Origin of the sequence: Burkholderia sp. WSM2230, from assembly GCF_000472445.1 — a bacterium.
Classification (GTDB): domain Bacteria; phylum Pseudomonadota; class Gammaproteobacteria; order Burkholderiales; family Burkholderiaceae; genus Paraburkholderia.
In genome coordinates this window covers 1-56,298 of sequence record NZ_AXAJ01000021.1, presented here as the reverse complement: position 1 = coordinate 56,298, position 56,298 = coordinate 1, and the positions used below count along the sequence as shown (strand labels likewise).

Below are 56,298 nucleotides of genomic sequence, written 5' to 3'. Positions count from 1 at the left end.
GCGGCACACGCGCAAACCGCATGCGGAGGAATCAAAGGAAAGCGGCGGAGCGGCGCGTGCCGCGCCAAAGCACGTATCATGGCGCTTTCACACGGCGCGCGTGAACCAGCCGCGGGTGGTTTTTCGTAGCCCATTCGTGGCCCATTCGTGGCCATTCACGACCAACGGTGTTTGCGCGCGCCCCGGTTTTCCGTTCCTTCAGGCATGATCGACCACCTCATCTGCGACTGCGACGGCGTACTCGTCGACAGTGAAGTCATCGCCGACCGCGTCATGTTCGAGACGCTCTCGGCCACTTTCCCCGGCCTCGACTTCGAGACTATCGTCAAAACCGCGTTCGGCCAGCAAACGTCGCGCTTTCTCGAAGGCATCGAGAAAGCATTCGACATCGCGTTACCGTCCGATTTTCTGAACACCATCGAGCACAACGTCGAGCTCGCGCTGGCTGCATCGCTCAGTCCGGTCAACGGCGTACGCGACGCGCTCCAACGCGTGACGCTGCCGGCTGCCGTGGTGTCGAACAGCCGCATGACGCGCGTGACAGCGTCACTACGACGCGCCGGCTTGCAGCAGATTTTCGGCGAGCGTGTGTTCAGCGCTGAACAGGTCCCGCGGCCCAAGCCTTTTCCCGACGTGTATCTGTTCGCCGCGCAAACGCTCGGCGTCGATGCATCGCGATGCATCGTCGTGGAAGACAGCGTGGCGGGCCTGAACGCGGCGCGCGCGGCGGGCATGAAAACCATCGCGTTCGTCGGTGCGAGCCATATTCCCGACGGCTATGCGGACGCGCTGCGCAAGATGGGCATCACGCGCATCATGAAGCATATGGACGAACTGCCCGCGTTGATCGAAGCGGGTGTGCGCGGCGACTTCGGCGACGTGCAGTCGTGACCGTTGCGAGAAGCGCGGCGCTTGCGAAAAAGGCCGGCTGCCTGTAGCCGGCCCTGCTTTGCGCGGCACCTGCCGCGCCGCGAACGCCTGTTAGGCACAGCGCGCGAGCGGCGCCCCGAACAGCGCGCTCAAGCCTCTTCCACGCATTCCCGCGCCTGCGCCAACGCCTGACGAAACTCCACCAGTTCCGCAATCGTCAGCATCGGCAGATTGTGTTGTGCGGCAAAGCGTTCGACGTCCGCGCCGCGCGTCATCGTGCCGTCCGCGTTCATCAACTCGCACAGCACACCAGCGGGCTTGAGCCCCGCCAGAATCGCCAGATCCACCGTGCCTTCGGTATGTCCGCGGCGCGCGAGCACGCCGCCAGGCATCGCGCGCAACGGGAACACGTGACCGGGCCTCACGATGTCGGCCGGTTGCGCCGTATCCGCAATCGCGGCGCGAATCGTCGTCACGCGGTCGAGCGCGGACACACCGGTGGTCACGCCCTCGCGCGCCTCGATCGAAACTGTGAACGCGGTGCCGTGACGGCTTTCGTTGTTGACGGCCATAGGCGGAAGTTCGAGCGCGCGGATTTTCGCATCCGGCAGGCACAGGCACACGATGCCGCTGCATTCGCGAATCAGCAGTGCCATGGTTTCGACGGAAAGACGCTCGGCCGACACGATCAGGTCGGCTTCGTTCTCGCGGTCGTCGTCATCTTGCAGGACCACGGCGCGGCCCTCGCGCATGGCCTGCAAAGCGGCGGCGATACGCGGCGGAACGGGTTCGGTGGCGAGCAGCGGGAGATCGGCGAAGGCGTCGTCGGCAATCGTCGAAGGAGCAGGAAAAGTAGCAAAGGACATGGTTGAAACGCTCATCGCAAAAGTTGGGCGAGAAACGTTTCAGGGCATTGCAAACAGGCAAAGACGCGCCGTGAAGCGCCGCCTCGCGACTGAAGCGGCGTTCGCGCACCGCCCGAACCGGCAGGCGGCGCCACGGAAACGAACATGACTATCTGCACATCTTCTTCCATCCGGACTATGACCGTCGGCTCTGGCTTCGCACCAGATCTGCTGACCCCGCGGCGGTTTTCGATTCGCTGAAAACCGCACCACTGCGGGCGCTCGCGGGCTCGCCGGCCTGCGCTTTCGCGCTGCCGGCATACCGCCGGTGGGGAATTCCGCCCCGCCCTGAAGACGCACTGATTGCCGGACGAACCGGCGGGCCAAGCATACAGCAGTCGCGTGCGAACCGCAGCGCAACCCCTACTGGCCGGACGGGATTGCGCTCGCGCGCGCCCGTCGCGGCGAATTCGATCAGACAGGCGCGGCCTCGCGCGCCGTGTCGCGCAGCGCCGGCGCGTCCCAGCGCGGCGGCGTCTCTGCCTTCAGCGTCACGCGAAACGCACGGGCTTCGGTGTCGCCAGGATTACGCAGACTGTGCGGCTGATCGGCGTCGAAGATGATTGCATCGCCTGTTGCCAGCAGCTGGCGCTGGTCATGCACGCTGACTTCGAGCGTGCCTTCGCTGACGACGAGGTTGACCGTCGTGCCCGGCGCCCGCCGCACGCCCGCTTCCGTATGCAACGGCGCGATGCGCAGTTCGTGGAATTCGGCGACAGTTGGTTCGTTGTCCGGATAAAGCGGCCGGGCGGAATAGCGTCCATTGGAACTGACGACGCGCGACGAGCGCTCCGCTGGCAAGTGCTCGAAACCGTTCGTCGCATGGCGGCGCAGAAACGCTGCGACCGACACCTTCAACGCGGCGGCCACCTTGCAGAGCACCTTGATGGACGGCACGCTGCGCGCCGACTCGATCTGCGCGAGCATTGCCCGCGACACGCCGGACGCTCGCGCGAGAGCGTCGAGCGACAACTGGCGCTCCGCGCGCAAACGCGCGAGGTTCACGCCGACGAGATGTTCTAGTGCATCGAAAGGTTCGGCGGCACGCGGCGGCGCGTCGGTAGCAGTTGCGGGATCGCGAACCAGAGCAAGCGGGGAATGCATGATTGCCTCCAGAAGCGCCGCCGGACGGCGCGCAAGCAGTGAGTGGAAGCAAGATAGCATCGCGGCCCGCCGCGCCCAACGAAGTTATCTTCACACTGTTATCAGCATTGCGGAGGACGTTCTCGAAGCGCCGCACGCCGCTACGCGCGCTCGCGCACGTCCACGCGACGCTGCCCGGCTGTTCGCCCGATGGACGTGTCCATGCGCGAGGCGAACCACGTCAGCAGCAAGGCGGCGACGCTTACCGCCGCGGCGACCCACGGCAAGGTATCGAGCGAATGGCCGTGATCGATCACGAGACCGCCGAGCCACGCGCCGCCCGCATTGCCCACATTGAACGCGCCGATGTTCAGCGTCGACGCAAGATTGGGCGCCTTCGCCGCCTTTTCGACCACGCGCATCTGCAAAGGCGGCACGGTGGCGAACGCAGCTATGCCCCACACGAAGACGGTAATCGCCGCGGCGACCTGCGAATGGCTGGTGCGCGCGAACAACGCCATCACGACGGCGAGCGCCGCGAGAATGCCCATCAGCGAAGGCATCAGCGCGCGGTCAGCAAGCTTGCCGCCGAGCGTGTTGCCGATTGTCAGCCCCACGCCGAACAGCACGAGAATCAGCGTGACGGCGCGCGGCGAGAAGCCGCTCACCTGTTCGAGGATGGGCGCGATGTACGTGAAGACGACGAACACGCCGCCGAAGCCCAGCACCGTCATCGCGAGCGCGGTCCATACCTGCGGGTCCTTCAGCACGCGCACTTCATGACCGAGACCGGCGGGGCCGGTGTCGTGGCGGTTCGGCACGAGCGCCGTCACACCGGCGAGCGACAGCACGCCGAACGCGCTGACAATCCAGAACGCGGCCCGCCAGCCAAACTCGTGGCCGACGAACGTGCCGAACGGCACGCCGAGCACATTGGCCAACGTGAGCCCTGTGAACATCAGCGCGATCGCACTCGCGCGTTTTTCGGAAGGCACAAGCGACGCCGCGACCACCGCGCCGATGCCGAAAAACGAGCCGTGCGCGAACGAGGTGACCACGCGCGCGATCATCAGCACCGAATAGCTCGATGCAATGGCGCACAGCGTATTGCCCACGATGAACACGCCCATCAGCAGTTGCAGCGCGAGCTTGCGCGGCATTCTGCTCGTGACGACCGCGAGCAGCGGCGCGCCCACGGCGACGCCGAGCGCATAGCCGCTCACCAGCAATCCCGCCGACGGAATCGACACCGCGAGATCGCGCGCGACCTCCGGCAGCAAGCCCATGATGACGAACTCTGTGGTCCCGATAGCGAAGGCGCTGATCGCGAGCGCGAGTAATGGAATCGGCATTCTTGTTCCCCAGGTTTTACGGTTGAGCGTGATGCAGCGCCGTCACGAACTCGACGACGACGCCCGGTGCCAGCGCGACGAAAATCTGCATGGCGGCCTCTTGCGGACCCATCTGCGGGACTTGCGCTGTCTGGTAGCCGACGCCGCAAGCGCTGAGGCGGCCGAGCAGTGCCTGCCATTCGGCGGCGCTTTGCAGACGGAACGCGATATGGTCGATGCGCGGCGCCGTGCGGATCGACGGGGCCGGCGCTGTCGCCTCGACCAGATGCACCACCGGTCGGCCGTCCGCGTAAAGCCAGTAGCCGTCGACGGAAAACGGCGGACGCGCGCCCTGTGTCAAGCCGGCGACGTCGACGAAAAGGCGGCGGGCCGTGTCGAGATCCGCTGTGACGATGGTCGCGTGATCGAGTTGCATGATTTCCGGCGGCCGCAAGCGCCGCATGGGTTTTCGAGACCTGGATTGTGGCCGGGCGACGCTAATTTGATAATTGGCGTAGCATTTGAAGCATTTTCAAATGTCATTTGAAACCGGCCATGGATAACCTCGGCGACATTCGCCTTTTTGTGGAGGCCGCGCAGCAGGGCAGCCTGTCCGCAGCGGGCCGCAAGATGGGACTCACGCCCGCCGCCGCGAGCGCCCGCCTCGCGAAGCTCGAAGCCGGCCTGAAGGCGCGGCTTTTCGAGCGCACGACGCGCCAGTTACGGCTTACAGACGAAGGCCGCCTCTACCTGAATTGCTGCCGCCAGGCGCTGCAATCGCTCGACGACGCGAAAGCCGCGCTGCAGGCCGGCCAAGGCGTGGTGCGCGGCAAGGTGCGCGTGTCGGCGACCTCGGACTTCGGGCGCAACCTGCTGATGCACTGGCTCGACGAATTCAATGCGCTCTACCCTGAAGTGACGTTCGCGCTGACGCTGTCGGACTCGCTGGCGAATCTCGTGCAGGAGGACATCGACCTTGCGATCCGCTTCGGCGTGCCGCAGGACAGCTCGCTCGTCGCTCGCAAGCTGGCGCGAAACCGTCGCGTGCTGTGCGCATCGCCGGAATACATCGCGCGGACGGGCGAGCCGAAAGATCCGCACGATCTCGCCAATTTCGACTGCATCGTGCTCAGCACCGGCTCCGGACCGGTCAACGAATGGCGTTTCACGCGCGGCGACGAAGTGCAGCACCACACGGTGCCGCTCGAAACCGCGCGCGAAACCAACGACGGCGCCGTCGCCCGCGAATGGGCGCTGCGCGGCTACGGCATCGCGATCAAGTCGATGTGGGACGTGCAAGCGGATCTGCGCGCCGACGGCCTGAAAATCCTGCTGCCCGACTGGCGCTATCCGGACGCGCCGCTGCACGCGCTGTACCACCGCAACCGCTTCATGGCGCCCCGCGTGCGCGTGCTGCTGGACTTTCTGAGCGAGCGCTTCGCCCAGGTGTCGGATGAACTGGAAAGCCTGCTTGGCTTGCCGCCCGAGCCGCCGGGCGCGCAAGCGGGCGACGAGGCCCTGTCCGGCGAAGGGCTATAATATTGCGCTACACGGCAAGCGTGTGGGAGCAGCGCCCATTCACGGCCAACCGGGCCGCCGGGATCGGCTGAAAGCGCAAACCGGAAGCGACCCTAAGCGGCGAAAAACAGCGGCGCGAATGCGCCTGAAGCGCCGGCCCACGGACGTCCGCACGTTTCCGCCCCTCCTTGACCCTTTTACACAGCGCCCCCAGGTTAACCACTGCGACCGGCGAAATTCGATGACCAAGAAAGTTTATGTAAAGACCTTTGGCTGCCAGATGAACGAGTACGACTCCGACAAGATGGTCGACGTACTCGGCGCGGCTGAAGGCCTCGTCAAGACCGACACGCCCGAAGACGCGGACGTGATTCTCTTCAACACCTGCTCGGTGCGCGAGAAAGCGCAGGAAAAAGTGTTCTCCGACCTTGGCCGCGTGCGCGAGCTGAAGGAAGCGAACCCCGATCTGATCATCGGCGTGGGCGGGTGCGTGGCGAGCCAGGAAGGCGCGTCGATCGTCGCGCGCGCGGCCTACGTCGACCTCGTGTTCGGTCCGCAAACGCTGCACCGCCTGCCGCAAATGATCGACAAGCGTCGCGAAAGCGGCCGCGCGCAGGTCGACATCACGTTTCCAGAAATCGAAAAGTTCGACCATCTGCCGCCCGCGCGCGTCGAAGGCCCCAGCGCGTTCGTCTCGATCATGGAAGGTTGCAGCAAGTACTGCAGCTATTGCGTCGTACCTTACACGCGCGGCGAAGAAGTCTCACGTCCGCTGGACGACGTGCTGACGGAAATTGCCGGTCTCGCCGACCAGGGCGTGCGGGAAGTGACGCTGCTGGGTCAGAACGTGAATGCATTCCGCGGCGCGCTGACGCTCGGCTCGTCGGAAATCGCCGACTTCGCGACGCTGATCGAATACGTCGCCGAGATTCCGGGCATCGAACGCATTCGCTACACCACGTCCCACCCGAAAGAATTCACGCAGCGCCTGATCGACACCTACGCGAAGGTGCCGAAGCTCGTGAGCCACCTGCATTTGCCGGTGCAGCACGGATCCGACCGCATCCTGATGGCGATGAAGCGCGGCTACACCGTGCTCGAATACAAGTCAGTAATCCGCAAGCTGCGAGCGATTCGCCCGGATCTGTCGCTTTCCACTGACATGATTGTCGGATTCCCCGGCGAGACGGAAGAAGACTTCGACAAGATGATGGCGCTCGTGCATGAGATGAAGTACGACACGAGCTTCTCGTTTATCTACAGCCCGCGTCCAGGCACGCCGGCTGCGAACCTGCCCGACGACACGGCGCGCGAAGTGAAGTTAAAGCGCCTGCAGCACCTGCAAGCCACGATCGAAGAAAACGTACAGCGCATCAGCGACTCGATGGTCGGCAAGGTCGAGCGCATTCTGGTCGAACGCCCGGCGCGCAAGGACCCGAACGAGCTGGCGGGCCGCACCGAGAACAACCGCGTGGTGAATTTCCCGGCGCCGGTGGCTTCGCATGCACGGCTGATCGGTCAGATGGTCGACGTGAAAATCGTCAAGGCGTACCCACATTCGCTGCGTGGCGAACTTGTGCTGGTGCACGACAATGCAGAGGACGGCGCAAGCGCCACCACCCACTGACTGACCACCAAGCGACCATTGACGACGCAAGCGCGCGGCCCCACGCAACGCTGAAAGCGCCCGCGCCGCCGCCCGCGTACTGAAACCGACAGGATCGACTCATCGCCTTGAAAACCACTCAGCCGCATCTGGAATTCACCGCTCCGCGCGACGACAACGCGCGGCTCGCCAACCTCTGCGGACCGCTCGACGAAAACCTGCGGCAAATCGAGCAGGCGCTCGACGTGACGCTGCAACGCCGCGGACACCGCATCACGATCCGCGGCCGCGGCGCGAAGCTCGCGCTGACCGCGCTCGAAAACTTCTACAACAACGCGCGCGATCCGCTGTCGGTCGACGACATCCAGCTTGCGCTCGTCGAAGTGCGCCACCCGGCGCGGCATCGCACGAACGGCAACGGCAATGGCGACGAAGCGGGTGAGCCGGGCTTTCCCGGCAATCCGGACCATCCGTTCGACCAACCCGCCGACAGCGACGAAGACGACCTCGAAGAACTCGGCCCGAAGCTGTACACGCGGCGCGCCGATCTGCGCGGCCGCACGCCGGCGCAGCGCGAGTATCTGAAGCAGATCGTCTCGCACGACGTCACGTTCGGCGTCGGTCCCGCCGGCACCGGCAAGACCTATCTCGCGGTTGCCTGCGCGGTGGACGCGCTCGAGCGCGACCAGGTCAAGCGCATCGTGCTGACGCGCCCGGCCGTGGAAGCCGGTGAGCGCCTCGGCTTCTTGCCGGGCGACCTCGCGCAGAAGGTCGATCCATATCTGCGTCCGCTGTACGACGCGCTGTACGATCTGCTCGGCTTCGACAAGACGGCGAAGATGTTCGAGCGGCAGATGATCGAAATCGCCCCGCTCGCGTACATGCGCGGCCGCACGCTGAACCACGCGTTCATCATTCTCGACGAGGCGCAAAACACCACGCCCGAGCAGATGAAGATGTTCTTGACGCGAATCGGCTTCGGCTCAAAAGCGGTGGTGACCGGCGACACGACTCAGGTCGATCTGCCGCGCGGCCACAAGAGCGGGCTCATCGAAGCGCAGCAGGTGCTGTCGGACGTGCGCGGCATTGCGCTCACGCGCTTTACGAGCGCGGACGTGGTGCGGCATCCGCTCGTCGCGCGAATTGTCGAGGCATACGACGCGCATTCGCAGAAAACCGCCAGCCCGGCGGATTCGCGTTGAATTCGCCCGGACTGTGCGCACCAGTCGCCGCGCAACACCTCGCCTGAAACATCAAACAAGATGAGCCGCGCTCCGAAACTGACGCTGAACCTGCAATTTCCCGCCGCGAAAGCCTGGCCCGAACACAAGGCGCTGCTGCCGCGCGCCACGGTGGCCGGCTGGATCAAGGCCGCGCTTTTCGCGGACGGCGAACTGACCGTGCGTTTCGTCGACGCCGAAGAAGGCCGGACGTTGAACCGCACCTATCGCGGCAAGGACTATTCGACCAATGTGCTGACGTTCGCGTACGCGGAGTCCGAAGACGATCCAGTGACGGGCGATCTGATCCTGTGCTGCCCAGTGGTGGAGAAGGAAGCCGCAGAGCAGGGCAAGCCGCTCCTTGCGCATTACGCGCATCTGCTGGTGCACGGCACGCTCCACGCGCAGGGCTACGATCACGAAGTCGACGAAGAAGCCGAGGAAATGGAAGCGCTCGAAACCGAGATTCTCGGCAAACTGGGCTTTCCCGATCCGTACCGCTAACCGCCGCCCGAACTGAACCGTGAGCTCCTTTCCTCCAGACGACGACGCCCGACCGCCCTGCCCGGACTATCCGCCGGCGCTCGGCGAATCGCGGCTCCTGACGGACGAGGAACTGCGCGCATCGCTCGAATGCACGCTGCGCGACTGGGACCGGCTGAGCGACTTATGGCTCTTCGGCTATGGCTCGCTGATCTGGAATCCCGGCCTGCCTACTGTCGAAGCGACGCGTTCGAAGGTGCATGGATACCACCGCGGCCTGTATCTATGGTCGCGCGTGAACCGCGGCACGCCCGAACAGCCGGGGCTCGTGCTGGCGCTGGACCGTGGCGGTTCGTGCACGGGCATTGCGTTTCGCCTCGCGGCGCAAGGGGCGATGCCGCACCTGGAGGCGCTCTGGCGTCGGGAAATGGCGATGGGGTCATACCGGCCCGCGTGGCTGCCCTGCGTACTCGCCGACGGCCGGCGCGTCGACGCGCTCGCTTTTGTCATGCGCCGAGACGTGCCGAGCTATACCGGCAAGCTCGGCGACGAAATCGTCAAAACGGTGTTCGGCTGCGCGCGCGGCCGTTACGGCACCACGCTCGACTACGTGAGCCGCACGGTTCACGCGCTGCGCGAAAGCGGCATGCCCGACCGCGCACTCGAAGCGCTGCTGGAGCGCTGCGACGCCGGCAAGCGCGACTCCGGTACACCCGGCGCAGCACTGCCTGTTCCGCAGCCGCAAACCGGCAAATAGACGCCCGGTACACCTGGAGGCCGGCCGCAACGAGGCAAAGAGGCAAGGACGCAACGAGGCAGGCAACGAGGCCGAAGCGGAACATGAGTCACGGAGTGCCCACTCCGCATTGCCGTTTTTTTCTCCGCAACGCTTTCGGTCGTGTAATCAGTTACGATTGACCCATGGCCCGCGCCTCGCGGCGCTTTGGCGTCAGCCGTTTTCATTCATCGCCCGGCCGGGAGGGACACGGTCCTGCCACTTGCCTGGTGTATCCTTAATGCTCCGCAACAGCGCGCCCAGTCTTGCCGGGCGCACTACCATGAACGACACGTATCCCAGTCGACGCCACACCGACAAACCTCACGAAAAGCGCTCGCTGCTCGAGCGTCTGACTGATTTCATCTCGCCCGAGCCCGACTCGCGCGCCGAACTTCTGGAAATTCTGCAGGACGCGCACGAGCGCAACCTGATCGACGCCGACTCGCTGTCGATGATCGAAGGCGTGTTCCAGGTCTCCGAACTCAGCGCACGCGACATCATGGTGCCGCGCGCGCAAATGGACGCAATCAACATCGCGGACAGCCCCGACGAATTCATTCCTTACGTGCTGGAAAAAGCGCATTCGCGCTATCCGGTCTACGAAGGCAACCGCGACAACGTGATCGGCGTGCTGCTCGCGAAAGATCTGCTGCGGTACTACGCCGAAGAAGAATTCGACGTGCGCGGCATGCTGCGGCCCGCCGTCTTTATTCCCGAGTCGAAGCGCCTGAACGTGCTGCTGCACGATTTCCGCGTGAACCGTAATCACCTTGCGGTGGTGGTCGACGAATACGGCGGCGTGGCCGGTCTCATTACGATCGAGGACGTGCTGGAGCAGATCGTCGGCGACATCGAGGACGAATACGATTTCGACGAGGAAAGCGGCAACATTATCGCCTCGCCCGACGGCCGCTTCCGCGTGCGCGCGCTGACCGAAATCGAGCAGTTCAACGAGACCTTCGGCACGCATTATTCAGACGAAGAAGTGGACACCATCGGCGGACTGGTCACGCATCACTTCGGGCGCGTGCCGCATCGCGGCGAAAAGGTTCGTATCGACGATCTGATCTTCGAAATTCTGCGTGGCGACGCGCGCCAGATTCACATGCTGCTCGTGCGGCGCGATCCGCTTGCCGGTCAGCGCGAGCGCGAGGCGCAGCACGTCCAGACCTGAGCGTCATGCCACCGCAGGGCTCTTGCCCAAGTCTTCCCAACCCGCCACTTCTCACGCCGACCACGCAATAATGGCCGACCCGATTACTTCCTCTTCGCGCCGCGGCGTGAGCGCGGCCGCCGCGCAAGTCACGCGCGCGCGCACGCTGCCTCGCTGGCATTATCCCGTCGCGCTGGCGGCCGGCGCGGCCAACACCTTGTCGTTCGCGCCCACTCCGCACGGCGGCTGGCTCGAACTGGCCATCTTCGTCTTCCTGTTCGCCTGGCTCACGCGCACCACCGGCTGGAAAAGCGCGGCGCTCACGGGCGGCGCGTTCGGCTTCGGCAACTTCGTGACCGGCGTGTGGTGGCTCTACGTGAGCATGCACGACTACGGCGGCATGCCCGCGCCGCTCGCCGCGACCGCGCTCGTGCTGTTTTCGTTGTATCTCGCGCTGTATCCCGCTTTGGCTGCCGGCGTCTGGTCCTTTTGCGCCGGTCACGCGCGCAACGGCAAGTCCGCGGTCGACATGCCGTTTTCGCCGACGTGGCACGGGGCCCTCGCGTTCGCGAGCGCGTGGGCTATCGGCGAATGGCTGCGCGGCACGGTGTTCACTGGCTTTCCGTGGCTCGCGAGCGGCTACGCGCAAGTGGACGGCCCGTTCGCCGGGTTTGCACCGCTCGCCGGCGTTTACGGCGTCGGCTGGGTGCTGGCGCTAGCGGCCGCGCTGATCGTAGAGGCGCTGCTGCCGCTCGTGCCGGCGCTGCGCGGTTGCCGCGAATCGGTCGACACTGCGCCGGACGGCGGCCGTGCGCGCGGCCATGCTGCGCAAGTTGCGCTGCCGGGCGGCATCGCCCTCGCCTTGATCGCGGCGGGCCTGCTGCTGCCGCTGGCGAGCTGGACGGTCCCGGCGAACGCGCCGCTCGCCGTGCGTCTGCTGCAAGGCGACGTCAAGCAGGACATGAAGTTCGAGGAAGCGGGCGTGCGCGCCGCCATCGACCAGTATCAGCAGATGATAACGTCGAAGCCCGCCGACCTGATCGTCACGCCGGAGACCGCCATTCCGGTGCTCGCGCAGCAGTTGCCGGTGCCGTTCGCGGCCGCCGTGCGCAACTTTGCGGACTCGACGGGCAGCGCGATCCTGTTTGGCGCCATTGGCGGCTCGGTGACGCCCGAAGGCCGCGTGGTCGACTACACCAACAGTCTGTTCGGCGTCACGCCGGGCACACGCGACGTGTACCGCTACGACAAGCATCACCTCGTGCCGTTTGGCGAATTCGTGCCGTGGGGCTTTCGCTGGTTCGTGAACCTGATGAACATTCCGCTCGGCGATTTCGCGCGCGGCGGCCCAGTGCAGAAGCCGTTCGTCGTGCATAACCAGCCGGTCGCGGTCGACATCTGCTACGAAGACATTTTCGGCGAAGAGATTGCCCGGACCGTCCGCGAAAGCGATACGCCGGCGGGCGTGCTGATCAACTCGACGAATCTCGCGTGGTTCGGCGACACCATCGCGCTCGACCAGCATCTGCAGATTGCACGCATGCGCTCGCTGGAAACCGGCCGCCCGATGCTGCGCGCGACGAACACCGGCATGACGGCGGCAATCGACGCCAACGGCAAAGTGCTCGGCAAGCTCACGCCCTACACCATCGGCTCGCTCGACGTCACCGTGCAAGGCACAGCCGGCCGCACGCCTTATGTGACGAGCGGCAATAACACCGTGCTCGCCGTTTCCCTGTTGCTGCTGGCATTCGGTTTTGCATTCGGGCCCGGCATTGCGCGTCGCAAAAACGGCAACGCGGCAAACGGCGTTGAATAATCAGTGCGAAGACTTCAATAAAAAACGCGCGCTGCGGCAATTACCGACAGCGCGCGTTGAACATTCAGACACGCATTACTGATTCGACGCGATACGTTGCTGAATATGCTGCGCGCGTGCCGGCGATGCCGGATGCGAACTCAACATACTCGATTTACCGCCATCCATTTGCGCGAGTTTGTTAAACGCCGTGACGAGGCCCGACGGGTCCAGATTTTTCTTTTTCTGCAAATCGAACGAATAATCGTCGGCTGCGCTTTCCTGCGTTTGCGAGAATTGCGCGTTAATCAGCTTTTCGGAAAATTCGCCCAGTTGCGAACCGGACAGCGCCCCGGCAATGCCGCCCGCCGAAGACGCCACCGAACGCACCGCCGAGGTCGCGTACGCCACCTGCATCGCCTTCTTCGTGTGGCCGAGCGCCACGTGGCCCATTTCATGGCCGACCACGCCGCGCACTTCGTTGTCGTTCATCATGTCCATCAGGCCGCTGTAGACGCGCACGCAGCCGTTGGCCATGGCCCACGCATTCACGTCTTTGGTCATGTAGACCTTGTAATTCACTGGCGTGCCGTTGATGTTGTCGCCCAGTTGCGCGGCAATCTTGTTCAGGCGCTTCTGATACTTGCTGTTGGCGGGCGCGATGGTGTTTTCCTTGTCGAGCTGCGCGCATGACTTGTCGCTGAGCGCTCGGACGTCCGTGTCGGAAAGCGTGGCGGCCTGCGTGGCCAGTTGGCCCGACTGCACCAGCGCGGACGGATCGAGGCTGCTGACAGTGGAGCACGCGGCAAATAGCGAGAAGGCGGACGCAGCAATAACAAAGCGATACGGTTTCATCGTGAAAGTCTCTTTGTGGTGTTATTCGTTCGACGGCGCGATCAACTCGCCGCCCATTCGCAATGGCCGCATTCGACGGTGAGTCGCGCCGGATATGTTGACTGCATAACCATTGCCCCACGCGGCAGACGAAAAAAAAGCGCCTGGCGGGAGGCGCTTTTTTACCACATCTGAAAGCTTTAAATCATGACTTTGAAAGTACGATTAACGCAATTTTGCAAACTTGACGTATCCGTTAGCAGACTGGATTTTGGCCGTTCAGCCAACCGGCACAGTATCAATAAACGACTGGCGCAGAGAAAGCTTCTGAAAATGCTTATCGAGATTCGGATGCGAATCGCGCCAATTCAACTCCGGCATGCGGAAATCCAGATAACCCAGCGCGCAGCCCACCGCAATGTCAGCGAGCGTGTAGTGATTGCCCGCGCACCACGGCTTGCCAGCGAGGCCTTGCGACATGGCGACCAGCGCTTCGTCGATCTTGCGCTGCTGGCGCGCCACCCATGCGTCGACGCGCTGCTCCGGCGCGCGCTGCGTGCTTTCCAGGCGAATCAGCACGGCGGCGTCGAGCAGGCCGTCGGCGAGCGCTTCCCAGCATCGCACCTCGATGCGCTCGCGCCCCGATTGCGGGATCAGCTTGCCGACCGGCGACAGCGTGTCCACGTACTCGCAGATCACGCGCGAGTCGAACACCGCTTCGCCGTCTTCCATCACGAGGCATGGCACCTTGCCCAGCGGATTGAAGGTGTGGATGCGGGTATCCGGCGCCCAGACGTTCTCGGGCACCAGCTCGTAGTCGATCTTCTTGTCGGCCAGCACGATGCGCGCCTTGCGCACGAACGGGCTGGCGAGCGAACCGATGAGTTTCATCATTGCCATCTGCCTTTTTCTGAATCCGGCGAAAGTATAAGTGCTTGGCGGCGTGCGCGAACGCCGCGCGCGTTCTTCGCGAGCCGCGCGCGCAGCCGCTGTGGATGGATTGCAACATTGCCGCGCGACGCGGGCGCCGTCTAGCCGTCCGAACGGCCAAGGGCGGCGGAGGCGGCGGGCGCGAGACCACGGTCAACGCCTGTGGCGGCGGTCAGCCGGGCGGAGCGAGCGCCCCCACGGTGCGCGAACGCCCACCGCTGCGTGCCTGCGCAAAATCCGTCCCTGCATTGGGCGCTACAATCGCACGATGAACCAGCCGACCGAACCCACCATCGCCATCGACGTCTACCGCACGCGCCGCGAGCGCGTACTCGCCGCGCTGCGCGCAGCGGGCGGCGGCGTCGCCATCGTGCCGACCGCGCCCGAAGCGCTGCGCAACCGGGACGCCGATTATCCGTACCGGCACGACAGCTACTTCTACTATCTGACCGGCTTCACGGAACCGGAGGCGCTGCTCGTGCTCGACGCCAGCGCGGCGCCCGGCCAACCCGCGTCTATCCTGTTCTGCCGCGAGAAAAACGTCGAACGCGAGATCTGGGAAGGCTTCCGCTTTGGGCCGGACGGCGCGCGCGTTGCCTTTGGATTCGACGCCGCTTTCCCATTCGGCGAAATCGACGCGCAACTGCCTCAAATCCTCGCTGACAAGCCGTCGCTGCACTACGCGCTAGGCGCGTCGGAAAAGCTCGACGGCCAGGTGCGCGGCTGGCTCGAGGCCGTGCGCATGCAGGGCCGCAGCGGCGTCGCGGCGCCCACGGCCGCGCGCGATCTGGTGCCCTTGCTCGACGACATGCGGCTCATCAAGGACGACCACGAACTCGCCATCATGCGCCGCGCCGGGCAGATTTCGGCGCAGGCGCACCGCCGGGCGATGGCCGCGTGCCGCCCCGGCGTGCGCGAGTACGAGCTCGAAGCGGAGCTGCTCTACACGTTCCGTAAATTCGGCGCGCAGGCGCCCGCCTACACCTCGATCGTCGCGGCGGGCGCGAACGCGTGCGTGCTGCACTACCCGGCCGGCAACGCGATTGCGCAGGAAGGCGACCTGATCCTGATAGACGCGGCATGCGAACTGGACGGCTACGCGTCCGACATCACCCGCACCTTTCCGGCGAGCGGCCGCTTTACGGCGGCGCAGCGCGAACTCTACGAGATCGTGCTGGCTGCGCAACAGGCAGCCGTCGCCGCGACGCGCGCCGGGGTCACCTTCGATGACCCGCATCAGGCCGCCGTGCGTGTGCTGTCGCAAGGCTTGCTCGACACCGGCATCATCGACCGGACGAAGTTGGCTTCTGTCGACGACGTGATCGCCGAGCGCGCCTACGCGCCCTTCTATATGCACCGCACCGGCCATTGGCTCGGCATGGACGTGCACGATGTGGGCGACTACCGCGAGCGCAGCGCGCCGCGCGACGAAGCCGGCGTGCTGCCGTGGCGCACGCTGCAGGCTTCGATGACGCTCACCATCGAGCCGGGTCTGTACATCCGGCCGGCCGAGGGCGTGCCCGAGCGCTACTGGAACATCGGCATCCGCATCGAGGACGACGCGATCGTCACGCCAACGGGCTGCGAGCTGATCACGCGCGACGTGCCGGTGGCCGCCGGCGAAATCGAAGCGCTGATGCAGGAAGCCCGCGCGGCTCATGAAACAAGGAAGTAACCCGCAATGAACGATGTTTCCCCGTCGACGGTCATCCTGAAGCCGCGCGCGCTCGAGCAGACCTTCGATTTCGACGTGACGATCGTCGGCGCCGGGCCGGTCGGGCTCGCGCTTGCCGGTTGGCTCGCGCGGCGCAGCGTCACGCGCGAGCTGAAAATCGCGCTGATCGACGCCCGCGAACCCGAGGATTCGATTGCGGATCCGCGCGCGATTGCCGTGTCGCACGGCAGCCGCATGATCCTCGAACCGCTGCGCTGGCCCGCCGACGCCACCGCCATCCAGCGCATTCACGTGTCGCAGCGCGGACATTTCGGCCGCACGCTGATCGACCACGGCGAGCACGGCCTGCCGGCGCTCGGTTACGTGCTGCGCTATGGCTCCATCGTGCACGGTCTCGCCGAAGCGGTGCGCGCAACGCCCGTCCACTGGTTCCGTTCGACCTCCGCCGGGTCGCCGGTCCAGGAAGAAGACGGCGTGACGCTGCCGATCGAAACGGCGGGCGTTACGCGCCGGCTGCGCACGCGCATTCTGGTGAATGCCGAAGGTGGGTTGTTCGGCGATCAGAAGGGTGACAGACACCGTGATCGGCATGGCGCAAAAAGCGGTGGCGACAACGCAGCGGCGACCGGTTTTGCCGCCGCCCAAGCCGCGGATAACCCCGCTGCCGCGAGCGCCGAATCCGCTGAACGCGAGGCCGCAAACGCTCGAACTGCCGAACGCGACGCCATCCAGCATCCGCGTAGCCAACCAGCAAACCATGCCGACGGGCAGCGCACCGCGCGCCGCGCAAAAACCGGCACGCGCGACTACGGCCAGACGGCGCTCGTCGGCACGGTCAGCGTGTCGGCGCCGCAATCGCACGTCGCGTGGGAACGCTTCACGCCGAAAGGTCCGATTGCCTTGCTGCCGATGGGCGGCGTGCGCGGCGCCGACTACGCGCTTGTCTGGTGCTGCGCGCCGGACGAAGCCGCGCGCCGCGCGCAACTCCCCGACGACGCATTCCTGCGCGAACTCGGCACTGCGTTCGGCACTCGCATGGGACGCTTCACGCAGATCAAGGGACGCGCGTCGTTCCCGCTGGGACTCAACGCGGTCGATACGCTGGTGAGGGGCCGCGTCGTCGCCATCGGCAATGCGGCGCAGACGCTGCATCCGGTCGCGGGCCAAGGCCTCAATCTCGGCTTGCGCGACGCGCACGCGCTCGTCGATGCTTTGTCGGCGGAAGGCCCGACGCCGCTCGCGCTGGCCACCTTCGCGCAGCGCCGCGCACTCGACCGGCGCATGACGATCGGCGCCACCGACACGCTGGCGCGCCTCTTCACCATCGACTTCGCACCGCTCGCGATCTTGCGCGGCCTTGCGCTGACTGCGCTGGAATTCGCGCCGCCGGTTAAAACCGCGCTGGCGCGGCAGATGATGTTCGGCCAGCGCCGCTAGGCACGGCACGCTTTGTTGTGGCGCGCCCGGCACGGCGTCCACATCAGCCGCAGTAAAAACAGCCGCCGGATCAGCATTTCCAGCCAGACCGGGACCCGCCCCGCGAGTCGCCGCCCTCTATGACGCCGACCACTTTCATAGGCGATTTAACGACTTACAACGCCCGCCACTGAAGTGCGGGCCATCCGTTAACGCTAAAATAGCGGTTTTCCCTCGCATTTCGCGAACGCTCCGATTGACACTTTCGGTGATCGGCGCCGCGCGCGTCCACGTACGTCATGCCTACCATCGGCTCGCACAATCTGCGCAATAACCTGTTCGTCGCGCCCATGGCCGGCGTGACCGACCGTCCGTTCCGGCAGCTTTGCAAACGGCTCGGCGCAGGCTATGCCGTGTCGGAAATGGTCGCGTCGAATGCGCAGCTGTGGAAGAGCGAGAAAACCATGCGCCGCGCGAACCACGCGGGCGAAGTCGAGCCGATTGCCGTACAGATCGCCGGCGCCGATCCCGCGATGATGGCCGAAGCCGCCCGCTACAACGTGGCGAACGGCGCACAGATCATCGACATCAATATGGGCTGCCCGGCCAAGAAGGTGTGCAACGTGGCGGCCGGCTCCGCCCTGTTGCAGAACGAGCCGCTCGTGCAGCGCATCGTCGAGGCGGTGGTGGGCGCGGTGGGCGTCGGTCCGGACGCCGTGCCTGTCACGCTGAAAATCCGCACCGGCTGGAATCGCGAGAACAAGAACGCGCTGAACGTCGCGCGGCTCGCGGAAGCCGCCGGCATTTCCATGCTGACGGTGCATGGCCGTACGCGCGCCGACCTGTATCACGGCGACGCCGAATACGAGACCATCGCCGCCGTTAAGGCCGCCGTGCGTATTCCGGTGGTGGCCAACGGCGACATAACGTCGCCGGAAAAGGCGCGCCACGTGCTGGCCGCGACCGGTGCGGACGCCATCATGATCGGTCGCGCGGCGCAGGGGCGCCCGTGGCTCTTCCGCGAGATCGAGCACTTCCTGCAAACCGGCGAGCTGCTGCCGCCGCCGCGCATCGACGAAATCCAGCAGGTCATGAACGAGCACCTGGAAGATCACTACGCGTTTTACGGGGAATTTACCGGCGTTCGCACTGCGCGCAAGCACATCGGCTGGTACACTCGCGGCCTTTCTGGCGCCAACGTGTTCCGGCATCGCATGAATACGCTCGACACCACGCGCGAACAACTCCTCGCCGTCAACGAATTTTTCGACGCACAGAAGGCGATCTCCGAGCGCCTCGTCTACGTCGACGAAACAGTTGGCAACCCCGCATCGGGCACGAGCGGCGAGGACCACACCGACCGACTAGCAGCATGAGCAAGAACAATATCGAACAATCTGTCCGCGACAGCCTGGGCATGTACTTCCAGGACCTCGACGGCTCGAATCCGCACGACGTCTATGACATGGTGATCTCGTGCGTGGAAAAACCCCTGCTCGAAGTGGTGCTCGAGCAGGCCGGCGGCAATCAGTCGCTGGCCGCCGAGTATCTCGGCATCAACCGCAATACGCTGCGCAAGAAGCTGCAACAGCACGGTCTGTTGTAGCGCAGGTAGTTTTCTCGCGCCCTGCCACGTTTCCCTTCGGCTTTTCGTCTTCATCATGATCAAGCAAGCGCTCATCTCCGTTTCCGACAAGTCCGGCATCGTCGACTTCGCCAGGTCGCTGTCGGACCTCGGCGTCAAGATCCTGTCGACCGGCGGCACTGCGAAACTGCTCGCGGACGCGGGCCTCTCCGTCACCGAAGTCGCCGACTACACGGGCTTCCCGGAAATGCTGGACGGGCGCGTGAAAACGCTGCATCCGAAGGTGCACGGCGGCATTCTGGCGCGCCGCGATCTGCCGGAACACATGGCCGCGCTCGAAAAGCACGACATTCCGACCATCGACCTGCTGGTCGTGAACCTGTACCCGTTCGTGCAGACGGTGTCGAAAGAAGAGTGCTCGCTTGAAGACGCGATCGAGAACATCGACATTGGCGGCCCCACCATGCTGCGCTCGGCCGCGAAGAATCATCGCGACGTGACGGTGGTGGTCGACCCGGCCGACTACGCGGTCGTGCTCGAGGAAATGCGCGCGAGCAACAACAGCGTGTCGTACAAGACCAACTTCCGTCTCGCGACCAAGGTTTTCGCGCATACGGCGCAGTACGACGGCGCGATTACGAACTATCTGACGAGCCTTACCGACGAGCTACAGCACGCGTCGCGCAACACGTATCCGGCTACGTTCAACCTGGCCTTCGACAAGGTGCAGGACCTGCGTTACGGCGAAAACCCGCATCAAAGCGCGGCGTTCTACCGCGATCTGTCGGTGCCGGCCGGCGCGCTGGCGAACTACAACCAGCTGCAGGGTAAGGAACTGTCGTACAACAACATCGCGGATTCCGACGCTGCGTGGGAATGTGTGAAGACCTTCGACGTGCCGGCCTGCGTGATTGTCAAGCACGCCAATCCCTGCGGCGTGGCGGTCGGCGCGGACGCGAACGAAGCGTATTCGAAGGCGTTCCAGACCGACCCGACCTCGGCGTTCGGCGGCATCATCGCCTTCAATCGCGAAGTGGACGAAGCAGCGGCGCAAGCCGTGGCCAAGCAGTTCGTCGAGGTGCTGATCGCGCCGTCGTTCAGCGCAGAAGCGCGCCAGGTGTTCGCGGCGAAGCAGAATGTGCGTCTCCTGGAAATTGCGCTGGGCGAAGGCCATAACGCATTCGATCTGAAGCGTGTGGGCGGCGGCCTGCTGGTTCAATCGCTGGATTCGAAGAATGTTCAGCCGCGCGAACTGCGCGTGGTCACCAAGCGTCACCCCACGCCGAAGGAAATGGACGACCTGCTGTTCGCATGGCGCGTGGCGAAGTACGTGAAGTCGAACGCCATCGTGTTCTGCGGCAACGGCATGACGCTCGGCGTCGGCGCGGGCCAGATGAGCCGCGTGGACTCGGCGCGCATCGCGAGCATCAAGGCGCAGAACGCCGGCTTGACGCTGACGGGTTCGGCGGTCGCGTCGGACGCGTTCTTCCCGTTCCGCGACGGCCTTGACGTGGTCGTGGCAGCGGGCGCGACGTGCGTGATCCAGCCGGGCGGCTCCATGCGCGACGACGAAGTGGTGAGCGCCGCGGACGAGCACAACATTGCGATGGTGCTGACTGGTGTGCGTCACTTCCGGCATTGATTGCGGTATTGGATTTCGCTTGAGCGGTGGCGAGTTGTTGTTGGAGCCGCTGTAAGAGACGATAGAACGGCCCGGTGGAAATTTCCGTCGGGCCGTTTTGTTTTGCCGGTGTCTTATGTGCGTCTTGTCGGCGCGGCGGTCGGAGTCAGCGGTTGCAGTCAGCATCGCGTGTCAGTGGTCAGTCCGGAGGGTCTTTGCGCTCGTAGCCGTCCCTCACGTCCTGGTGCTGGCTGATGTATGTGCCCAAGCCCTCGCCGCGTTTTGCGAGTCGCTTGAGCGCGGCCACATGTTTTTCGCCGACGCTCTTTTCCGAGTACCAGTACGTCGTGCCCGAGTTGAAGCGAGCGGCAACAAAGTCATCGCCGATTTCATACGCGACGACGCCGGATTTCCCACTCCTGTTTCGATAGCGCTGCATACGCGATCGCCTCCTTCCGACAGAGCCAGCAGTTTTTATTCCGCACGCGCCGCGCTTTGCGGGCCGCCGCGCGACGTGTCTGTTGTAGTATCGCAGGCACTTGGCCTTAACCGCATGTGCGGCACTTCATGAGAATTCTCGGTATCGACCCAGGCTTGCGCGTCACCGGCTTCGGCGTGATCGACCAGAGCGGACACACACTTAGCTACGTCGCGAGCGGCGTCATAAAGACCGCCGACGCCGACCTGCCGTCGCGCCTCGGCACCATTTTTGAGGGCATTTCGACGCTGATCCGCCAGCACTCGCCGGATCAATCGGCGATCGAAAAGGTGTTCGTCAACGTGAATCCGCAGTCCACTTTGCTGCTCGGCCAGGCGCGCGGCGCGGCGATTTGCGGCCTGGTGGCGGGCGGCGTGCCGGTCGCCGAATACACCGCGCTGCAGTTGAAGCAGGCCGTGGTGGGCTACGGCCGCGCGACCAAGGAGCAGATGCAGCAGATGGTCGTGCGCCTGCTCAACCTGTCCGGCGTGCCAGGCACCGACGCCGCCGACGCGCTCGGCATGGCGATCTGCCACGCACACGGCGGCACGACTTTGGGCACCCTCGGCGACATCGCGCCGTCGCTGGCAAAGAAGGGATTGCGCGTGAGACGCGGGCGTCTGGTCGGCTAAACGTTCGCCGCGCCTTCCTGGCGTCACGCCGCCGCGCGCGTCCCGCGCCCCCCGCACGCTTTCACGTGCAGCCGGCAACCATTTTTTTCGCGCGATGCCCGGGCCGCCATCAGCGGCGCGCACACGCTGCGCTACACTCGCCCTTTCTCACAAGATTGAACTCGCCATGATCGGTCGCATTGCCGGCGTTCTGCTGGAAAAAAACCCGCCGCATCTGCTCGTCGACTGCAACGGCGTCGGTTATGAAGTCGATGTGCCGATGAGCACGTTCTACAATCTGCCGTCCACCGGCGAGCGCGTCGTGCTGCTCACGCAAATGATCGTGCGCGAAGACGCGCATCTGCTATACGGCTTCGGCACCGCCGAGGAACGTTCCACCTTCCGCGAGCTGCTGAAGATTTCCGGCATCGGCGCGCGTATGGCGCTCGCTGTGCTCTCCGGCATGAGCGTGCACGAACTCTCGCAGACGGTCACGCTGCAGGACGCCGCGCGCCTGACGCGCGTGCCGGGCATCGGCAAGAAGACGGCCGAGCGGCTGCTGCTCGAACTCAAGGGCAAGCTCGGTGCGGATCTCGGCGCAATGGCCGGCGCTGTGTCGGCATCCGACCACGCGTCCGACATTCTCAACGCGCTGCTCGCGCTGGGCTACTCGGAGAAGGAAGCCCTCGCGGCGATCAAGAACGTGCCGGCTGGAACGGGCGTGTCGGACGGGATCAAGCTTGCGTTGAAGGCTTTGTCTAAGGCGTGAGGCGTGAGCCGACCTCAGCCTGATGCCGGAGCCGGAGGCTGATGCCGGAGCCTGATGCCGGAGCCTCAGCCTGATGCCTGAGCCTCATACCGGAGCGCCGGTCCCACGCGCGATCAGACAAGCTTCGCACACCTCGGCAAACGGCGCAGCCTGGCCGTTCGGCCGGGTTTCGCCACGCGCCTCGCGCGGTACAATGAGCAGATGATCGAAACCGACAAACTCGCCGCCGAGCGCATCATCGCGGCCACGCCCGTCTCGCCGAACGAGGAAGCGTTCGAACGCGCGTTGCGCCCGCGCCAGCTCGAAGAATATGTCGGGCAGGAAAAAGTGCGCGGCCAGCTCGAAATCTTTATCGAGGCTGCCCGGCGCCGTTCGGAATCGCTTGACCACGTATTGCTGTTCGGGCCGCCGGGCTTGGGCAAGACCACGCTCGCGCACATCATCGCGCGCGAAATGGGCGTAAATCTGCGGCAAACCTCCGGGCCGGTGCTCGAGCGTGCCGGCGACCTCGCCGCGCTGCTCACCAATCTGGAAGCAAACGACGTGCTGTTCATCGACGAAATTCACCGGCTCTCGCCGGTCGTCGAGGAAATTCTGTACCCCGCGCTCGAGGATTATCAGATCGACATCATGATCGGCGAAGGGCCGGCCGCGCGCAGCGTGAAGCTGGACTTGCAGCCATTCACGCTGGTCGGCGCGACCACCCGCGCGGGCATGCTGACCAATCCGCTACGCGATCGCTTCGGCATCGTCGCGCGGCTCGAATTCTATAACGCCGAGGAGCTCGCGCGTATCGTCACGCGTTCGGCTTCGCTGCTGAATGCGCAGATTCATCCGGACGGCGCGTTCGAAATAGCGAGGCGCGCGCGCGGCACGCCGCGTATCGCCAACCGGCTGCTGCGGCGCGTGCGCGATTTCGCCGAGGTCAAGGCCGACGGCAACATCACCGCGCAAGTCGCGGACGCGGCGCTCCGCATGCTCGACGTCGACGCGGTCGGCTTCGACCTGATGGACCGCAAACTGCTCGAAGCGATCCTGCACAAGTTCGACGGCGGTCCGGTCGGCGTCGACAATCTGGCGGCCGCAATCGGCGAGGAGCGCGACACGATCGAAGACGTACTCGAGCCGTATCTGATCCAGCAAGGCTTCCTGCAGCGTACGCCGCGCGGCCGCGTCGCCACGCTGCTTACCTACCGGCACTTCGGGCTCGCGGCGCCGGACGCGTCGAGCACACTGCCTGGCCTGTGGGACTCGGCTGCGACGTGAGCGCGGCCTGACCATGAGCGGCACGGCGTAGCGAGACGGATCAAACAATGTCCGACGAGACGAGACAAGCCCGATCTCCCGGCACGCTTGCACAGGCGCTCACCGGAAGATTGCGCTCGAAGCTCGCGGCCGGCGTCACGCACCTGACGACCGGCAGCGGCCCGACACTCGACTATTCATCGCCGCCCGGCGACCCGGGCCTGTTCGGCCCCGACTCGGTGTGCTGGAAAGTCCACGCCGATTTCACGTCGATGATGACCGGCGGCATCAGCGCGCTGCTGCTTCAGGCGTTGCATCCGCTCGCGCTCGCCGGCGTGTGGGATCACTCCACGTTTCGCACCGATATTCTCGGGCGCCTGCGCCGGACGGCGACGTTCATCGCCGGCACGACGTACGGCAGCCGGCATGATGCGCTTGCGCTGATAGAACGCGTGAAGCGCATTCACCTGGGCGTGAGCGGCGTCGCGCCGGATGGCCGGCCGTATCGCGCGAGCGAACCGGCGCTGCTGACGTGGGTGCACGTCGCAGAAGTGTCCAGCTTCATGACCGCGCATCTTCGCTATGTGAATCCGGCGCTTTCCGTTGCTGCGCAGGACCAGTATTTCGCGGAAACCGCGCGCATCGCGCAGATGCTCGGCGCGTCTGACATTCCGCGCTCGCGCGCCGAGATCGATGCCTATCTGCTGACCATGCAGCCGAAACTGGTGGCGAGCGAACGCACTCGCGAGGTCGTGCGAGTTTTAAAGAATGCGCCGGCACCCAGTGCCGCCATGCGTCCGGCCGGTGTGCTGATGTTCAATGCGGGCGTCGATCTTCTGCCCGACTGGGCGCAGGCAATGCTGGGTTTCGAACGCCATGCGCTGATGCGCCGCGCCGTGGCAAGGCCCGGCGTGCGCCTCGTTGCGCCTGTCATCAGATGGGCGCTAGTGAATGGGGTGTCGAAGCGGGCGCGCCGCCGCGTTGCCGCCGCGCGTGGAACCGATTCGCGCTGAGCCGGAGTTGCGGTTGAGCTGGGCTGAGCCAAGCCAAGGTGAGCTGAGACGGAAGGAGTCGGGACTGAGCTCTGTTGGACTCGCGCTGAGCGAAGCCAGGCTCAACTGGAGCCAAGCCGGGCGCGGCGAGCTCGCTCGTAACAAGCGCGGCACGCAACTAGCGACCCGGTTCCGGGACTTTCTTGAAACTATCGTCGGCGCTGGGCGCGTCGAGATGCGATACATCGCCCCACGACACTATCGTCGCGCGGCCATCGTCGAAATCCACCACATTCACGCTCGTGTTCAGCAACGTGTAGTCGCGCGGCGCATCGAGCGGCAAACCGCATGCGAAGCGGCGCACGCAGTCGAGCACACCGCCATGCGCGACGCAGGCGATCCGCCCGCCCGGATGCGCGGCGACCAGCGGCTCGATTGCATGCAGCACCCGGTGATAGAACGCGCGCTGCGACTCGCCCTCGGGCGGCGCGAAGCCGGGGTCGCGGGTTTGCCAATGCGCGTATTCATCCGGAAAACGCGCGGCGATTTCGTCGCTGTCGTGGCCCTGGAACGCGCCGTAGGAACGCTCGCGCAAACCTTCGCGCAATTGCACCGGCAAGCCGAGTGCGTCCGCGATCGGCTGCGCCGTTTGCCGCGCGCGCTGCAGGTCGCTCGAATAGATCGCATCGAGTCGCGCGCCGCGCTTCGCTTCATCCGCGATACGACGCGCGAGGTTTTGCGCCTGGGCAACTCCCACCGCGGCGAGCGGAATGTCGATATGCCCTTGAATGCGCTTGATGCGGTTCCAGTCGGTCTCGCCGTGCCGGATAAACAGAATCTGCGTGGTCATGGGATCAAGGTGGGCGCCGTTCGCCGGTTGTGCCGAGCCGCTATTGTCGCAAGAACCGTGCGGGACTCAGGCGTTGGTCTGCAGCCAGAAGGTGACGGGCCCATCGTTGACAAGCGAAACCTGCATGTCGGCGCCGAATTCGCCCGTCTCGACAAGGGGATGTTTGGCGCGCGCCGCCGCAACGAAATAGTCGAACAGGCGCTTGCCTTCATCCGGCGGCGCGGCCGGCGTGAAGCTCGGCCGCAGACCGCTGTTGGTGTCCGCAGCCAGCGTGAACTGCGAGACCAGCAGCAAGCCGCCCGCGCGGCCCGCGCCGTCCACGTTCTGCACCGACAGGTTCATCTTGCCGGCGGCGTCGCTGAACACACGGTAGCCGAGCACCTTGGCGAGCAGCCGGTCGGCCGCCGCTTCGGTGTCGCCGCGCTCCGCGCACACGAGCGCGAGCAGGCCCGCGTCGATTGCGCCGGCCACGCGCTCGGTTTCCCCCTCCACGATGCGCACCTCGGCGCGCCGCACGCGTTGGATCAACGCGATCATCGCGCCCGCTCCGGCTTCGGAGTTCGGTTCATGGCCCGCAAACTTAGGCCGTCAGCGTGACGCGCGCAAAGCGGCGCTTGCCGACCTGCACGACGTACTCGCCGGCCTCGACTTTCAGGCCCTTGTCCGACACCGTAGTGCCGCCGATCTTCACGCCGCCCTGCTCGATATTGCGCAGCGCTTCGCTCGTCGAAGGCACGAGGTTCGCCTGCTTGAGCAACTGGCCGATGGCGAGCGGCGCACCCGTGAGCGCGACCGCCGGAATATCGTCCGGCACGCCGCCCTTCGCGCGGTGGTTGAAGTCTTCCAGCGCGCGTTCGGCGTCAGCTTGCGAATGGAAACGCGCGACGATTTCCTGGCCGAGCATGACCTTGAAGTCACGCGGATTGCGGCCCGCTTCGGTTTCCGCCTTGAAGCGAGCGATCTCGTCCATCGGACGGAACGACAGCAGCTCGAAGTAACGCCACATCAGCGTGTCGGAAATGCTCATTAGCTTGCCGAACATGTCCGTCGGCTTTTCGCTGATGCCGATGTAGTTGTTCTTCGACTTCGACATTTTTTCGACGCCGTCGAGCCCTTCGAGCAGCGGCATTGTCAGGATGCACTGCTGTTCCTGGCCATACTGCTTCTGCAATTCGCGGCCGACCAGCAAATTGAACTTCTGGTCTGTGCCGCCGAGTTCGAGGTCCGCATTGAGCGCGACAGAGTCGTAGCCCTGCATCAACGGGTACAGGAACTCGTGGATCGAGATCGGCACGCCGCTCTGGAAACGCTTGGTGAAGTCCTCGCGCTCGAGAATGCGCGCCACCGTGTAGCGCGACGCGAGCTTGATCATGCCGTCGGCGCCGAGCGGCATCGACCATTCGCTGTTGTAGCGGATTTCGGTCTTCTCGCGGTCGAGCACGAGCGCGGCCTGCTCGAAATACGTCTTCGCGTTCGATTCGATCTGTTCGCGCGTGAGCGGCGGGCGCGTGGCGTTGCGGCCCGACGGATCGCCGATCAGCGACGTGAAATCGCCGATCAGGAAAATCACCGTGTGACCGAGGTCCTGCAACTGGCGCATCTTGTTCAGCACGACCGTGTGGCCGATGTGGATGTCAGGCGCGGTCGGATCGAGCCCGAGCTTGATGCGCAGCGGCGTGCCGGTGGCCGCGCTCTTCGCGAGTTTTTGCGCGAATTCTTCCTCGATCAGCAATTCGTCAACGCCCCGCTTGGTGACGGCGAGGGCATGACGGACTTCGTCGGTGATCGGAAAGGCGGGTGCGGGGTTCGGCTTGTTGGACTCGGTGCTCATGCTGGAAACGTGAAGTCGCGAAAAAAACAGATTGTCCCATAGATGCGCGCCGCCGCGCCCGTCAAAGCCGTCGCGAGCGCGGGCGAGCGTCGAGAATCCGCGGCCACCGGCTCGCGCAAACGCGGCGACGCGCTTCATATTCGGCCGCGCTTGCGTCGATAATCTGCTACAACTTCGCAAACGAGCGACCAGGACGCAGCATTGAACTCGAAACGAAACATCGACAGGAGCAGTAACTTGGCGCAAGACTCCGCAGACGGCGTCTATTTCGGACTGATGTCCGGCACCAGCATGGACGGCGTGGACGGCGTAGCCGTGCGCTTCGCCGAGGGCAAGCCGCCCGTGGTGCTGGCCGAGGCATTCGTCGATTTCGCCGCAGGCTTGCGCGAAGCGCTATTCGCGCTGCAACAGCCGGGCGAGAACGAAATAGAACGCGAGGCGCTCGCCGCCAATGCGCTCGCCACGCGGTATACGGTGTGCTGCCACGAACTGCTGCGCGGCGGCCATGTGTCCGCCGCCGAGGTGCGCGCGATCGGTGTGCACGGGCAGACGGTGCGACATCGGCCGGAAAAGGGCTATACGCGGCAGATCAACAATCCGGCGCTGCTCGCCGAGATGATGCATATCGACGTGGTCGCCGATTTTCGCAGCCGCGACGTCGCCGCGGGCGGCCAGGGCGCGCCGCTCGTGCCCGCCTTTCACGCGACGATATTTGGTGCAAAAGACGAGACGCGTGTGGTGTGCAACCTGGGCGGCATCAGCAATATCACGATCCTGCATGCGACCGGCAACGTGCGCGGTTTTGATTGCGGGCCCGCGAACGCGCTTCTCGACGAGTGGGCGCAGCGCCACCTCGGCAAGCCTTTCGACGAAAACGGGCATTTCGCGGCCGGTGGCCAGGTGGACCGCTCGCTGCTGAACGCGTTGCTCGACGAGCCGTACTTCGTGCAGCAGCCGCCCAAGAGCACCGGGCGCGATCTGTTCAACGCCCAATGGCTCGACGCAAAGCTGCAGCCGTTCGCCGGACTCGCGCCCGCCGACGTGCAGGCGACGCTCGTCGCGCTAACTGCGGTAACGATCGCGCGAGAAATCGAGCGACATGCGTCGGACGCGAGAGCGGTCTATGTCTGCGGGGGAGGCGCGCGTAATCCGGAGGTGATGAAGGCCTTGCAACAGGCGCTGGAAGACAGCGGTGTGCGCGGCGTGCCGGTTATGACCACCGACGCGCTCGGCGTGCCGCCAAGCCAGGTCGAGCCGCTCGCGTTCGCGTGGCTTGCCATGCGCTGCATCGCGCGCCTGCCGGGCAGTCTGCCGGCCGTGACGGGGGCAAGCGCCCCGCGCGTGCTCGGCGCAATTTATCCGCGCTGACGCCTGATTTCGGGCGAGCGGGAGCCGAGTTGCGCCGGGCGTCGTAGGCAACAAAAAACGGGGCCGCAGCCCCGTTTCCTGGCAATATGCTGCCTGGCCGGCTTTTAAACCGAGAACGACGAACCGCAACCGCAAGTCGTGGTCGCGTTCGGGTTCTTGATGACGAATTGCGCGCCGTTAATGTCGTCCTTGTAGTCGATCTCAGCGCCGACCAGATACTGATAGCTCATCGAGTCGATCAACAATTGCACGCCGCTCTTGTTCATGACGGTGTCGTCTTCGTTCACGGCTTCGTCGAACGTAAAACCGTACTGAAAGCCCGAGCAGCCGCCGCCCTGCACGAAAACGCGCAGTTTCAGGTCCGCATTGCCTTCTTCTTCGATCAGTTGCTTGACCTTGTCAGCCGCTGCGTCGGTGAAAACGAAGGGGGCCGGCATCTCGGTCACGGGTGTTTCGGTGACTGCGTTCATTCGAACTCTCCAGAAAGCTTCTCACCGCTATTGTAGGGCTGATCTCAATATCGTGCCGAAGCCCACAGAATCAATGGGTTCTTACAGGAATCCGGTTTGACGGCAGGAGCGCGCGGGCGTTCGCGCGGTGGGTTTATCCAGAAACGGCGCTCGGTGGCGTCGAATTCGCTGCTCGATGGAGTATGGCTGCGTCGACGGTTGGGTACGGCGACGTCCAGGACGCCGGATCGGCGTCAGCATCCGCCCGTTACCGCGGAAAATAAAAAAGCCGCCTTCGCGACAGCGTTGGCGGCTTTTGCTGCGTTCCGGCCAAGAGCCGGTTCGCACCCGAAACGAATTAACGCTTCGAGAATTGCTTCCGGCGACGTGCCTTGTGGAAGCCGACCTTCTTACGTTCGACTTCACGAGCGTCACGCGTAACGAAGCCAGCCTTCGACAGTTCCGGCTTCAGCGTTGCGTCGTAGTCCATGAGCGCGCGGGTAATGCCGTGGCGAACCGCACCGGCTTGGCCCGTTTCACCGCCACCCGTCACGTTGACCTTGATGTCGAACGTGGCAGCGTGGTTCGTGAGTTCCAGCGGCTGACGCACGATCATCAGCGACGTTTCGCGCGAGAAGTAATCGGCGATAGGCTTGCCGTTCACAACGATGTCGCCCTTGCCTGCCTTGATGAACACGCGTGCGACGGCGCTCTTGCGGCGGCCCGTGCCGTAATTCCAGTTACCGATCATGTGGGCTCCCCTTAGATCTCGAGCGCCTTCGGCTGTTGCGCCGAATGCGGATGCGTTGCGTCAGCGTAGACCTTCAGCTTCTTGATCATCGCGTAGCCGAGTGGGCCCTTCGGCAGCATGCCTTTGACCGCCTTCTCGAGCGCGCGGCCCGGGAAGCGTTCCTGCATCTTGCCGAACGTCGTTTCGTAGATACCGCCCGGGTAGCCCGAGTGACGGTAGTACTTCTTGTCAGTAGTCTTGTTGCCCGTGACCTTCAGCTTGCCGGCGTTGATAACGATGATGAAATCACCGGTGTCGACGTGCGGAGTGAATTCAGGCTTGTGCTTGCCGCGAAGACGGTGTGCCACTTCGCTGGCGACACGCCCGAGAACCTTATCCGTCGCGTCAATCACGTACCATTCGCGCGCCACCTCATGGGCTTTTGCGGAAAACGTCTTCATGATCGATCCAAAAAAATTGCTGCGCCCAATGTGTTTTTTCCTGCTTGTAGTGTGCGCATCGAGGCGCGTGCAGGCTCTCCCTGTTCTTCCTCCGCGGGCGCGGATGCGGAAAAGCCCTGAATTATAAAGGAATTTGTGACGTCAAGTCAAAATGTACGGGACTTCACGCAAAATCTGCCTGAGGCGCGCCTCGCGGAGCGTGGCAACCAACGCGCAATGGGGCGAAAAAAAACCCGAACACAAGTGGTTCGGGTTTAATCCACCAAAGGAGGAGGTGGAGGAGACAGCGGAGGTTGCGCACTGCTGCAACCGATGGGTCAATTATATGAAGCATTCTTGTGCAACGCAAGAACATTTGCATCGCGAAATCGCATTTCATAATGTGGATTCGACCAGCGAATCAAGATGGTTACCCGCGACGCCCGCAGATCAATCGGTCCGGCCCGTCACCGCGCCGCGCCGAGGGCGGGATCCAGAGTAAGACTCCTAAATGCTCGCCGTGCCCGAGCACTAGCCGACCATGCCGCGCCGCAACAAGCAAGCTGCGATTGTGCATAATTTCGCACGGAAGTCGCCCCGGGCGGACACTGAGAGGCCGGGCTACAATGCCGTCTCGACATAGCGAAGCGCGGTGGAGCACAGCATGGAATGCAAAGTAAGCTGGATGGGACAAGACGGGATGGCGTTCGCGGCCGAGACGGGCAGCGGCCACCTGGTTGCGATGGACGGCGCGCCGGAAGGCGGCGGCCGCAATCTCGCGCCGCGTCCAATGGAAATGGTCTTGCTAGGCACAGGCGGCTGCACCGCCTACGACGTCGTGATGATCCTGAAGAAAAGCCGCCAGGAAATCGCCGGTTGCTCTGTCACGCTGAAGGCCGAGCGAGCCAGCGAAGACCCGAAAGTGTTCACGAAAATCCATTTCCATTTCACCGTGACGGGCAAGAATCTGAATCCGGCGACCGTGGAGCGGGCGATCAACCTGTCGCACGACAAATACTGCTCGGCGTCGATCATGATCGCGAAGACGGCGGAACTGACGCATTCGTTTGATATCGTGGCGAACTGAGCGCCGCGCAGCGGGCATGGAGCGTGGCGGTCTGCAAGGCGCCGCTCGCAAGCCAGAGCTCACCGGCCCTCCGGTTGCACCAATGAAAATGCCGGCGGCCAAAAGACGCCGGCATTTTTTATGAGGTGGCAAAGCAGGCCGATAAGCCGGATTCTGTGCACGCGCAACGTCCGAAGACGCGACGCGCGTGGCAGCCATTCCTCTAGGCGCGCCATTACTGACGCGCTCAAGCTTCCTACCCGCAGACGAGACGGGGGCCCCGCCCTGCATCTCGAAGATGCGCGCCTGCCTACTTGGAATTGCTCCGGGTGGAGGTTACCGTGCCGGTCTGCCTTGCAGCAGCCGCGGTGCGCTCTTACCGCACCGTTTCACCCTTACCTGATCCCGGCTTGCGCCGGGCCATCGGCGGTTTGCTTTCTGTTGCCCTGTTCCGCGTGTCGCCACGGATGGCCGTTAGCCATCACCCTGCCCTGTGGAGTCCGGACTTTCCTCGCCCTCGTTGGCTCCAACTCGTGAAACCGCCGAGGCCGCGACTGCCTGGCCTGCTTTGCTGCCGCCGATTTTACCATCTGCGCGCCGGCCGGCGCGAAACACCGACGTGTCGTCGTAGAAGGCGGGCTCCTCGTTCTCCGGCCACCAGCCGGGGATGCCCAGCACCGGAAGCGGCGCGAACAGCCGGCTCGTGAGCGCTTCGGTGCTCAGCAAAGCCGCGCTGACGGCCTCGTCGAGCCATGCGTCGCGCGACGCGGCGTCCCATTCGAAGTAAGCGGGCGGCACGTCGACGATCCACGCGTGCCCCGTGCAGGCCTTGAATGGCGCGATGAGTTTCTCCAGCAGCGCGTGGCCGAAGCAGCGTACTTCGCAACTCGCGCCCCACGCGTTGCGCCGTTCCACCAGTAGGGTGCGCCAGTCGAAGCCGCGCAGCGCGGCGCTCAGCGCCGGGTCGGCGCACGCGAACAACAGCGCGTTTTCGTCGAACAAAGTCAGCGCGTCCCTCACGCCGCCGCGCGTCGGGCCGACGCCCAGCAGGTCGATGGCCGCCGACTGCCGCGCGTTGAGCGCCGCCTTGATGCGCGGAAATGCAAACCACATCGACGCGTTGAAGAAGTCGTGCAGATTGTGCCGCGTCGGCACGCAGCCGGTGGACGCAATGTGCGCCTCATACGCGGCGCCAGGCGGCAAGTCGTCCTGCGCTATGAAGGCGAGCCGCTGGCCGCGGCCCGTCACCTGGCGTGTCTCTGCGGCGTCCGCGTTCATTTCGGCGAGCAGCGCCGCGTAGCTCGTGAGCGCGGCGCGCTGCCAGCGCTGGCCGCGCGCGGCGAACTGCCCGAACCACGGCTTCGACCAGTCGATCGCGGCAAAGCCGGACGGCGCGTCCGGCGAAGGCGCCGGGAGTGGCCGGGTTCCGCTGCTGCCGGACGTTGCGGCGCTCGCGCCCTGCCCGCCCGGCGTGTCACGCACGGAATTGTTTACAGGCTCGCTCGCGGTTTCAAGCGCGGTTTGTGACGCGCTTTTGCGCACTGTTTCGCGCACGGAATCGCACACACTCCCCGGCCCGGCCTCACGCTCCGGCATCTCAGGCACGCCTCAAACCAGGCGCCAACCAATCGACTCGCCGCCGCGCAGCGGCACCACCGGCGTATCGCCGACCGGCAACTCCGCCGGCAGCGTCCATTCCTCGCGACGCAGCGTGACTTTCTCGGCATTGCGCGGCAGACCGTAGAAATCCGCGCCGTGGAAACTCGCGAAGGCTTCGAGCTTGTCGAGCGCACCGGCTTTGTCGAAAGCCTCGGTGTACAACTCAAGCGCGTGCAGCGCCGTATAGCAGCCCGCGCAGCCGCACGCGTGCTCCTTCAGACCCTTCGGATGCGGCGCGCTGTCTGTGCCGAGGAAGTAGCGCGGATTGCCCGATGTCGCGGCTTCGACGAGCGCCACGCGATGCGTCTCGCGCTTCAGCACGGGCAGGCAGTAGTAATGCGGGCGAATGCCGCCCTGGAAAATCGCATTGCGGTTGTACAGCAGATGGTGCGCGGTAATCGTTGCGCCCAGCAGGTCGGGCGACGCGCCGGCTTCGCGGATGTAGTCGACCGCGTCTTTCGTGGTGATGTGCTCGAACACCACTTTGAGCGCCGGAAAGTCGCGGCGCAGCGGCGTCATGACCCGGTCGATGAACACCTTCTCGCGGTCGAACAGGTCAATCGACGAATCCGTCACCTCGCCGTGCACGAGCAGCGGCATGCCGGTTTCCTGCATGGCTTCGAGCGTTTTCGCGCACTTCGTGATGTCGGTCACGCCCGCGTCCGAGTTCGTCGTCGCGCCGGCCGGATAAAGTTTGACGCCGTGCACGAAGCCGCTTTCGCGCGCGCGGCGAATCTCGTCGGGCGGCGTGTTGTCGGTCAGATACAGCGTCATCAGCGGCTCGAATTTCGCGCCCGCCGGGATGGCGGCGACAATCCGCTCGCGGTACGCCTGCGCCATCGCCGTAGTCGTGACGGGCGGTTTCAGGTTCGGCATGATGATCGCGCGGCCGAACTGGCGCGCGGTATCCGGCAACACCGCCGCCAGCATGGCGCCGTCGCGCACGTGCAGGTGCCAGTCGTCCGGGCGGGCTAGCGTGATGGAGTCGCGGGAGTCGGTGGAAGCGTTGGGAGCGGTCATGGCGAGAGGGGAACGGAAACTGCGGCGAATGAACAATGCGGGCAAAGCGCCGACGATGAGTTCAAACCGTTGTGTTGCGGCCTGAATACACGTCAATTTCGCTATTTGGCGCTTCTGGCTCGGTGATATGCTTGGAAAATCATCATTGTAACGGCTCGCCCCGTTCACAGGCTTACCCGCAACATGTGCCAACTTCTAGGAATGAACTGCGCCGCGCCGACGGACGTCACGTTCTCGTTCACCGGCTTTGCGGCGCGCGGCGGCGTCACCGATCACCATGCCGACGGCTGGGGCATCGCCTTCTTCGAAGACAAAGCGTGCCGCCTGTTCATCGACCATCAATCGTCGGCGACCTCGCCGATCGCGGAAATGGTCAAGCGCTATCCGATCAAATCGAAGAACACCATCGCGCATATCCGTAAGGCGACGCAAGGACACATTCTGCTGGAAAACTGCCACCCGTTCATGCGCGAACTTTGGGGGCGGCACTGGATCTTCGCGCACAACGGCGACCTGAAAGACTATTCGCCGGTGCTCTCGGGCGTCTATCAGCCGGTTGGCACAACCGACAGCGAACTCGCTTTTTGCGCGCTGCTCGAAGGTTTGCGCAAAGCTTTTCCCGGCGCGCAACAACCGCCGCTCAACGAACTGTTCGCCGCGCTCGAAACGCTCACGCGCGAGATCACGAAGTTCGGCGTGTTCAATTTCCTCATGTCGAATGGCCAGGCTCTGTTCGCGCATTGCTCGACGCATCTGCATTACATCGTGCGGCGCTGGCCCTTTTCGACCGCGCATCTTGTCGATGCCGACGTCTCGATCGACTTCGCCAAGTACACGACGCCCGAGGATCGCGTCGCGGTGATCGCAACGCAGCCGCTCACCGACAACGAAGTGTGGACCGCGTTTGCGCCCGGCGATCTGCTGATGTTCCAGCACGGCGACGTGATTGGCCGTGTCAATGTGCCGGTGCCGGCCTCAGTGCTCGAAAAGTTGCGCAATCCGGCTCTGGATGCGTCTGCTTCGGCGAGCACGATTGCAGCTTCGGCGTCGGCCGCACCCGCTGTTGCGGAGCTCGAAGTCGATCTCGAAGCAGCGGACGACACGGCGGCGTTCGAGTCGTGAAGCACGTCGCGGCCGCAACGACGCGTGACTAGCCGAAAGCAAAAAAAGCCGCTCTTTCGAGCGGCTTTTTTGTCTGACGCGCCAGCCACCGCGCACAACATGCGGCAGCGGCAGTCGCGACCTCAGTGCAGGATCTTCGCCAGGAAATCCTTCGCGCGATCGGACTTCGGATTGGCGAAGAAGTCTTCCTTGCGGTCGTCTTCGACGATCAAGCCCTTGTCCATGAAAATCACGCGGTGCGCGACCTTCTTCGCGAAGCCCATTTCGTGCGTCACGCACATCATGGTCATGCCTTCCTGCGCGAGTTCGACCATCACGTCGAGCACTTCGTTGATCATTTCCGGATCGAGCGCCGACGTGGGTTCGTCGAACAGCATCGCGATGGGGTCCATGGAGAGCGCGCGCGCAATCGCCACGCGCTGCTGCTGACCGCCCGACAATTGCCCCGGAAACTTGTCCGCATGCGCGCGCAAGCCGACGCGATCGAGCAGTTTCAGGCCCTTCGCCGCCGCTTCGTCCTTCGAGCGGCCGAGCACCTTGATCTGCGCGAGCGTGAGGTTCTGCACGATCGACAGATGCGGGAACAGCTCGAAGTGCTGGAACACCATGCCGACCTTCGAGCGCAGCTTCGACAGATTGGTTTTCTTGTCCGTCAGCGATTGCCCGTTGATGACGATCTCGCCTTTCTGGAACGGCTCAAGGCCATTGACGGTCTTGATCAGCGTGGACTTGCCCGAACCCGACGGCCCGCACACCACGACCACTTCACCCTTTTTGACTTCCGTCGTGCAGTCGGTCAGCACCTGAAACTGGCCGTACCACTTCGAAACATTCTTGATAGAGATCATCTTGCGACCTTTTTCTGAAGACCTTTGACGAGGCTCGACGCAATCACGCAGATCACGAAATAACACGCGCCCGCGAACAGTACCATTTCGACATTCGTGCCGTCACGATCGCCAATATTAGTGGCGGTGCGGAAGAAGTCGGCGAGGCTGATCACGTAGACGAGCGACGTATCCTGAAAGAGCACGATGCCCTGCGTGAGCAGCAAGGGCACCATTGCGCGGAAGGCCTGCGGCAACACGATCAGGCGCATGGCCTGACCGTAACCCATGCCGAGCGCGAACGCCGCGTTGACCTGCCCGCGCGGCACTGCCTGAATGCCCGCGCGAATGATCTCCGAGTAATACGCCGCTTCGAACAGCGAGAAAGCGACCATCGCCGACGCGAGACGAATGTCGATATCCGCCGACAGCCCGAGCACGTTCTGCAGCACCTGCGGCACGATCAGGAAGAACCACAGCAGGACCATCACCAGCGGGATGGAACGGAAAATCGTCACGTAGCCCTTCGCGAACCACTCGAAAGGCTTGAACGACGACAGCCGCAACATCGCGAGAACTGTGCCCCAGATAATGCCGATCACAATCGCGATCAGCGTGATCTTGAAGGTGACGACGGCGCCGGTCCACAACGTAGGCAGTGCGCCCGGAATACCGCTCCAGTCGAAATGGTGCATCACTTGCCTCCGATATAGCCGGGCAACCGGGTCTTGGCTTCGATCCAGCGCATCAGTTGCATCACGACCAGATTGATCAGCACGTACGCGAGCGTGACGGCGATGAACGACTCATACGTCTGCGACGTGTAGTCGACGAGCTGCCGCGCCTGCGCGGAAAGATCGAGCAGACCGATGGTCGAGGCGACCGCCGAGTTCTTGAAGATGTTCAGGAACTCGGAGGTGAGCGGCGGCACGATGATCCGGTATGCAACCGGCAGCAGCACATAGCGGTACGTCTGCCATTGCGTGAAGCCCATCGCAAGGCCTGCGGCGCGCTGGCCGCGCGGCAACGCGTTGATGCCCGAGCGCACCTGCTCGCACACGCGCGCGGCGGTGAAGAGGCCCAGACAGATGATAGAAGCGGAGAAGAACTGCGCGCTTGGCGGCAGTTGCTTGAACCACGTGCCGATAGACACCGGCAGCAATTCCGGTATCACCAGATACCAGATGAAGAACTGCACGATAAGCGGAATGTTGCGGAAAATCGCGACGTAGACCGTGCCGATGCCCGACGCCCATTTGTTCGGCACCGTGCGCAGCACGCCGAACAACGAACCGACGATCAGCGCAATCACCCATGCCGACAGCGACACGGTAATCGTCACCCAGAAGCCCGACAGCAGCCAGCCCAGGTAAGTGGTCGGCTCGCCGGTGGAGACGGGACTCAGCAGAATGCCCCAGTTCCAGTGATATGACATGACCAAGACTCCAGCAAAAAGAAACGGAAGAAGCGCGCGGCCTCTTCCGTTTCATTCAGCATTTCAAAAAAACAGCTAAGGTTTAATCGATTGCCTTGTCATTCGGGCCCTTGAAGAGCGCCTTGATGTCGTCGCTTTCCGGGAAGTTCAGGTTCAGGCCCTTCGGCGGGATCGGCGATTCGAACCACTTCTTGTAGATCTTGTCGGCTTCGCCCGAAGTTTCGACCTTCGCGATTGCTTCGTCCACGACCTTCTTGAACTCCGGATCGTTCTTGCGCAGCATGCAGCCGTAAGCTTCATGCGACTGCGGCGCGCCGACGATGACGAAATCGCCCGGATTGTTCGACTTGGCGCGCTCGCCGGCGAGCAGCGCGTCGTCCATCATGAACGCAGCGGCGCGGCCGGTGGACAGCGTCAGGAACGACTCGCCGTGGTCCTTCGCGCTGATGATGTTCATGCCCATGTTCTTGTCCTGGTTCATCTTGCGAAGCAGGCGCTCAGACGTGGTGCCGGCCGTCGTGACGACCGTCTTGCCCTTCAGGTCGGCCCAGTCCTTGATGCCCGAGTCTTTCTTGGTCATCAGACGCGTGCCGATCACGAAGATCGTGTTCGAGAACGCCACCTGTTGCTGGCGCTCCGCGTTATTCGTGGTGGAGCCGCATTCCATGTCGACCGTGCCGTTCTGCACGAGCGGAATACGGTTTTGCGACGTGACCGGAATCAGCTTCACTTTCAGGTTCGGCGCGTTGAGCTTCTGCTTGACCGCGTCAACCACCTTCAGCGCGAATTCCTGTGAATAACCGATGACATTCTGCTTGTCGTCGTAGTAAGAAAACGGAATCGACGATTCGCGATGGCCCAGCGAAATGACGCCCGTGTCCTTGATTTTTTTCAGCGTGCCAGCGTCTTGCGCGTGCGCGCCAACCGTAAACAGTCCGAGAGTCGCGAGCAACAGCGCAGCTTTTTTAACCTTCATGTTTGATCTCCTTGGCAAGAACCGGCGCCAGTTTAGCAAAGTAATTATTCTGAAAGTATGGCTATAAACCATTGTTGTTGCGCGCACGCCGCTATTGGCACGCGGCTGCTTCGCGCAGTCGGTCAACCTTTCCGGATATGCAAAAGCGGGCGGCATCGCAACGATGCCGCCCGCCAGGCAAAACACGCGCTCTTGTGGAGGGCGTTCAGACATGCGCATTCCCGTGGAACGCGCGGCGCATCCGCGAGGTAGCGGACCCGCCGTTTGCCGCTTTTTGCAAGCCGGACATCAAGGATACAGGCCGCGCATTTCGCGCGCTTGCAGAATCCGCTTACACGCGACGATAAACGCTGCCGTACGCACCGAAACGTTCTGCTCGCTCGACACCTGCCACACAGCGGCAAACGCTTCGCGCATCACGCGCTCGAGGCGCTGATTGATCTCGTCTTCGGTCCAGAAGAAGCTGGAGAAGTCCTGCACCCATTCGAAGTAGGACACCGTCACGCCACCCGCATTGGCCACCACGTCCGGAATCACGAGGATGCCGCGATCGCGCAGGATGTCGTCGGCAGCCGTAGTGGTCGGGCCGTTGGCGCCTTCCACGACGATCTTCGTCTTGATCTTGCCGGCGTTCTTTTCGGTGATCTGGTTTTCCAGCGCGGCCGGAATCAGAATGTCCGACTCCACGGTCCAGAACTCCTCGTTCGTCACCGCGTCGGCTTCCGGGAAACCGCCCACGCCGCCCGTCTTCGCCACATGATCGAGCAGTGCGACTGCGTCAATACCCGTCGACTTGTACAGCGAGCCCGTGTGGTCCTGCACCGCGACGACCTTCGCGCCCGCTTCCTGGAAGAGACGCGCGGCAATCCCGCCGACGTTGCCGAAGCCTTGCACGGCGATGCGCGCGCCCTCGATGTCAAAGCCGATGCGGCGCGCCGCTTCGCAGCCGACCACGAACACACCGCGGCCCGTTGCTTCGCGGCGGCCGAGCGAACCGCCGAGCGTGATCGGCTTGCCGGTCACGACGCCGGTTGCCGTTTGGCCCTGGTTCATCGAGTACGTGTCCATCATCCACGCCATGATCTGCTCGTTCGTGTTCACGTCCGGCGCGGGAATGTCGGTATTCGGTCCGATGATGATGCCGATCTCGCTGGTGTAGCGGCGCGTGACGCGCTCGAGTTCGCCACGCGAGAGCTTGCGCGGATCGAGGCGGATGCCGCCCTTCGCGCCGCCGTAAGGAACGTTCACCGCAGCGTTCTTCACCGACATCCACGCAGACAGCGCCATGACTTCGGACAGCGTCACGTCCTGGTGATAACGCACACCGCCTTTGCCCGGACCGCGCGACACGTTGTGCTGCACGCGGTAACCCTCGAAGTGCGCGACCGTGCCGTTATCCAGTTCGATAGGCACGTCGACGATCAGAATACGCTTCGGGCGCTTCAGGGTTTCGAGCCAGCGGGACAGCGAGCCGAGGTACGGCGCGACGCGGTCGACCTGGCGCAGGTAGTTGCCCCAAGGGCCGAGGTCTTCGCTATTGAGGTAGGAGGGAACGGACTGCAAGGTTGAGACAGATTCGGCGACTTGCTGCTGGGAAGACATGAACGCTCCGGCGTTGATCGAATAGCAGCATTGTCGAAAAAGGCCGTTTTGAAATCCAATGCCGTTTCCTTATTCGATTATGTTTTTTTTGCATAACCTCGCTGAACCCGCAATTTCGCGTCGCCGACATGCAGGTTCGCGCGGCCTGGTCGCCTGGCTTGTCAGATGCCGCCGTGCGCGAGTTCTTCCGAGACCACGTCCCATAACTGCCGCACGAGAATCTGCCGTGCGTCGTCGCTTTTCGCGGCCAGCTTGTCGCGATACAGGCGGATCTCCATCGTAAGCGTGAGTTGCCCTTCGGGCGTGCCGCGTGTCGCGCGGTCGAGCCGGATCAGCTTGCCGTCCGCGACCGCATCTTCCACTGCGCTGTGCGGCAGGAAGGCGATGCCGTGGCCCGCCAGCGCCATCGCCTTCAGCCCTTCGGCCATGTCGGTTTCGTAGAGCCGGTCCAGATAGAGGCGCTCGGGCGCGTTGGCGAGAATCACCTCGGTCATGCGGCCCAGATACGCATTGGGCGTGTACGACAGATACGGCGTGGGCGCCTGTGCAGTGCCCGGCAGCGTGTGACGCGGCCGGCTTGCGCGCCCCGGCGCGGAAAACGGACTGATCGGCTCGTTGCCAAGCGTCAGCATGTCGTAGCGGCCCGGATCGAGCGCCACCGGATGGCTGGGATGGTGATATCCCATCATCAGATCGCAACCGCCTTCCACCAGCGAGAGCGCCGCGTCGTGCACGTTGAGCGCCCGCAGCCGCGTATGGATCGGGCCCATCTGCGCCTCGATGCGTTGCAGCCAGCGCGGGAAGTAGGTGAGCGACAGCGTGTGCGGCACGGCGAATTCGATCGTCGCCTGCGGCGTCGCCGTATGACCGCGCAGCAGCGCGCGCGCCTCGTGAAACTGCGAGAGCATGGCAAGCGCCTGCTCGTTGAATACCTGACCCGCGGGCGTCAGACGCGTCGGATAGACCGAGCGGTCGATGAGCTCTGTACCGAGCCACGCCTCGAGCGCCTGGATACGCCGCGAGAAAGCCGGCTGCGTCACATGCCGCAGTTCAGCGGACCGGCTGAAACTACGCGTCTCCGCGAGCGAAACGAAGTCTTCGAGCCATTTCAGTTCCATGCGAAGCCTGCTGCCGGCGAGAAAGAAGAAGTCAGCATTCTAGTGGGTCTCTTCGCGCGCACCATCCCGATCCGCAGTCGCGTTGTCGGCACATCGCCCGCAACGGATGGCGCGCAGCCCGCCTATTCCGGGCGAATCCAGCCGTGGTGGTAAAATTCGCGGTTCCCTCCGTTCCGATCCGCCCGCTGCGACTTCAGCGAGCGCTCAACGCTTAGACCAGCCGCCATCATGTCCGACACCCGCCCCGACACTCTGTTCGCGCTGAATGCGCTCTCTCCGCTCGACGGCCGCTATGCGTCGAAAACCGAAGCCCTGCGCGACTGGCTCTCGGAAGCCGCGTTCATGCGCAATCGCGTGACGGTCGAAATTCATTGGCTGATCGCGCTCTCGCGCGCCGGTTTCGCCGAAGTGCCGCGCTTCTCCGAAGCGTCCGAGCAATTCCTGCTGCAACTGGCCGAGCGCTTCACCGCGCACGACGCCGCGCGCATCAAGGAAATCGAGCGCGTGACGAATCACGACGTGAAGGCCGTCGAATATTGGCTAAAGGAGTCGGTCAAGGGTCAGGAAGAACTCGAGCGTGCGAGCGAATTCATCCACTTCGCGTGCACGTCGGAAGACATCAACAACACGTCGCATGGCCTGATGCTCGCGGGCGCCCGCGAGCACGTCATTCTGCCGGCGCTGCGCACCGTCCATCAGAAGCTCGTCGCGCTGGCTCACGCGCACGCCGAGCAGCCGATGCTCTCGCGCACGCACGGCCAGCCGGCCAGCCCGACCACGCTCGGCAAGGAAATCGCCAACGTGGCCGCGCGCCTCGCACGCGCCATCGAGCGTATCGCGAACGTGGAACTGCTCGGCAAGATGAACGGCGCGGTTGGCAACTTCAACGCGCATCTGTCGGCATATCCGGAGTTCGACTGGGAAGCGTTCTCGCGCGAAGTGGTCGAACAGCGCCTGAAGCTCACGTTCAATCCGTACACGATCCAGATCGAGCCGCACGACTATATGGCCGAACTGTTCGACGCCGTCGCGCGCGCGAACACGATCCTGCTGGATCTCGACCGCGACGTGTGGGGCTACATCTCGGTCGGCTATTTCAAGCAACGCACGAAGGCCGGCGAGATCGGTTCGTCGACGATGCCGCATAAGGTGAACCCGATCGACTTCGAAAACTCCGAAGGCAACCTGGGCCTCGCGAACGCAACGCTGCGCCACCTCGCCGACAAACTGCCGGTGTCGCGCTGGCAGCGCGACCTCACCGATTCAACAGTGCTGCGCAACATGGGCGTCGCCCTCGGCTATTCGCTGCTCGCGTACGACTCGCTGATCCGCGGTCTGGACAAGCTCGAGGTGAACGCACAACGTCTGAACGAAGACCTCGACAACTGCTGGGAAGTGCTGGCCGAGCCCGTGCAAACGGTGATGCGCCGTTACGGCATTGAAAATCCGTACGAGCAGTTGAAGGAATTGACACGCGGCAAGGGCATCACGCGTGAGGCGCTGCAAACGTTCGTGAGCGGCCTGGCTATTCCGCAAGACGCGAAAGACCGCCTGCTCGCGATGACGCCGGCTTCGTACATCGGCAAGGCAGTGGAACTGGCGAAGCGCATCGGCTGATAAAAGGCCTCCGCCAAAGCAAAAGAAAAGCCGCTCCGAGGAGCGGCTTTTCTACTCTACATCCAGACTGCAACTGCAGGCGGGAAGCCTAGCGCTTGTCGATCTGCTTCAACACGTCGTCGACAATCTGTTCCGGCGACAGTTCGATGCTCACCGTCACGGCTTCGTCCGCACCCGGTTCCTCGAGCGTGTCGAGCTGGCTTTGCAGCAGCGACGGGTCGAAGAAATGGCCGGTACGCGTGGTCAGACGCTCCTGCAGCAACTCGCGCGAGCCCTTCAGGTAGACGAAGCACACGTCCTTGTCGCCGTCGCGCAGAATGTCGCGATACGAGCGCTTCAGCGACGAACACGTGAACACAGCCGTCTCGCCCGCCTTCTGCTTTTCTTCGATCGCGGCGCGGATAGTTTTGAGCCACGGCCACCGGTCTTCGTCGGTGAGCGGAATGCCGTGGTGCATCTTCTCCTTGTTCGCGGCGCTATGAAACGCGTCGCCGTCGGTGAACGCGCAGTGCAGGCGCTCTGCCAGCATCTCGCCAATTCTCGTTTTGCCGGCGCCCGACACGCCCATTGCGATCAGAATCATCTAAAACTCCTTACAGGACCGCCGCTAGCGCGAAGGTCAACAGCAAACCCATCAGCGAAATGATGGTCTCGAGGAGCGACCATGTCTTGAAGGTCTGCCCCACCGTCATACCGAAGTATTCCTTGATCAGCCAGAAACCGCCGTCGTTCACATGCGAGAAGATCAGCGAGCCCGAGCCCGTTGCCAGCACGAGCAGCTCCGGCTTAACCTGAATCGCGCTTGCGGCGGCGATAGGCGCGACAATGCCGCAGGCGGTGGTCATCGCGACCGTCGCCGAGCCTGTCGCCAGACGGATCAACGCCGCGACAAGCCAGCCGAACAGCAGCGGCGACAGATGCGCCGAAGTCGCAGCGGCAACGATTTCCTTTGAAATGCCGCTATCCATCAGCACGCGCCCAAAACCGCCGCCCGCGCCGACGATCAGCGTAATACCCGCGATCGGTGCGAGACATTCGCCGCAGAACTTCTGGATCTGATCGCGATTGAAACCGCGGCTAGCGCCGAAAGTCCAGAAGCTGACCAGCACGGCGATCAACAGCGCCACGTCCGAATTGCCGACGAAATGCAGCAAATCGTTCGGCAACGTCTTCGGCGTGAACACGAGGTCGGCCCAACTGCCCACCAGCATCAGGATCACCGGCAGCAGCACCGTGAAGAGCGTGATGCCGAAGCTCGGCAGTTCGCGCCTGGGTGCAGCGCTCGCACCGCCCGGCGTGCCCGACAGCGCGACTTCGTCCTTGTTGAGGAATTGCGCGGCGAGCGCGTTCTGTTCCGGCAGCTTCACATAACGGTTGATCAGCAGCGCAAACAGCGGACCGGCTACGATAGCCGTCGGCACACCGACGATCAGGCCATAGGCAATCGTCTTGCCGATGTCCGCGTGATACTGCTGCACGGCGAGCATCGCGGCCGGGTGCGGCGGAATCAGCCCGTGCACGACGGAGAGGCCCGCGACCATCGGCAGGCCGACGAGCAGCAGCGATTTGTTGGTGCGCTTCGCGACGTTAAAGGCAATCGGAATCAGCAGCACGAAGCCCACTTCGAAGAACACCGGCAAACCGACGATGATCGCGACGACCATCATCGCCCAGTGAATGTTCTTCTCGCCGAACCAGCTGATGAGCGTCGTGGCGATGCGCTCTGCGCCGCCGGATTCGGCCATCATCTTGCCGAGCATCGTGCCCAGGCCCACCACCACCGCGATGTGCCCGAGCGTGTTGCCGTTGCCGGTTTCGAACGACTTGACGATGGTCGCCATCGGCATGCCGGACGCAAGCCCGAGCAGCAGCGACACGATGATCAGAACCAGGAACGGATAGACCTTGAAGCGGGTAATCATCAAGATCAGCAGGGCGATGGCGATCACCCCGTAAACCAGCAGCATGCTGCCGTGAACAGCTTCCATGAAGCTCCTCCTTTGCGTTATTGATTGTGGGTGCGGAAGACGGCAGCCACCTCGTCTCATGGCGACCGGCGTGCGTCAAAAGCTGTGAACCACGCGGTCGCTGAATTTTACTGTTTGTTGTCTTGAAAAGCCCGAGAAACCAGCATGCATATCTGCAACGAAGCCCCGCCGCGACAGCCGAACCGGCTGTGTCGACGAGGCTCTTTCTTGCCTGACTCGCTGACTGACTAGAATGAGGCCGATTGTGACTAGTGAGCGGGCGCGGCCAGCTGGCTCGCGGCGCGAGCGAGACGCGTGACTTCGTCCCAGTTTTGCGACGCGAGTGCGGCTTTCGGCGTGAGCCAGGAACCGCCCACGCACACCACATTCGGCAGCGACAGGAAATGCGTGGCCGTTTCGGCAGTGATGCCGCCGGTCGGGCAGAACTTGAGCGTCGGGAACGGGCCATGAAAAGCTTGCAGCATCGGCACGCCGCCTGCTTGCTGCGCCGGGAAGAACTTCACGATCTCATAGCCGAGTTCGAGCGCGGTGATGATGTCGCTCGGCGTCATCACGCCCGGCAGGAGCGGCAGGCCGGCGTCCTGCGCGGCCTTGTGCATGTCTTTCGTGAGGCCCGGCGAGACGCCGAACTGCGCGCCCGCTTTCTTTGCCTGTGCGCAGTGCTCCGGCTTCGTGATCGTGCCCACGCCGACCACGATGTCTTCGGCCAACTGGCTCGCGCGCTCGATTGCTTCGAGGCCGGCTGCCGTGCGCAGCGTAATTTCGAGCACCTTCACGCCGCCTGCATGCAATGCGCGCGACACGTGCTCGCCCTGCTCGACCGAATCGAACGCGAGCACCGGAATCACGGGGCCGAGGCGGACGATCTCGCTTACTGTTTTCGACGTCATAGTGAAACTCCTTGTTTCTGCCAGTTGCCTGTTGGCTGTTGCCTGTTGGCTGTTGCCTGTTGCCTGTTGGGTCGCGAGGACTGGCTTGCTGGGGTTGCCCGGTTGACCGGCTCAGTTGGCTTGCCTGCGCGACGCTGCTAGCCGGCCTGAGTGGTGCTGGTACGCGTTTCGCCATGTTGAGCGGCGTGCTTTGCTGCGGATGCCGCGTGCTCGCCCTGCGACGCCTGACGCTCGCCGACCATCGGACCGAACACCGACGCGCCCTGCTCCGCCGGCGCCGCGGCCGCACGAAACACGCCGAACAGCTCCCGGCCGAAGCCGACTTCGTTCTCGGCCTGATGCAGCGGCTCGGCGCCGGGCCGTGCGGCCCACTGCGCGGCGTCGATTTCGACATCGAGCACGCCCGCCTCGGCGTCGATCACCAGCATGTCGCCAGTGCGGACCTTGCCGATCGGGCCTTGCAGCAGCGCTTCCGGCGACAGATGAATCACCGCCGGCACCTTGCCCGACGCGCCCGACATGCGGCCGTCCGTGACCAATGCGACATGAAAGCCTTGATCCTGCAACACACCGAGCAGCGGCGTCAAACGATGCAGCTCGGGCATGCCGTTTGCCCGCGCGCCCTGAAAGCGCACGACCGCAACGAAGTCGCGCTTCAGCTCACCGTTGTCGAACGCTTCCTGCACCGCTTCCTGCGAATCGAACACGATGGCGGGAGCCTTCACCTTCCGATGCTGCGGCGCCACCGCCGAAATCTTGATCACGCCGCGCCCCAGCTTGCCTTGCATCAGACGCAAACCGCCATCCGGCTGGAACGGCTCCTTGATGCCGCGCAGCACCGCGGTGTCTTCGCTCGCTTGCACGCCCGGCACCCATTGCAGCTTGCCGTCGATAAGCTTCGGTTCTTCCGTGTAGTGCTGCAATCCCTTGCCCGCGACGGTGTTGACGTCTTCATGCAGCAAACCGCCTTCCAGCAGATTACGCACGAGGAACGCGACGCCGCCGGCTGCGTGGAAATGATTCACGTCGGCCTTGCCGTTCGGGTAGATCTTGGCAAGGAGCGGCACGGCTTGCGACAGCGCGTCGAAATCGTCCCAGTCGATCACGATGCCAGCCGCGCGCGCAATCGCCACGAGGTGCAGCGTGTGATTGGTCGAGCCGCCCGTCGCCAGCAACGCGACGATGCCGTTCACGATCGCCTTTTCGTCGATCACATGGCCGATCGGCATGTAGTTGCCGCGATCGACGGTCAGATCAAGCACGCGCCGCGCCGCTTGCGCAGTGAGCGCGTCGCGCAAAGGCGTGTGCGGATGCACAAAGGCCGAGCCAGGCAGATGCAGGCCCATGATCTCCATCAGCATCTGATTGCTGTTCGCGGTGCCGTAGAACGTGCAGGTGCCGTGGCCGTGATAGGCGGCGGCTTCCGCTTCGAGCAGCGCGTCCCGGCCGCATTGGCCGGTCGCGAACTGCTGGCGCGTTTTGGCTTTGTCGTCGTTCGAGAGACCGCTCGTCATCGGGCCGGCCGGCACGAAGATGGTCGGCAGGTGGCCGAATTGCAGCGCGCCGATCAGGAGGCCCGGCACGATCTTGTCGCAGATGCCGAGGCACAGCGCCGCGTCGAACATATTGTGTGTCAGCGCGACCGCCGTGCTCATCGCGATCACTTCGCGCGAGAACAGCGACAGCTCCATGCCCGCGTTACCTTGCGTGATGCCGTCGCACATAGCCGGCACGCCGCCCGCGAATTGCGCGACGCCGCCGTTTTCACGCGCGGCCTGCTTGATGATGTCCGGGTAGTTTTTGTACGGCGCGTGAGCCGACAGCATCTCGTTGTACGAAGACACGATGCCGACGTTCGGCTCGCGGATCTGCTTGATGACGAGTTTGTCGTTGCCTTCGAGGCCCGCGAAACCATGAGCCAGATTCGCGCACGAGAGCGCGCCGCGCGCCGGGAACTTGCCCTGCGCCTGATGGATGCGGGCGAGATATGCCTCGCGAGTCGGCTTGCTGCGTTCGATCACGCGCTGCGTGACCTTCAACAATTGCGAATGCGGGGAAACCATCTGAGCTCCTTCGTCGCTGGCGGCAGGCGCGTGGGCACTATGCCAGGTAGGTATCGCGGGAAGTCGGACCAACCGACGTCGGCAATGTTAGTAGAAAAACTACACGACCGCAATCCGGATTCCTGCTGCGCTGCGACATCGAGATCAGGCCGCAAACGCTTGATGGGCGGGATTGCGGCGGAAATCTCGTTTGACCTAGGGATAACACCTACGGCGCAAATGTAGTTTTTGTACCTTGCCGGCTATCAGCTATAGTCCACGCATTCTTCAGCATAGTGCGAGTCTTCCAATGATGCTGTCCCAAGTCGAAGAGATGCGCGAGCAATTGCGCCCGTCCGAGCGCAAGCTCGCCGACTACGTAATCGAAGCGCCGCGCGAAGTGCTTGACCTCTCGATGACGGAAGTCGCGGCCCGCGCGGGTGTGAGCCAGCCGACCATCGCGCGGTTCTGCCATGCGCTCGGCTTTTCGGGGTTTCGCGAGTTCAAGATCCGGCTCGCGCAGGGAATCGCCACCGAAGTGCCGGCCGTCTATCGCGACGTCCGCCCCGACGAGCCGCCGCCCGGCGTCGCCGCGAAGGTGCTCGACCGCACAATCGGTGCGCTGATCCAGGTGCGCAACAATCTGTCGACGGATAGCGTCGCGGCCGCCATCGAGGTGCTCGCGCAGGCAAAGCGGATCGAGTTCTACGGCGCGGGCGGCTCGGGCATCGCCGCGCTCGACATGCAGCACAAGTTCTTCCGGCTCGGCATGCCGAGCGTCGCCTATTCCGATCCGCACACCTTCCTGATGTCGGCGGCAATGCTGGGTGAAGGCGACGTCGTGGTCGCCATTTCGAACACCGGGCGCACGCGGGATATCGTGGATGCCGCGAAGTCGGCCGTGGCGGGCGGCGCCAAAGTGATCGCCATCACGCACGGCAATTCGCCGCTCGCACGGATTGCGTCGGTCGGACTATTCGCCAATGTCGACGAAGACACCGACATCTTTTCGCCGATGACCTCGCGCACGTCGCACCTCGCGATCGGCGACATTCTTGCTGTGGGAGTCGCATTGAAGCGCGGGCCGCAGCTCGCGGAAAAGCTGGCTGGCGCGAAGGAGCTCATTTCGCGCAGAAGGATTGGCGCGGAGGCGTGAACTCCTGGTTAGCAGGGGACGCGCCGCTTCGTTTTCTCGAACGCAAAACGAAACGGGCTCCTTGCGGAGCCCGTTTTGCGATTGTGCCTGCCCTATGCGACGAAGAGAGGCTCTTATAGCTCGGCGCCGTCGGATTGCAGCGCCATCAGCAGCCGGCCGCGAAGCCGTGCCACCACCTCCGACCAGTCGCTGCCCGCAAGCCTGCGAAAGAGACGCATGCTGGGATACCACGGACTGTCGGTGCGCGTGTAATGCCAGCGCCAGTCGCCGAAAAACGGCAGCATCAACCATGTCGGCTTGCCCATCGCGGCCGCGACATGGGCGACGGACGTATCGACGGTCAACACCACGTCGAGTGCGGCGATCGCGTTGGCGGTCTCGTCCATGCTGCTCAGTGAAGCGCCGACGTCATGGAAGTTCGCGAGGCGCTTCGCATAGTCCGCGGCTTCTTCGGCGCCCGCCCCTTTTTGCAGACTGAAGAACTCGACGTCTTCGATCTTGAAGAGATCGTCCAGCACAGAGAGAGACGGCAGCGACCGCTGCTTGTCGTTCTCATGCGTAGGCGCGCCCTTGAACGCGACGCCCACCTTGAGCTTCGCTTTGCTCTCCTTGAGCGCGGCGAAAGCGGTCGTTCCAGGCGCATGCAGGAAGGGCACGGCCTGTGGCAGCGCTTCCAGGTCGAGGTCGATATGAGCGGGAATCGCATGCGGATAGGCCCAGTAGTCGTGCTGCGGCAAATCGGCCGCCTGCGCCACGTTGAACACCGCGTCAGCTTCTTTTGAGCGCTCGAACAGCGTGACGAGCGGCGCCTGACAAACCACCGAAACACGTGCAGCGCCGCAACGCTCGCGAAGAATCCGTGCGAAGCGCAGAAAGAAGATTTCGTCGCCCAGACCGAACTCGCTCCAGATAACGATCGACTTTCCGTCGAGCCGCTCGCCGGCCCACGCGGGGATGGTCGACGGCGGTGGGGCTTTCGTGCGGCGCTGCCAGCCGAACTTGCTCATCCACGATTCGCGTGTCTGGAAGCCTTCCCGCAGCTTGCCGCGCGCGATGGTGTGCAGCGCGTGATAGAGGCGCGGCAAATGCTGATCAGGCAAACATTCGATGCAGCGAGCCCACAAGTCGTCGATAGCGTCGATCAGATCCCAGCGCAGCCAGGCGAGCATTGCACCGTGATAGACGTCGAAGCGATACGGATACGACTTCAGCGCGAGTTGCCAGGCGCGCAGGCTTTCCTGTGCGTCGCGCGCTTTTGCGGCGACGTCCATCATTTCACGCGCGCTCGGCACCGCGCGTTTGCGCAGAACGATTTCGATTGCGCATTCGGCAAGGCCACGCGCCGTCTGGTCGACACTCGCGCGCCGCTCGTCGTAGTTCTCGCGCACCAACGAGACCCGCTCGCATGACGCAATCGGCGAAAAGGCACACACCAGATCGAGCACGTTCACCGAACCCGGCAGCGTCTTCTCCGGCTTGCAGATCGTGAAACTGACCTTGTGCTCGCGATTAAAGGGACTCGGCCACTTGGCCTTTTCATACAGATCTTCGTCGGGCACGGTCAGAATTGCATAGCCGCCCGGCTTCAGCAGTTCAAGCCATCTGGCGAGAGCCTGAAAAGGATTGGCGATATGTTCGAGGCAGTGACTGGAATGCACGAAGTCGAACGATGCGTCCTGCGCGCCTGCCATGCGCAGAGCGTCGCCCTGCGCCTTGTCCCATGACACGATCTCCGTCACGCGCGGGAACACATGCGCGTGAGCGTTGAGCGGATCGTCTCCTGCGCCGATATCGATACCCTTGCCCACGAAGTAGTGCTGCTGGAAGGCGGGATCGCGCGCACGGCGCATCGCGGATTTACTGGTCTCGTTCATGCTCGCCTCACTGCACCTGATGCATCTTGTCGAGCCACAGCGTTTGCATGCGCTCACCTAGAATTTCCGGGCGGCCCTGGAAAATCAGCTTCTCAATGGCCTTCGGACCAGCCAGCGACGCAGCCAGCTCGCGACGCTCCTGTACGTTTTCGATCAGGCGCAACGCAGAGGCTTTGTACTCATCGTTCGTTTTGGTGATAGTCCACTTCGGAAAACCGAGGCGGCGGAACATGCCTTCGTCGATATGCTCATGCACTTCGCGGCCGGTCTTGCAGACACCGACGAGCCCGGCCCACACCGTATCCACGATTCCATTCGTGTTGCCGAACGGGAACGGATTGAGGAACAGGTCGCAACCGGCAATCACGTTCATGTAACCGGCGTAGCCCTGATGCTTGTGCACGACGGCGTTCTTTCCGAGCAACCGACGAATCAGATTGCGCACTTGCGGAAACACGAGACCCGTTGCCTGGCCCACGAGGAAATGGAACTCGACCGGCACACTGGCTTCGCGAGCGATCGCGGCACAGGTGTTGAGGAAACCGGGGTTCAGCTTGATCGTCGTGCCTGCCACCGCGATCCTGACTACGTTCGACGGCGCTTTTTCAGTCGGCAGATTCAGCTCGAGCATGGCCGCCGGGGCGCGGTACGGCATGCCGTCAGAAGGCAGCTTCAGCAGCTTCTCGCTAAAGCAGGCTTCGTCGCCGACGTAGTCTTCTTCCACCACCACATAGTCCATAGCGTGGCCGTGGGTCGTGGCCGGATGGCCCAAAGCCATCAATTGCAGCGGCGCGACGCGGAAGCACGCCATGACCATGGTGATCGGGAACATGCCGACGCTGGGCATGTACATCATCTGCGCGTTGCGCGCTTCGCTCATGTCACGCACCTGACGCGCGACTTCCCACACGTTCGCGCCCTCGAAAGGAATGAACTCGTGGAATACCGCTTTGCCGGCCTCGTCAACGCGACCGTCGTAGCCCATGCCCACCAGATGGAACTTGTCACGCATCGCGACGAGGGTCTGCGAATGCGTACGGTAGATCGAATGATTCTTGGAGAACCACTCGAGCACGACCAGCACGACCGGCTTCTCGCCTTCCACTTTGGCCGGCTCGCGCTTCACGTCGGCGATTCCGAGTGCTTCGAGCTTGCGGCGGATCAACGCGTTGATCGGCTTCTTGATGTCGTGCTTGGACGGCAAGTCCGCGTAGCTGCAGTGCATGTAGACGTCGTGCAGGACACCCATCGGCAGAGAATCGATGCTCTCGATCTGCTCGAGCCGTTCCGGCAACCAGCGCAACAGCAATTCGCGCTTCTGATGCGCCGAGGGCGTGCCGAGGAAGCGCGACGACATGATGGTCATCGCGAGCGACGCTGCCATTTTCTTGTCGAGGTTCCACAGCGCGTCCCAGTCGAGACGGACTTCCGATTCCGGCAAATAAAATAGCTGGAACTTGCGGACTTCGCTGTTGCGCAGCTCGATGGCGTGGCGCGCGTCTTCATTAACGCCAAGCGAACGGAGAATGTGATCGGCGTTGCGGAACGGGCTGGCGGCAAACATGGCAGCGAGCCAACGCTGGAACAACACCGTGCGCGCAATGCCCGCTTCGGAGAACGTGAACTTCGGATCGGTCACGAGACTCGTGATCGCGGATGTGAGACGCGCGAGCAGGTGATCGTCCATGATGTCCTGCGCTTCGTTGGACTGCGCCCATACGTCGACATCCATCAGGATGCCGTAATGTTGATCGATCTTGTTGAGCAGTTGCAGCAGTTCACGGCTCGCCTTCTCGTGTTCGCGGCGATAGCAAAGATATTCGAACTTGTTGATGCTGAATTTCATGAGACTCTCTCTGGGAGGAATAACGTATTGCTTACGATGAAGTGATCGGCGCAAAAGGCAAAAGGCGCCGTCGACAGTTAGTGTTTCCAGGTAACCGACAGCCAGTACTGGAGGGGCTTCTTGCCGGGCTCGACCCAAGAGGCCGATGAAAAGCCATAGGGTTTGGATACCGATGCCGAGACGGTTGCACCGATCGGCGTAAGCCAGTCGACGCTCGCGCCATAGCCCGCCAGCGTGCGGGTATTAGTGACACCCGGCACTCCGACGTAGCTCTGTTCCCAATTGGCCCACGGCGAGTGATTCACGCGGCCGATGGCGAAGTCGGAGAAAACGCCCAGCTGAAGCTGGTGGCCGGTCGCAACGGGGAAGCGCTCGTACAGGCCGGCGTTGATGACGACACCTTCGTCGAACGACACTTCGTCGGCGCGATAGGCGCGGACGGCGTCGGGACCGCCGGCGGTGAGCTTTTCGCTTGAGTCGAGGTTGCGGCTCGCCAGTTGCGAGTTGACCCGTCCGGTCAGGAAGAGATTGCCGCTGCGCGTGAGCGCGTAGGTGCCGAAGCCGAAACCGGTCAGCTTCGCGTAGTTGCCCGCGCGGTGGGGACCGGCGTCCAACGCGGCGTCGTCGTTGCGCTGATGACCAATCGTCAACGCTGCCTGCCCGCTCAAAATGTTGGTGCGCAGTTGCTGCGGACGATCGCCGTTGTCGGCTTGCACGGAAAAACGCACAGAGTCGAGCGTGCTGTGCGAGGCGAAGCCGTAGTCCTTGTAGGTCGTCGCGGCCTGGCTATGCAGGACAGACGCGGCGCCCCAGACATTGGCATCCAGACCACGCATGAACGGATAAAGCACGCCTGCCTGACCCGTGGTGGCGACACCCGCGACCGGGGTACCCGCGTTGATCGTGTACTGCTGGCGCGTGACGCCGCCGGTCAGACGCAGGCCATCGTCGAAGATCGGCACGCTGCCGGTCAGCGAGCCCGTCCACATCTTCTTGTCGGTGCCCATGAGCGTGAATGCGTAGCTCTCGCCGGCGCCAAAGTAGTTGTTGCCGGAGGCGGTGACGCCAAAACGATAGCTGCCCGTGGACTCGATGCCCTGGTTGTCCATGATGAGGTCGGCCTGCATCGGCTTGCCTTTTGCAGCAATGCTGAATGTCACTTCGATATCGCCCACGCCTCCGCCCGGCGAAAACTGCGGGGCTTTTTCGATGGCGACACCGGGCACGTCCTGCAGCAGCTGCGTGGCGCGTTCGAGGCGCGGCATGCTCAACATGCAGACGCCGTTGACCTGATCGCCGTGGCACAACGCGCGTGAGATGAGACGCTGCAAGCGGGCGTCGTCGACGCGCGACTTGTTCTGGACCACGATCTTGCGGATTCGGCCCGGATACACGGTGAACACAGGAGCAGCGCCCTTTTGGGCAGCACGCCAGTCGTCATCGGTCATCAAGACCTGGACGACCGGAAAGCCGCCTTGACGCAGCGCGTCCGTTAGACGGTCCGACCAGCGGTTCACATCGGCGAGATTGGCGGGGACATTACCGAGCGTTGCTGCCTTGTCGCGCAGCAGCGTGATCATCGTTGATTCGTCGCGGCTACCCGCGGGAATGACCTTGAACGCTACATCTGCCTGGGCCGCTGCGAGGCCTGCGCTCATAGTTGCGACAGGCTCCGCGTGAGCGACTCCTGCCATCAGCAGCGGCAGCACCCACATTGCGCGAGTGATCTGCCGATTTACTTCGTTTTTGCGCCACAACATTTAATTAACCCTGAACTCAGATCAAATACCATGGCGTCACGATTTACGGAATTTGTGCCGAAACTGCGTCGCCCCATGAATAAGAGATTAAGAGTCCGGCGATTCGAAGCGAATAGGACTATTCCAAAAAAACTCTGAGCATCGCAAAAAAGTTTTCGGAGTAGGGTTGGACTTTTTGCTGTGCTAGACTTGGATCGCAGGAAAATTCGCTGTGCTTTTGGATAATGCAAATAGGAATAGTCCGAATTAGTCGACGGCCGGCCATTTTTTAATGCTTGGATGGTCTTTATGCGTTGATCGCGGATTTGATTTGTTGCCGCTGCCAAGCGCTTTTTAAAGCGAAACAAAAAAGGCGGTGCACATGGCACCGCCTTCAATTGACGAACTGCGAGATTTGTCAGTTGATCGTCCCGCGAGAGCGATCAACCGACTGCCATCTCACCGTGCCTCACGCCCGCTTCGCAGCAGGCGCAAGGCGCGATCCGAGCGTCAGGCTGCGCTCTTGATCGTGGCGCGTACCGTGCTGCCCGTGGGCGCGAGGCCCATCTTCAGCCAGCCGTGCGACTTGACCACGTATGCCTTGCCGTCCTTCACGCCGCTTTCCGTGTAGAAGTACTCGTGCGTCTGCATGTTCACCGACAGGTCCGCCTTCGTCTTCTGCTGCGGATCTTCGTACGTGAAATGCTTCACACCTTCGGCGCCGTCGCGGTACGCCAGATGACGATCCAGCACGCCAGCATGCGTGAACAACTGCACGTCGGCCGAGTTCGTCGTCATGTCGACCGTCACGTGCTCCAGCTCGGCATCGGCCCAGAACACCGGGTCGCCAGCTTCCAGCGTCAACGCCTGTCCGGCGTCCAGATACCAGTGCGCCGACAGCATGTCGCTCATGAAGTAGGCAGCTGCACCGCCCATGCCAATTGCGCCGATCGCACCCGCGGCGATGCCGCCAGAGCCGCCGCTGCCGCCGTTCGAGCCGCCGACGGAAGATGCGCCGCCGTTGTCGACAGGAGGCACGTTGCCACCGTTGTTGACCGGAGGTGTATCGCCGCCGTTGCTGCCGCCGGTGTTGTCGCCGTTGCCGCCGCCGTTAGTGCCACCGTTGCCACCGTCGGTGTTGCCGCCGTTGGTGCCGTTGGTGCCGCCGTTGGTGCCGTTGCTGCCGTTGCTGCCGTTGCTGCCGTTGCTGCCGTTGCTGCCGTTGCTGCCACCGTTATCGCCCGGGATGAGCACCGTACCGTTGTCGATGATCACGACCGTGCCGTTGTCAGTCGTGTTCACGTCGCCGTCGATGATCGTGCCATTGCCGTTCGTCGAGTTGCCCGAGATGTCGGCCGCGCCGTTACCCGAGATGTTGATCGAACCGTTCGGATCGACGATCACGCCCGTGCCATTGGTCGTGTTGCCACTGATGTTGATCGTGCCGTTGTCCGTCACGTTTACATCGCCGTCAATCACCGTGCCATTGCCGTTGGTCAAATCGCCCGAGATGTTCGTCGAGCCGTTGCCGGAAATGTTGATCGAACCATTCGGGTCAACGATCACGCCAGTGCCATCGGTCGAGTTGCCGCTGATGTTGGTCGTGCCGTTGTCCGTGGTGTTGATCGAACCGTTGATATCGGTGCCGGTACCGTTGGTCGAGTCACCGCTGATATTGGTCGAGCCGTTACCCGACGTATTGATCGAACCATTCGGGTCAACGATCACGCCCGTACCATCCGTGCTGTTGCC

50 protein-coding genes, 1 other RNA gene, 1 pseudogene and 1 riboswitch are annotated in these 56,298 nt (G+C 63.5%); of the genes and pseudogenes, 22 read left to right on the top strand and 30 right to left on the bottom strand.

The annotated features are described in order from the left end of the window. Nucleotides 1-204: 204 nt before the first annotated feature. Entirely contained in the window at nt 205-891 is a 687-nt protein-coding gene (locus A3AC_RS0127265) for an HAD family hydrolase (protein ID WP_025602585.1), read from the top strand. Nucleotides 892-1,019: 128 nt separating this feature from the next. Here the strand turns inward: A3AC_RS0127265 and ribB are convergent, their stop codons facing one another. From ribB to A3AC_RS0127245, 4 genes are all read right to left on the bottom strand, one after another. Then, complete coding sequence (gene ribB / locus A3AC_RS0127260; protein ID WP_025602584.1) at nt 1,020-1,736, bottom strand: 3,4-dihydroxy-2-butanone-4-phosphate synthase; 717 nt, start codon at nt 1,734-1,736, stop codon at nt 1,020-1,022. A gap of 154 nt (nt 1,737-1,890) precedes the next feature. Then, nucleotides 1,891-2,075, bottom strand: a riboswitch (FMN riboswitch). 114 nt (nt 2,076-2,189) lie between these two features. Beyond that, the gene (locus tag A3AC_RS0127255) at nt 2,190-2,879 is read right to left on the bottom strand and encodes a helix-turn-helix domain-containing protein (RefSeq protein WP_025602583.1); all 690 of its coding nucleotides are present in this window, start codon (nt 2,877-2,879) and stop codon (nt 2,190-2,192) included. A 140-nt stretch (nt 2,880-3,019) separates the two neighbouring features. Further along, nucleotides 3,020-4,210 carry an MFS transporter gene (locus A3AC_RS0127250; RefSeq protein WP_025602582.1) on the bottom strand — a complete coding sequence of 397 codons (1,191 nt, stop codon included), beginning with the start codon at nt 4,208-4,210 and terminating at the stop codon, nt 3,020-3,022. A 16-nt stretch (nt 4,211-4,226) separates the two neighbouring features. Continuing rightward, nucleotides 4,227-4,625: a VOC family protein gene (locus A3AC_RS0127245; protein ID WP_025602581.1), complete on the bottom strand. Its 399-nt coding sequence runs from the start codon at nt 4,623-4,625 to the stop codon at nt 4,227-4,229. A gap of 119 nt (nt 4,626-4,744) precedes the next feature. Between A3AC_RS0127245 and A3AC_RS0127240 the strand changes: the two genes are divergently transcribed. The 7 genes from A3AC_RS0127240 to lnt all read left to right on the top strand — a co-directional run bounded on the left by A3AC_RS0127240 (nt 4,745) and on the right by lnt (nt 12,766). Then, on the top strand, nt 4,745-5,728 hold the full coding sequence (locus A3AC_RS0127240) for a LysR family transcriptional regulator (protein ID WP_025602580.1): 984 nt from the start codon (nt 4,745-4,747) through the stop codon (nt 5,726-5,728). A gap of 220 nt (nt 5,729-5,948) precedes the next feature. Then, nucleotides 5,949-7,334: a tRNA (N6-isopentenyl adenosine(37)-C2)-methylthiotransferase MiaB gene (gene miaB / locus A3AC_RS0127235; RefSeq protein ID WP_025602579.1), complete on the top strand. Its 1,386-nt coding sequence runs from the start codon at nt 5,949-5,951 to the stop codon at nt 7,332-7,334. A gap of 107 nt (nt 7,335-7,441) precedes the next feature. Further along, on the top strand, nt 7,442-8,515 hold the full coding sequence (locus A3AC_RS0127230; protein ID WP_025602578.1) for a PhoH family protein: 1,074 nt from the start codon (nt 7,442-7,444) through the stop codon (nt 8,513-8,515). Nucleotides 8,516-8,575: 60 nt separating this feature from the next. Continuing rightward, complete coding sequence (ybeY, locus tag A3AC_RS0127225; protein ID WP_025602577.1) at nt 8,576-9,037, top strand: rRNA maturation RNase YbeY; 462 nt, start codon at nt 8,576-8,578, stop codon at nt 9,035-9,037. A 19-nt stretch (nt 9,038-9,056) separates the two neighbouring features. Then, nucleotides 9,057-9,773, top strand: coding sequence for a gamma-glutamylcyclotransferase (locus A3AC_RS0127220; RefSeq protein WP_025602576.1), 717 nt, complete (start codon nt 9,057-9,059; stop codon nt 9,771-9,773). Nucleotides 9,774-10,074: 301 nt separating this feature from the next. Then, nucleotides 10,075-10,968 (top strand): HlyC/CorC family transporter, encoded by an 894-nt coding sequence (locus A3AC_RS0127215; RefSeq protein WP_025602575.1) that lies wholly within the window; start codon nt 10,075-10,077, stop codon nt 10,966-10,968. A 70-nt stretch (nt 10,969-11,038) separates the two neighbouring features. After that, entirely contained in the window at nt 11,039-12,766 is a 1,728-nt protein-coding gene (lnt, locus tag A3AC_RS0127210) for an apolipoprotein N-acyltransferase (RefSeq protein ID WP_025602574.1), read from the top strand. Nucleotides 12,767-12,841: 75 nt separating this feature from the next. Here the strand turns inward: lnt and A3AC_RS0127205 are convergent, their stop codons facing one another. Together A3AC_RS0127205 and A3AC_RS0127200 are read right to left on the bottom strand one after the other, a co-directional pair. Further along, a complete protein-coding gene (locus A3AC_RS0127205; protein WP_025602573.1) occupies nt 12,842-13,600 on the bottom strand; it encodes a M48 family metallopeptidase in 759 nt (252 codons plus the stop codon). A 258-nt stretch (nt 13,601-13,858) separates the two neighbouring features. Then, nucleotides 13,859-14,479: a glutathione S-transferase C-terminal domain-containing protein gene (locus A3AC_RS0127200; protein WP_035475982.1), complete on the bottom strand. Its 621-nt coding sequence runs from the start codon at nt 14,477-14,479 to the stop codon at nt 13,859-13,861. 298 nt (nt 14,480-14,777) lie between these two features. Here A3AC_RS0127200 and A3AC_RS0127195 point away from each other — a divergent pair, with 298 nt between their 5' ends. From A3AC_RS0127195 to purH, 5 genes are all read left to right on the top strand, one after another. After that, nucleotides 14,778-16,184 (top strand): aminopeptidase P N-terminal domain-containing protein, encoded by a 1,407-nt coding sequence (locus A3AC_RS0127195; RefSeq protein WP_025602571.1) that lies wholly within the window; start codon nt 14,778-14,780, stop codon nt 16,182-16,184. Nucleotides 16,185-16,190: 6 nt separating this feature from the next. After that, nucleotides 16,191-17,621 carry a UbiH/UbiF/VisC/COQ6 family ubiquinone biosynthesis hydroxylase gene (locus A3AC_RS0127190; RefSeq protein ID WP_025602570.1) on the top strand — a complete coding sequence of 477 codons (1,431 nt, stop codon included), beginning with the start codon at nt 16,191-16,193 and terminating at the stop codon, nt 17,619-17,621. A 278-nt stretch (nt 17,622-17,899) separates the two neighbouring features. Next, nucleotides 17,900-18,976, top strand: coding sequence for a tRNA dihydrouridine synthase DusB (gene dusB, locus A3AC_RS0127185; protein WP_025602569.1), 1,077 nt, complete (start codon nt 17,900-17,902; stop codon nt 18,974-18,976). Beyond that, entirely contained in the window at nt 18,973-19,206 is a 234-nt protein-coding gene (locus tag A3AC_RS0127180; RefSeq protein ID WP_007180440.1) for a Fis family transcriptional regulator, read from the top strand. The genes dusB and A3AC_RS0127180 overlap by 4 nt, the downstream gene beginning before the upstream one ends. Nucleotides 19,207-19,261: 55 nt before the next feature. Continuing rightward, nucleotides 19,262-20,827 (top strand): bifunctional phosphoribosylaminoimidazolecarboxamide formyltransferase/IMP cyclohydrolase, encoded by a 1,566-nt coding sequence (gene purH / locus A3AC_RS0127175; protein ID WP_025602568.1) that lies wholly within the window; start codon nt 19,262-19,264, stop codon nt 20,825-20,827. A 178-nt stretch (nt 20,828-21,005) separates the two neighbouring features. Here purH and A3AC_RS0127170 read toward each other — a convergent pair whose 3' ends face one another. Beyond that, nucleotides 21,006-21,245, bottom strand: a complete 240-nt coding sequence (locus tag A3AC_RS0127170) for a hypothetical protein (protein WP_025602567.1) — start codon at nt 21,243-21,245, stop codon at nt 21,006-21,008. 128 nt (nt 21,246-21,373) lie between these two features. Between A3AC_RS0127170 and ruvC the strand changes: the two genes are divergently transcribed. From ruvC to A3AC_RS0127150, 4 genes are all read left to right on the top strand, one after another. After that, nucleotides 21,374-21,916 carry a crossover junction endodeoxyribonuclease RuvC gene (ruvC, locus tag A3AC_RS0127165; RefSeq protein ID WP_025602566.1) on the top strand — a complete coding sequence of 181 codons (543 nt, stop codon included), beginning with the start codon at nt 21,374-21,376 and terminating at the stop codon, nt 21,914-21,916. 166 nt (nt 21,917-22,082) lie between these two features. Beyond that, nucleotides 22,083-22,664, top strand: coding sequence for a Holliday junction branch migration protein RuvA (gene ruvA, locus A3AC_RS0127160; RefSeq protein WP_013340457.1), 582 nt, complete (start codon nt 22,083-22,085; stop codon nt 22,662-22,664). 201 nt (nt 22,665-22,865) lie between these two features. Then, nucleotides 22,866-23,930 carry a Holliday junction branch migration DNA helicase RuvB gene (ruvB, locus tag A3AC_RS0127155; RefSeq protein WP_025602565.1) on the top strand — a complete coding sequence of 355 codons (1,065 nt, stop codon included), beginning with the start codon at nt 22,866-22,868 and terminating at the stop codon, nt 23,928-23,930. A gap of 47 nt (nt 23,931-23,977) precedes the next feature. Beyond that, entirely contained in the window at nt 23,978-24,922 is a 945-nt protein-coding gene (locus A3AC_RS0127150) for an oxygenase MpaB family protein (protein WP_025602564.1), read from the top strand. 157 nt (nt 24,923-25,079) lie between these two features. Here the strand turns inward: A3AC_RS0127150 and A3AC_RS0127145 are convergent, their stop codons facing one another. The 3 genes from A3AC_RS0127145 to tyrS form a co-directional block, all read right to left on the bottom strand. Next, nucleotides 25,080-25,751, bottom strand: a complete 672-nt coding sequence (locus A3AC_RS0127145; protein ID WP_025602563.1) for a histidine phosphatase family protein — start codon at nt 25,749-25,751, stop codon at nt 25,080-25,082. A gap of 66 nt (nt 25,752-25,817) precedes the next feature. After that, nucleotides 25,818-26,288 carry a D-aminoacyl-tRNA deacylase gene (gene dtd / locus A3AC_RS0127140; protein ID WP_025602562.1) on the bottom strand — a complete coding sequence of 157 codons (471 nt, stop codon included), beginning with the start codon at nt 26,286-26,288 and terminating at the stop codon, nt 25,818-25,820. A 43-nt stretch (nt 26,289-26,331) separates the two neighbouring features. Next, the gene (gene tyrS / locus A3AC_RS0127135; RefSeq protein WP_025602561.1) at nt 26,332-27,582 is read right to left on the bottom strand and encodes a tyrosine--tRNA ligase; all 1,251 of its coding nucleotides are present in this window, start codon (nt 27,580-27,582) and stop codon (nt 26,332-26,334) included. A 237-nt stretch (nt 27,583-27,819) separates the two neighbouring features. On the opposite strand from tyrS, the gene A3AC_RS0127130 reads away from it, so the two are divergent. Then, nucleotides 27,820-28,950 carry an anhydro-N-acetylmuramic acid kinase gene (locus A3AC_RS0127130; protein ID WP_025602560.1) on the top strand — a complete coding sequence of 377 codons (1,131 nt, stop codon included), beginning with the start codon at nt 27,820-27,822 and terminating at the stop codon, nt 28,948-28,950. A 104-nt stretch (nt 28,951-29,054) separates the two neighbouring features. On the opposite strand, the gene erpA is transcribed toward A3AC_RS0127130, so the two are convergent. From erpA to rplM, 3 genes are all read right to left on the bottom strand, one after another. Continuing rightward, nucleotides 29,055-29,420, bottom strand: a complete 366-nt coding sequence (gene erpA / locus A3AC_RS0127125) for an iron-sulfur cluster insertion protein ErpA (protein WP_013340463.1) — start codon at nt 29,418-29,420, stop codon at nt 29,055-29,057. 337 nt (nt 29,421-29,757) lie between these two features. Then, nucleotides 29,758-30,150, bottom strand: a complete 393-nt coding sequence (rpsI, locus tag A3AC_RS0127120) for a 30S ribosomal protein S9 (protein WP_013340464.1) — start codon at nt 30,148-30,150, stop codon at nt 29,758-29,760. Between the two features lie 11 nt (nt 30,151-30,161). Further along, nucleotides 30,162-30,590: a 50S ribosomal protein L13 gene (gene rplM / locus A3AC_RS0127115; RefSeq protein WP_013340465.1), complete on the bottom strand. Its 429-nt coding sequence runs from the start codon at nt 30,588-30,590 to the stop codon at nt 30,162-30,164. A gap of 643 nt (nt 30,591-31,233) precedes the next feature. Between rplM and A3AC_RS0127110 the strand changes: the two genes are divergently transcribed. Then, nucleotides 31,234-31,656 (top strand): OsmC family protein, encoded by a 423-nt coding sequence (locus A3AC_RS0127110; protein WP_025602559.1) that lies wholly within the window; start codon nt 31,234-31,236, stop codon nt 31,654-31,656. Nucleotides 31,657-31,782: 126 nt separating this feature from the next. On the opposite strand, the gene rnpB is transcribed toward A3AC_RS0127110, so the two are convergent. The 3 genes and pseudogenes from rnpB to pyrC form a co-directional block, all read right to left on the bottom strand. After that, an RNA gene (gene rnpB / locus A3AC_RS29730) (RNase P RNA component class A) lies at nt 31,783-32,205 on the bottom strand. A gap of 24 nt (nt 32,206-32,229) precedes the next feature. After that, a pseudogene (locus tag A3AC_RS0127105) lies at nt 32,230-33,009 on the bottom strand (DUF3025 domain-containing protein); the annotation flags it as partial. A 234-nt stretch (nt 33,010-33,243) separates the two neighbouring features. Continuing rightward, entirely contained in the window at nt 33,244-34,314 is a 1,071-nt protein-coding gene (gene pyrC / locus A3AC_RS0127100) for a dihydroorotase (protein ID WP_025602557.1), read from the bottom strand. Nucleotides 34,315-34,497: 183 nt separating this feature from the next. Between pyrC and A3AC_RS0127095 the strand changes: the two genes are divergently transcribed. Then, nucleotides 34,498-35,436, top strand: a complete 939-nt coding sequence (locus A3AC_RS0127095) for a class II glutamine amidotransferase (RefSeq protein ID WP_084515592.1) — start codon at nt 34,498-34,500, stop codon at nt 35,434-35,436. 122 nt (nt 35,437-35,558) lie between these two features. Here A3AC_RS0127095 and A3AC_RS0127090 read toward each other — a convergent pair whose 3' ends face one another. The 6 genes from A3AC_RS0127090 to A3AC_RS0127065 form a co-directional block, all read right to left on the bottom strand. Beyond that, on the bottom strand, nt 35,559-36,284 hold the full coding sequence (locus A3AC_RS0127090; protein ID WP_013340469.1) for an amino acid ABC transporter ATP-binding protein: 726 nt from the start codon (nt 36,282-36,284) through the stop codon (nt 35,559-35,561). Then, nucleotides 36,281-36,958, bottom strand: coding sequence for a glutamate/aspartate ABC transporter permease GltK (gene gltK, locus A3AC_RS0127085; RefSeq protein WP_025602555.1), 678 nt, complete (start codon nt 36,956-36,958; stop codon nt 36,281-36,283). The genes A3AC_RS0127090 and gltK overlap by 4 nt, the downstream gene beginning before the upstream one ends. Beyond that, entirely contained in the window at nt 36,958-37,698 is a 741-nt protein-coding gene (locus A3AC_RS0127080; protein WP_025602554.1) for an amino acid ABC transporter permease, read from the bottom strand. Before A3AC_RS0127080 ends, gltK begins: the two co-directional genes overlap by 1 nt. Before the next feature lie 82 nt (nt 37,699-37,780). Next, nucleotides 37,781-38,674 (bottom strand): glutamate/aspartate ABC transporter substrate-binding protein, encoded by an 894-nt coding sequence (locus A3AC_RS0127075; protein ID WP_025602553.1) that lies wholly within the window; start codon nt 38,672-38,674, stop codon nt 37,781-37,783. Nucleotides 38,675-38,962: 288 nt separating this feature from the next. Continuing rightward, nucleotides 38,963-40,276 carry a Glu/Leu/Phe/Val family dehydrogenase gene (locus tag A3AC_RS0127070; protein ID WP_025602552.1) on the bottom strand — a complete coding sequence of 438 codons (1,314 nt, stop codon included), beginning with the start codon at nt 40,274-40,276 and terminating at the stop codon, nt 38,963-38,965. A gap of 161 nt (nt 40,277-40,437) precedes the next feature. After that, nucleotides 40,438-41,394, bottom strand: coding sequence for a LysR family transcriptional regulator (locus tag A3AC_RS0127065; protein ID WP_025602551.1), 957 nt, complete (start codon nt 41,392-41,394; stop codon nt 40,438-40,440). Nucleotides 41,395-41,622: 228 nt separating this feature from the next. Between A3AC_RS0127065 and purB the strand changes: the two genes are divergently transcribed. Continuing rightward, nucleotides 41,623-43,011 carry an adenylosuccinate lyase gene (gene purB, locus A3AC_RS0127060; protein WP_025602550.1) on the top strand — a complete coding sequence of 463 codons (1,389 nt, stop codon included), beginning with the start codon at nt 41,623-41,625 and terminating at the stop codon, nt 43,009-43,011. 88 nt (nt 43,012-43,099) lie between these two features. Here the strand turns inward: purB and A3AC_RS0127055 are convergent, their stop codons facing one another. The 4 genes from A3AC_RS0127055 to edd form a co-directional block, all read right to left on the bottom strand. Continuing rightward, complete coding sequence (locus tag A3AC_RS0127055) at nt 43,100-43,594, bottom strand: gluconokinase (RefSeq protein ID WP_025602549.1); 495 nt, start codon at nt 43,592-43,594, stop codon at nt 43,100-43,102. Nucleotides 43,595-43,604: 10 nt separating this feature from the next. After that, entirely contained in the window at nt 43,605-44,999 is a 1,395-nt protein-coding gene (locus tag A3AC_RS0127050) for a GntP family permease (RefSeq protein WP_025602548.1), read from the bottom strand. Nucleotides 45,000-45,247: 248 nt separating this feature from the next. Then, a complete protein-coding gene (gene eda / locus A3AC_RS0127045; RefSeq protein WP_025602547.1) occupies nt 45,248-45,889 on the bottom strand; it encodes a bifunctional 4-hydroxy-2-oxoglutarate aldolase/2-dehydro-3-deoxy-phosphogluconate aldolase in 642 nt (213 codons plus the stop codon). A 137-nt stretch (nt 45,890-46,026) separates the two neighbouring features. Further along, on the bottom strand, nt 46,027-47,952 hold the full coding sequence (edd, locus tag A3AC_RS0127040) for a phosphogluconate dehydratase (protein WP_025602546.1): 1,926 nt from the start codon (nt 47,950-47,952) through the stop codon (nt 46,027-46,029). Between the two features lie 289 nt (nt 47,953-48,241). Between edd and A3AC_RS0127035 the strand changes: the two genes are divergently transcribed. After that, nucleotides 48,242-49,087 (top strand): MurR/RpiR family transcriptional regulator, encoded by an 846-nt coding sequence (locus A3AC_RS0127035; RefSeq protein ID WP_025602545.1) that lies wholly within the window; start codon nt 48,242-48,244, stop codon nt 49,085-49,087. Between the two features lie 113 nt (nt 49,088-49,200). On the opposite strand, the gene A3AC_RS0127030 is transcribed toward A3AC_RS0127035, so the two are convergent. From A3AC_RS0127030 to A3AC_RS30820, 4 genes are all read right to left on the bottom strand, one after another. Further along, nucleotides 49,201-50,961 (bottom strand): methyltransferase domain-containing protein, encoded by a 1,761-nt coding sequence (locus A3AC_RS0127030; RefSeq protein ID WP_025602544.1) that lies wholly within the window; start codon nt 50,959-50,961, stop codon nt 49,201-49,203. A gap of 7 nt (nt 50,962-50,968) precedes the next feature. Next, nucleotides 50,969-52,807 (bottom strand): peptide transporter, encoded by a 1,839-nt coding sequence (locus A3AC_RS0127025; RefSeq protein WP_025602543.1) that lies wholly within the window; start codon nt 52,805-52,807, stop codon nt 50,969-50,971. Nucleotides 52,808-52,884: 77 nt separating this feature from the next. Next, entirely contained in the window at nt 52,885-54,465 is a 1,581-nt protein-coding gene (locus A3AC_RS0127020; protein ID WP_232231992.1) for a ShlB/FhaC/HecB family hemolysin secretion/activation protein, read from the bottom strand. A gap of 591 nt (nt 54,466-55,056) precedes the next feature. Next, on the bottom strand, nt 55,057-56,298 hold a 1,242-nt coding region (locus tag A3AC_RS30820; protein ID WP_035475978.1), incomplete at its 5' end, for a hypothetical protein.

Excerpts from the sequence above, each read along its gene's own strand:
- A3AC_RS0127265 (WP_025602585.1), top strand. The coding sequence starts at position 205 with ATGATCGACCACCTCATCTGCGACTGCGACGGCGTACTCGTCGACAGT.
- ribB (WP_025602584.1), bottom strand. The coding sequence starts at position 1,736 with ATGTCCTTTGCTACTTTTCCTGCTCCTTCGACGATTGCCGACGACGCC.
- A3AC_RS0127255 (WP_025602583.1), bottom strand. The coding sequence starts at position 2,879 with ATGCATTCCCCGCTTGCTCTGGTTCGCGATCCCGCAACTGCTACCGAC.
- A3AC_RS0127250 (WP_025602582.1), bottom strand. The coding sequence starts at position 4,210 with ATGCCGATTCCATTACTCGCGCTCGCGATCAGCGCCTTCGCTATCGGG.
- A3AC_RS0127245 (WP_025602581.1), bottom strand. The coding sequence starts at position 4,625 with ATGCAACTCGATCACGCGACCATCGTCACAGCGGATCTCGACACGGCC.
- A3AC_RS0127240 (WP_025602580.1), top strand. The coding sequence starts at position 4,745 with ATGGATAACCTCGGCGACATTCGCCTTTTTGTGGAGGCCGCGCAGCAG.
- miaB (WP_025602579.1), top strand. The coding sequence starts at position 5,949 with ATGACCAAGAAAGTTTATGTAAAGACCTTTGGCTGCCAGATGAACGAG.
- ybeY (WP_025602577.1), top strand. The coding sequence starts at position 8,576 with ATGAGCCGCGCTCCGAAACTGACGCTGAACCTGCAATTTCCCGCCGCG.
- A3AC_RS0127215 (WP_025602575.1), top strand. The coding sequence starts at position 10,075 with ATGAACGACACGTATCCCAGTCGACGCCACACCGACAAACCTCACGAA.
- lnt (WP_025602574.1), top strand. The coding sequence starts at position 11,039 with ATGGCCGACCCGATTACTTCCTCTTCGCGCCGCGGCGTGAGCGCGGCC.
- A3AC_RS0127205 (WP_025602573.1), bottom strand. The coding sequence starts at position 13,600 with ATGAAACCGTATCGCTTTGTTATTGCTGCGTCCGCCTTCTCGCTATTT.
- A3AC_RS0127200 (WP_035475982.1), bottom strand. The coding sequence starts at position 14,479 with ATGGCAATGATGAAACTCATCGGTTCGCTCGCCAGCCCGTTCGTGCGC.
- A3AC_RS0127195 (WP_025602571.1), top strand. The coding sequence starts at position 14,778 with ATGAACCAGCCGACCGAACCCACCATCGCCATCGACGTCTACCGCACG.
- A3AC_RS0127190 (WP_025602570.1), top strand. The coding sequence starts at position 16,191 with ATGAACGATGTTTCCCCGTCGACGGTCATCCTGAAGCCGCGCGCGCTC.
- dusB (WP_025602569.1), top strand. The coding sequence starts at position 17,900 with ATGCCTACCATCGGCTCGCACAATCTGCGCAATAACCTGTTCGTCGCG.
- A3AC_RS0127180 (WP_007180440.1), top strand. The coding sequence starts at position 18,973 with ATGAGCAAGAACAATATCGAACAATCTGTCCGCGACAGCCTGGGCATG.
- purH (WP_025602568.1), top strand. The coding sequence starts at position 19,262 with ATGATCAAGCAAGCGCTCATCTCCGTTTCCGACAAGTCCGGCATCGTC.
- A3AC_RS0127170 (WP_025602567.1), bottom strand. The coding sequence starts at position 21,245 with ATGCAGCGCTATCGAAACAGGAGTGGGAAATCCGGCGTCGTCGCGTAT.
- ruvC (WP_025602566.1), top strand. The coding sequence starts at position 21,374 with ATGAGAATTCTCGGTATCGACCCAGGCTTGCGCGTCACCGGCTTCGGC.
- ruvA (WP_013340457.1), top strand. The coding sequence starts at position 22,083 with ATGATCGGTCGCATTGCCGGCGTTCTGCTGGAAAAAAACCCGCCGCAT.
- ruvB (WP_025602565.1), top strand. The coding sequence starts at position 22,866 with ATGATCGAAACCGACAAACTCGCCGCCGAGCGCATCATCGCGGCCACG.
- A3AC_RS0127150 (WP_025602564.1), top strand. The coding sequence starts at position 23,978 with ATGTCCGACGAGACGAGACAAGCCCGATCTCCCGGCACGCTTGCACAG.
- A3AC_RS0127145 (WP_025602563.1), bottom strand. The coding sequence starts at position 25,751 with ATGACCACGCAGATTCTGTTTATCCGGCACGGCGAGACCGACTGGAAC.
- dtd (WP_025602562.1), bottom strand. The coding sequence starts at position 26,288 with ATGATCGCGTTGATCCAACGCGTGCGGCGCGCCGAGGTGCGCATCGTG.
- tyrS (WP_025602561.1), bottom strand. The coding sequence starts at position 27,582 with ATGAGCACCGAGTCCAACAAGCCGAACCCCGCACCCGCCTTTCCGATC.
- erpA (WP_013340463.1), bottom strand. The coding sequence starts at position 29,420 with ATGAACGCAGTCACCGAAACACCCGTGACCGAGATGCCGGCCCCCTTC.
- rpsI (WP_013340464.1), bottom strand. The coding sequence starts at position 30,150 with ATGATCGGTAACTGGAATTACGGCACGGGCCGCCGCAAGAGCGCCGTC.
- rplM (WP_013340465.1), bottom strand. The coding sequence starts at position 30,590 with ATGAAGACGTTTTCCGCAAAAGCCCATGAGGTGGCGCGCGAATGGTAC.
- A3AC_RS0127110 (WP_025602559.1), top strand. The coding sequence starts at position 31,234 with ATGGAATGCAAAGTAAGCTGGATGGGACAAGACGGGATGGCGTTCGCG.
- pyrC (WP_025602557.1), bottom strand. The coding sequence starts at position 34,314 with ATGACCGCTCCCAACGCTTCCACCGACTCCCGCGACTCCATCACGCTA.
- A3AC_RS0127095 (WP_084515592.1), top strand. The coding sequence starts at position 34,498 with ATGTGCCAACTTCTAGGAATGAACTGCGCCGCGCCGACGGACGTCACG.
- A3AC_RS0127090 (WP_013340469.1), bottom strand. The coding sequence starts at position 36,284 with ATGATCTCTATCAAGAATGTTTCGAAGTGGTACGGCCAGTTTCAGGTG.
- gltK (WP_025602555.1), bottom strand. The coding sequence starts at position 36,958 with ATGCACCATTTCGACTGGAGCGGTATTCCGGGCGCACTGCCTACGTTG.
- A3AC_RS0127080 (WP_025602554.1), bottom strand. The coding sequence starts at position 37,698 with ATGTCATATCACTGGAACTGGGGCATTCTGCTGAGTCCCGTCTCCACC.
- A3AC_RS0127075 (WP_025602553.1), bottom strand. The coding sequence starts at position 38,674 with ATGAAGGTTAAAAAAGCTGCGCTGTTGCTCGCGACTCTCGGACTGTTT.
- A3AC_RS0127070 (WP_025602552.1), bottom strand. The coding sequence starts at position 40,276 with ATGTCTTCCCAGCAGCAAGTCGCCGAATCTGTCTCAACCTTGCAGTCC.
- A3AC_RS0127065 (WP_025602551.1), bottom strand. The coding sequence starts at position 41,394 with ATGGAACTGAAATGGCTCGAAGACTTCGTTTCGCTCGCGGAGACGCGT.
- purB (WP_025602550.1), top strand. The coding sequence starts at position 41,623 with ATGTCCGACACCCGCCCCGACACTCTGTTCGCGCTGAATGCGCTCTCT.
- A3AC_RS0127055 (WP_025602549.1), bottom strand. The coding sequence starts at position 43,594 with ATGATTCTGATCGCAATGGGCGTGTCGGGCGCCGGCAAAACGAGAATT.
- A3AC_RS0127050 (WP_025602548.1), bottom strand. The coding sequence starts at position 44,999 with ATGGAAGCTGTTCACGGCAGCATGCTGCTGGTTTACGGGGTGATCGCC.
- eda (WP_025602547.1), bottom strand. The coding sequence starts at position 45,889 with ATGACGTCGAAAACAGTAAGCGAGATCGTCCGCCTCGGCCCCGTGATT.
- edd (WP_025602546.1), bottom strand. The coding sequence starts at position 47,952 with ATGGTTTCCCCGCATTCGCAATTGTTGAAGGTCACGCAGCGCGTGATC.
- A3AC_RS0127035 (WP_025602545.1), top strand. The coding sequence starts at position 48,242 with ATGATGCTGTCCCAAGTCGAAGAGATGCGCGAGCAATTGCGCCCGTCC.
- A3AC_RS0127030 (WP_025602544.1), bottom strand. The coding sequence starts at position 50,961 with ATGAACGAGACCAGTAAATCCGCGATGCGCCGTGCGCGCGATCCCGCC.
- A3AC_RS0127025 (WP_025602543.1), bottom strand. The coding sequence starts at position 52,807 with ATGAAATTCAGCATCAACAAGTTCGAATATCTTTGCTATCGCCGCGAA.
- A3AC_RS0127020 (WP_232231992.1), bottom strand. The coding sequence starts at position 54,465 with ATGAGCGCAGGCCTCGCAGCGGCCCAGGCAGATGTAGCGTTCAAGGTC.